This window comes from Mucilaginibacter flavus, assembly GCF_030409315.1.
Lineage (GTDB): Bacteria > Bacteroidota > Bacteroidia > Sphingobacteriales > Sphingobacteriaceae > Mucilaginibacter > Mucilaginibacter flavus.
Genome location: NZ_JAUFPS010000014.1, coordinates 1 through 57,671, shown reverse-complemented (window position 1 = coordinate 57,671; position 57,671 = coordinate 1). Strand labels below are relative to the sequence as shown.

Below are 57,671 nucleotides of genomic sequence, written 5' to 3'. Positions count from 1 at the left end.
AATCAAGATAAGCAATACCATGCCGATGAACCGCATGGTGGCGATATAGCTAAAAAGCACGAGAAAGAGGAGCAGCCGGTGCATTCGGCAGACAAGAGCCTCACCTGAACTGCGAAGCACTCACGAACACCTTTAAAATACAATAGTGAGTAATCCTCTCCAAAGGAGAGGACTTTGAATTGCGCGGTGCTACCTATCAGACATTTTATCTATATCGCTGTTTTACAGTATAATATATTGAAAATCAAGAACCCTCTCCTTTGGAGAGGGCAGGGTGAGGCTTTACCTCGCTATCCCCGCCGAGTTAAACTGCAAATCGTACAGTTTGCGGTAATGCCCGTTCTCTATTTTGAGCAGTTCCTGGTGGGTGCCCATTTCCATGATTTCGCCATGATCGAGTACGATGATACGATCTGCATTTTGAATAGTGGACAGGCGATGGGCTATCACGATAGCTGTACGACCTTGCATCAGCTTATTGATGGCGTTCTGGATCAGGATTTCTGTTTCTGTATCAACCGATGAGGTTGCTTCATCCAAAACCAAAATTGCCGGATTATAAACCAAGGCCCGGATAAAGGAGATCAATTGCGCCTGCCCTGCCGATAGGGTCGATCCCCTTTCCATTACATTGTAATCGTAGCCACCGGGAAGGCGTTCAATAAACTCGTGCGCGCCCACATCTTTAGCGGCGGCAATAATCTGCTCGCGGGTAATCAGTTCATTATTGAGACTAATGTTGTTGGCAATGGTATCAGTAAACAAAAACACATCCTGTATTACGGTAGCAATTTGCGACCGCAAAAATTCAACTTCGTATTCCCGGATATCATGACCATCAACCTTGGCGCTGCCCTGTCCTATTTCATAAAAGCGGTTGAGGATATTGATGGTTGATGATTTGCCTGCACCTGTAGCGCCTACCAAGGCCAGGGTTTCGCCGGGTTTTACATGGAAGCTGATATCTTTAAGCACCCAATTGTCGTCGTTATAAGCAAACCAAACTTTATCAAATTGAATTTCGCCCTGCAGTCTGCCGGTTTTACGGGTTCCGGTATTGGCAGCTACTTCATCGGTGTCCAGTACTTTAAAAATCCTGTCGGCACCAACCATACCCATTTGCAGGGTGTTGAATTTATCGGCCAGTTGACGAATGGGGCGGAACAGCATGTTTAGCAATACAATAAAACTGGTTATTAAACCCGGCGTAATCCCTTTACCCGAGGCTGTTAAAGCCATTTGCTGACTATCGGATAACATTCGCTTACAACCATACCAAACCAGCAGACCCATGCAAATGGCAAACAAAATCTCCACAACCGGGAAAAATATAGAGTAATACCAGTTAGAGCGAATATTGGCATCCCGGTATTTTAGGTTAACGGCTTTAAACTTGCGCATCTCCTGATCTTCCCGCGCAAAAAGCTGGATAACGCTGATCCCCGAAATATGCTCGGCCAAAAAAGTATTCAATTGCGCTACCTGTGTACGCACTTCCTGGAACGATGATTTGATAGCCTCCTTAAAAACATAAGTAGATGCAAACAGGAAAGGCATTGGTATAAGGGTGATGAGCGCCAGTTTCCAGTCCTTAAACAACATTAAGCCAACCACAGCTACCACCAGTAGCATATCGCCCATAATGGAGATCAGGCCTTCAGAAAAAATATCGGCAATGGTTTCCAGGTCGGAGACCGTGCGGGTAATGAGCATACCGATAGGTGTACGATCAAAATATTTTAAACGTAAGCTGGTGATATGATTAAAAATATCAATCCTCAAATCGCGGATCACGGATTGCCCCAATGAGTTGGTTAAATAGGTTTGATAATACTGGGCAATAGTTTGAATAAACAACTGAGCAACCATCAGCCCAACCATAAATACCAGGCCGTCATAATTATCGTTCAGAATATCGACGTCTAATGTATGCTGAATTAAGATGGGTTGCAGTAAGGCGCTGCCCGCCAAAAAAACAGTCAGAAAACCGGCTATTACAAAAGTAGTGTTGTAGGGTTTTACATAATGCATCACCCGTTTTAACAATTTCCAATCAAGCGCTTTCCCGGTAACTTCTGCCATTTTTTAGTATCAAGTAGCTTTTAGTATCAAGTAGTAAGTATCAAGTATCAAGACTTTAGCTGCAAATATCGAATAAAAAACAGACCAATAGTGTTTAACAATTGCAATATGATTACGCGCTCCCCCGTAAAAAATCTTACTACTTGATACTTACTACTTACTACCGCTCAAATAAGGGTAGCTTATTTGAGTTAAATACAAACCGCAAGCCGGTACACTCATGCCGGCGTTTGAGCGGTTTTTGCTTTCTATGATATCTTTTACGGCTTCGGGTGGTATTTCTTTTTTGCCCACCATCATTAGCGTGCCAACAATGGCCCTTACCATGTTGCGCAAAAACCTATCGGCCGAAATATGGAAAACCATTCCTTGTTCTGTCAGCACCCACTCGGCCCTGCTTATTTTGCAATTATTGGTTTTTACCTGGGTGTTTGATTTACTAAAGCAGCTAAAATCAATATAATCCATCATCATAGCAGCCGCCTGGTTCATCAGCTCAATATCTGGCACGTCGCGCAACATCCAGGACCCTCCCTGTAAAAATGGGTCTTTATTAAAATGTACATGGTATTGATATGATCGTAGCGTGGCATCAAACCGGGCATGCGCATCGGCATGAACAGGAATCAAATTTTTTATGGCGATATCTGCCGGCAGGATAGAATTGAGGCCGCGGACTTTGTTTTTGAGTTGATGTTGTTGGTTCATAGTTAATAGTTCATGGTTCATGGCCGAAGCTGCCGATACCACATCCCTTTTCTTACTATGATCTATGAACAATGAACCATGAACTTCTTCCTTACCATGATCCGTGAACAATGAACCATGAACTTCTTCCTCCACATCAAAATGAGCAAAAAACTCTTTGGCGTGTACACCGGTATCTGTGCGGCCGCAACCGGTAGTTTCAATGGGCTGGCGAAAAATGGTAGCCAGCGCTTTATTCAATACCTCTTGTACACTTACTGCGTTTTGCTGTATTTGCCAGCCGTGATAGTTGGTACCATCATAAGCCAGTTCAATAAAATAGCGTTGTTTATTAGTCACAGGGCAAAGTTAATAATATGGCGGGGAATGGTAATCAAGCCAAAAAACTTAAAACTAAACATCAAAAGCTTTCAGCCTTTCGCTTTAAGCTTTCAGCTTAAAACATCTATATTTGTCATCATAATTTTAATACTATGCTACAAAGAATACAAAGCATTTACCTGTTGGTTGCCAGCCTGGCATTGTTTGCCCTTTACCTTTTTCCGCTTGCACACAATGTATACATAAATGATACCCCCGTAACTATTATGGTCACCGGCATTTTTCAGGATGTAAACGGCGTTCAAAAACATACCGATTCATTTACCGCCCTAACCGCTGTTACCGCAATAGTAGCCATCATCCCTTTGGTGATCATCTTTCTGTTTAAAAACCGCAAGCAACAAATAGCGCTTGTGTACAGCACAATATTGGTGCTTTTTGGCTACAGCTTTTGGATGGCCCAAACCGTAAAGAAAGCTGTTGGCGAAGGCGTGCAATTAGGCACAAAAACCATGGGCATTGGTCTTTTCTTAACTTCGATAAGCATCATTATGCTGCTGTTAGCTGTAAAAAGCATCAAGAACGATGATAAGCTGGTAAAATCGGCCGATAGGCTAAGGTAAGTACCGTATCAGCCTCATAATCGAAACCCACCGAAAAAACATTTTCAAAAAGCTGGAGGTAAAAAACATTACCCAGCTTATCGTTTTCGCCCTTAGTAATCAGATAGTACAGTAAAGTCCTCTGATAAATATGTAAAATGCCTTGCTAAAACATTACAATATCCATAATTAAGTTACTATTTTAAAGGCATTTAGCATTAAAATGAAAATAGTTGTGGAAAAGTAAAAATGAATACTTATCCTTATTGCTTTTGAAAAATATTAGCGCTATCTTTGCGCCCGATTTGGCGATGTTGCCAAATTCGTTATTTTAATTCATGAACCCATTTATTGAACTGGGAATCCGTCATGATATTGTTAATGCCATCTCTGAGTTAGGGTTTGAAAACCCAACGCCAATCCAGGAACAGTCAATTCCGGTATTGTTAACAGGCAGCAACGATTTTGTCGGATTAGCCCAAACCGGGACCGGTAAGACTGCTGCCTTTGGCCTACCATTATTAGAACTGTTGGATTTTGAAGAAAACCATCCACAGGCACTTGTTTTATGCCCAACACGTGAACTTTGTTTACAAATCACGAACGACATTAAAAATTACTCCAAAAAAATGCACAACGTTAACGTTGTTGCCGTTTATGGCGGAGCAAGCATTATGGATCAGCTACGCCAGATTAAACGTGGCGTACAGATCGTTGTGGCCACACCAGGCCGTATGCTTGATATCATTAACCGTAAGGCGATAGATTTTTCGAGGGTAAAATATGTAGTATTGGATGAAGCTGATGAAATGCTCAATATGGGCTTTCAGGAAGACATTGACAATATCTTATCTACCACGCCAGACGACAAAAAAACCTGGTTATTCTCGGCCACTATGCCTGCCGAAGTTAGGCGTATTGCCAAAAAGTACATGGATAATCCGTTTGAGCTTACCATGGGCGAAAAAAATACCGGCAATGCCAACATTGAGCACGAGTACTACATAGTACGTGCCCGAGATAAGTATGCCGCTTTTAAACGTATTGTTGATTTTAACCCTGATATTTTTGGTATTGTATTTTGCCGTACCAAAATTGAAACCCAGGATATTGCCGAGGCCCTGATTAAAGACGGTTACAATGCCGATTCTTTACACGGCGACCTTTCGCAACAACAACGCGATAAGGTAATGAAACGCTACCGCGAGCGTAGCCTGCAGCTGTTAATTGCTACAGACGTTGCCGCACGTGGTATTGATGTTAATGATGTTACACACGTAATTAACTACTCATTGCCAGATGAAGTTGAAAACTACACTCACCGTAGCGGTCGTACAGCCCGTGCAGGTAAAACAGGTGTATCAATTTCAATTGTTAACGCGAAGGAATTAGGTAAAATACGCCAGATTGAGCGTGTAATTGGTAAAAAATTCTCAAAAGCAGAGATCCCTACAGGTTTTGATGTTTGCGAGAAACAATTATTCTCTATTGTTCACAAAGTTCATAACGTAACTGTTAACGAAGAGCAAATTGAGCAGTACCTGCCACGCATCATTGAAGAGTTTAAAGATTTCACAAAAGAAGATTTCATTAAACGTTTTGCTTCAATTGAATTTAACCGTTTCCTAGACTACTACAAAAACGCTCCTGATTTAAATGCAGGCGTTGAAGAAGGTAGGTCAAGAGATCGTGATGACCGTGCCCCTCGTGGTGCGTCAAGCGGCCCATCAGCTTACACCCGTTTGTTTATCAACCTGGGTTCTGTAGATGAGTTTAACCGTGGCGATTTGTTAGGTTACATTTGCAACACATCAAAAATTAGCGGCCGTTCGGTTGGTAAAATAGATGTAAAAGGTGTTTACTCTTTCTTTGAAGTACCTAACGAGGACGTTGAGAAAGTAAATGCAGGTTTTGCAGGTGCCGAATACAAAGGCCGCCCTGTAAGGATAGAAGTATCTGGCGAAGGTACAAGCGACCGTCGTGAAAGTAGTGGTGGTTACCGCGGTGGCGACAGACGTGAAGGTGGTTATCGTGGTGGCGAGCGTCGTGAAGGCGGTGGTTACCGTGGTGGCGACAGGCGCGATGGCGGCAACAACCGTGGTGGCGAACGCCGTGAAGGTGGAGGCGGTGGCTTCCGCGACTTCTCTGGCAAGCCCCGCGAAGAACGCCCGGAACGCAGAAGAAGATACTAATTTAGTAGTAAGTATCAAGTAGTAAGACCGGAACTAAGCAACCGCAGCTATCTTGATACTTGATACTAACTACTTGATACTTAAAAAAGATAGTTTTCATGAGCTTCCCCTGGTAAGGAAGCATAGTTTTAGTTTAGTTTTGTTAACAAAGCCTTCAACTGCCGCCAGCAGTTATGAAGGCTTTTGTTTTTTGGGGAAGATTCCTTTAACCACCGTCATACGAGGTACGAAGCAATCTCTACACACGCAAATCAATTTTGAAGTTTCACTCTGTATAGTCCGGAGATTGCTTCGTACCTACCCATGACAAGTTGTAAAAAGTAAAGAGGGTTGTCAGTCTGAGCCTGTCGAAGACTCGCGCGCAGAGGCCTTCGCCCGCGTGCTTCGACAGGCTACCCATGACGTGTTCGTTTTAGCCGAATGCGAGTGGTTTGAACGCTGGCTACGACTCACCCCGGCAACGCTTCGCTAGCCGACCCTCTCTCCGGCTAAAGCCGCATAGAGGGTGAACCCCATTTTTTTGTTTTTTGCCCCTCTATGCGACGAAGTCGGAGAGAGGGGCAGACGGGCGTAGCCTCGTCGGGGTGAGTCGTTCCTTGGTTTGTTTACGTTATTTCCACTTTCAGAGTCCCCGGATTTTATAACTCAGCATGACCCTATTTTTTTTCTTTATATTGTCATTCCCACTTTCAAAGTCTCCGGATTTCACAACTCGCAATGACGATAGGTTTATTATTACCTCGCAAACTCCACCAAATCAGAATCCGGATAAAATAGCGTCAATTTATGATCGTCCAGGTTTTTGATCAGGAATTTGGTAAATGGCCTGCTCCCCTGGTACGATGTAAAAATGGTATCGTTCTTCACAAAATAATCCTCTGTAATCGGTTGCCCGTCATCGGTGGTAAAACCCTTATCGGTTATTTCCAATTTGGTTTCGCCATCTTTTGATTTCCACTTGCCAAGCAGCTTTTTATTTACCTGTCCGGTTTCGCCGCTGTTGCTGTTGCAAGCAAACGAAAACGCTAAAAGCGCACACACCGGGAAAACTAATAATAACCGATATTTTTTCATGATAGGCGTGTTTTATGCTCCGGCAATAAGATACGAAATTTTATTTACCCGGCTTATCCACCATTTGAGATTTTTTGATGTAAACGCGGTGGCCTTTTTTGTTAACGTAATAATATTTTGAATTTTTATCGATGTAAACATCGTGATTACCTGGCCCTACTTTTCCGCTATATTTTTTATCTACAATGGTCGACTCGCTGTTGGCTGCTATCTGCGATGTTTTATGTCCAACCTTTACAGCCGTAGTTTTAGTGGCGTGCCCAACCTTTTTAGCGGTTGCGCCTACCTTTTGACCAAAGGTAGTATCCTTGTGAGTTTGGGCAAATACAGGCGAAATAACAAATGATCCGGCAGCAAATAATGCTATTTTGAATAAATTTTTCATGGTAAATTGAGTTAATTTTATTTAACTAACTCAATTTTTCTGCCAAGTTCTTCATTTCAAGCACAGGAGAGCGTTTTTGATACAAAATAGCATAAACCGCATCGCAAATAGGCATATTTACCTTGTACTGTTTATTAACCTGCTGTAGGCAATTTACTGCATAATAGCCTTCGGCAACCATATTCATCTCTAACTGGGCCGATGTTACCGTGTACCCCTTGCCTATCATATTACCAAAAGTGCGGTTGCGGCTAAATTGCGAATAGGCGGTTACCAGCAAATCGCCCAGATAGGCCGATTCCTTGATATCCCTGTCAATAGGGTGCACCACATCAACAAAGCGCTCAATCTCCCGTATGGCGTTTGAAATAAGCACCGCCTGAAAATTATCGCCATAGCCAACACCGTGGCAAATGCCACCGGCAATAGCGTAAACATTTTTTAACACAGCGCCCCACTCGGTACCGTAAATATCATCAGATACATTGGTTTTAATATAGCGGGTATTGATAAGGCCCGCAAATTCGGCAGCAAGGGCGGCATCGCCAGATGCTATGGTGAGGTATGATAACTTCTCCAGCGCCACTTCTTCGGCATGGCAGGGCCCGCTAATCACTATGAAATCTTCAAAAGAGATTCCGTATTTGTGGTTTAAAAACTCCCCGATAATTAAATTCTCATCGGGTACGATACCTTTAATAGCCGAAACGATTTTTTTACCGGCAAGGTCGGCCGGTGTAATTCCGGTAAGTGCTTCTTTCAAAAAAGCGGCAGGTACATTCAGCAAAACAATATCAGCAACCTGTATCAGGTTCTTTAAATCGGTAGAAATATTTTCTTTAGGTAACTTTATCTCAACCGAACTTAAGTAATACGGGTTATGACTAAATTTATGAAGATGCTCTACGGCCTCTGCATTGCGCATCCACCAAAAAACTTCCTTTTCGGTAGTGTTATCAACCAGCATTTTAACATTGGCGGTAGCCCAGCTTCCGCCGCCTATAACGGCTATTTTCTTTTTATACATTAAACAAGTAAGCAAAAATGCCAGTTGTAAGTTTTAATTGACACAGCAAATTAATGAAATATTATCTTCTTGGACGAAGGATTATTGGACTTTATTGGAGCAAGGACTATTGGACAAAGGACAAAGGATTTTGAGATAAGAATTAAACGTTGAACTAAATTAGTTTCAGTTGGAGCAAGGACAAAAGGAGCAAGGATTTTTAGAAAATTAAAACGTTGAACTAAATTAAGTAAGTTTGTTTGTAACAACTCCCTCGCAACACTCCTCGGGAAGGAGGGCTTTAAAAGTCTTCCTTCCCGGGGGAGATTTAGAGGGGCTAATTATCTAAACCCATGAATCCATTAGCAAGGAAAAAATTCAACGCCGGCTTTACCGATGAAAAGTATGCTGAGTTTTTAGATAAGCTTAACCAGGGCCTGCATACTCCCGTACAATTCCGTGTTGCCGAAACCCCGGTTTTATTGACTGCCGATTTTAGGGACAAACTGATTGCTGCCGGTGAGGATATTATAACTACTATTTTACAGCCCGATTTTAAAGAATTAACCGAGCGTGCCATTCCCGATAAATGGCGGGTAGCCAATGAAAACGATCATCCTCATTTTATCGCGCTGGATTTTGGGGTTTGTAAAGATGATGCCGGTAATATTGTTCCCAAGCTAATAGAGTTACAGGGATTCCCTTCACTTTACGGTTTCCAGGTATTATTGGGCGATACTTACAAGGAAGTCTTTGATATTACCGATGACGAAACTATATTTTTTAGCGAATTAAATAAGGACGAATATCTTGCTCTGCTTAAAAAAACCATCGTTGGCAATTATAAGCACGAAGAAGTGGTATTGATGGATGTGAACGCGCCCCAACAAAAAACAGCTGTTGATTTTTACCTCACCCAAAAATACCTGGGTATACCCGTAATATCATTGAGCGATCTGATACAACGTGATACACGCCTATTTTATAAAACCGAAACCGGAGATGAGCAACAAATCCGCCGGATTTATAACCGCTTGATATTTGATGAGATAGATAATGATCCGGAGATTTTCGATAAAGTAGTTGATGTAAGGCAGGCTTTGAACGTAGAGTGGATAACGCACCCAAACTGGTTTTACCGCATTAGCAAGTTCACTATGCCGTTTTTAAAAGGCGACTATATACCAAAAACGCGTTTCCTGCACCAGGTTGAACTTATCCCAGCCGATTTGGAGAATTACGTACTAAAACCTTTGTTTTCCTTTGCCGGTCAGGGGGTTATTATTGATGTTACTTTAGATGATATCCGCAGCATTAAAGACCCTGAAAACTGGATTTTACAGGAAAAAGTAAATTATGAACCCGTAGTACAGGCGCCGGATGGCGGGGTGAAGGCCGAGATCCGGCTTTTATACTTATGGCCCAACGGCGATGATGCACCTACACTGGCCATAAACCTGGCGCGTTTAAGCAGGGGAAAAATGATTGGAGTACGTTATAATAAAGATTTTGACTGGGTTGGCGGAACAATTGCCTTTATGCCCTGTTAAACTTTATACTATTATACAGGTCTATACGTATATATTAAAAATTAGTATTTTTGTAGTATGAACATCCAGGTAATCCTTGTTATTTTACTATTTGCCGGTGCTATTTTTTACATCGGCAGAATGATGTATAAAAGCCTGACAGCCAAAAAAAGCTGTGGCGGCAACTGCAAATGCGGTGTTGATTTTTCGGGCATAGAGCCGGGTAAAACTCAAAAATAGGCCGTCAATAACCATTTATCAAACCCTTATTTGTTCTCAGTACTTTTAATACAAGTAATCTCACTTAATGTCTTCAAGCAAACAAGTTTTTCAGGCAGATACCCCCGGCAGATGGAATCGTTTCAAGTGGCTTAGCCGCCTTCTGTTAGCCTTTTTAATTATTGGTATCGTTGCGGTAATAGTAACTATTAAATCAACCTATTACCCGGATCTTCCGAGCCTTGATCCTGCACCTAAAAAGATGTCGAAAGAGGAACTTGAGCAAATTAAAAGATCAACCAAATACCGTTCCTTTAAAATACAAAAAGGCGAGCTTGAAAAAATGGAGCGCTCCAAACGTATCCACCAGCGCAAGCACCCCAACAATAAAGATCGTATAAACGCTGCTTTTTACCGCCCCTGGGAACCACAGGCTTACTATTCATTGCTTGATAACATGAACAAGCTGGATATGGTGGTAAGCGAAGGTTTTTCAATTTTGCCTAATGTTGATACCGTTATTACAAAAATTGATACAGGAATCATCAACCTTAATAAAAAGCTTAACAAGCCTATTATCCTTACCTTATCAAACTATGTGAACAAAAATAACCAGGCTGGTGGTTATGACTCAAAGGATATTGAACGTATTTTTAAAAACCCCAAGCTACGGACAGGCTTTATCAACAGTATTGTAAACGCGCTTCATAAATACAAATTTAAAGGCATCAACGTTGACCTGGACGAGATTAAAGACCGTAACAGCAAGCACTACATTGCCTTTCAAAACGAGTTATACGCTACCTTAAAGGCAAAAAACCTGCTGGTTACGCAAAACGTAGTACCCGAAGATGATACTTACGATATTACAAGGCTTCAGCATGTAAATGACTTTCTTTTCATTATGGCTATTGATGAGCATAGTGAAAACAGCAACGCCGGCGACCTATCAAATCAGCACTGGGTTGAGCAGATACTGGATGATGTATGCAGTAAAGTACCCAGCGAAAAAATCATTTTAACCTTTGCAGCAGGCGCTTATGACTGGCGCGAAAGCAGCTTAGGAAAATCTATAGGTTATCAGCAGGCCATCAGTACTGCCGAAGAAAACCAGAGCAAGATCATTTTTGATCCTATATCGGCCAACTCGCATTTTACTTATATGGATAAGGATAGCCTTGACCATACCATTTATTTTGCCGATGCCGCTACCAATTTTAACGTGATCCGCATGGCCGACGACTGGGCGACCGGCGGCGTGGCCCTTTGGCGTATGGGTACCGAAGACCCGAGGCTTTGGTCGTTTTTCCAGAAAAACCTGTCTATTGATTCCTTGCGTAAAACCGGGGTTGATCAAAAGCGATTAACCTCTGTAGGTTTAAACAGCCGTAAAAACGTTGAATATGATGGCGATGGTGAAGTACTTGACCTCATCACCACCCCGCAAACCGGCGAGATAGCTATCAGACTTGATACCAGCGATTTTACCATTAAGCAGCAGCAATACAAAAGGCTGCCTACCAAATACATGATCCGCAAGTATGGGTACAAGCCTAAAAAAGTAGTATTAACTTTTGATGACGGCCCCGATCCGGATTTTACCCCACGTATTTTAGATATCCTTCAGCGCGAAAAAGTTCCCGCAGCATTTTTCGTAGTAGGCTCCATGGCCGAGAAAAATATCCAGCTGTTAAGGCGAGAGTATGAAGATGGGTACGAGATAGGTAACCACACCTTCTTCCACCCCGATATTTCAACCATCAGTTTACAGCGCGTGGTATTGGAGTTAAATGCAACCCGTAAAATTATCGAATCGGTTACAGGGCGTAGTACCATATTATTCCGCCCGCCGTTTAATGCCGATGCCGAGCCCGAAACACTTGCCGAAGTTATACCTGTAGCGGAAAGCCGCAGGCAAAGCTATATCACCATTGGCGAATCTATCGACCCCTGGGATTGGCAGCCGGGCGTAACAGCCGATAGCATTGTAGCCCGCACCATTCGGCAGGCCAACAACGGCTCAATGATTTTATTGCATGATGCCGGCGGCGATACCCGCGAAGAAACTGTAAAAGCATTGCCGGCAATTATCCATTACTTTAAAACACACGGCTACCAGTTTACCACTATTGCCGATGTACTTGACAAAAGCAAGGACGACTTAATGCCGCCTGTAAAAAATGATACCGGCATTTTTGCGCCATTTTATGATATGGCTGTACAGGGCTATTATTATTTTAACTGGTTTTTGGTTTATGTGTTTTTATCGGCCATTTTCCTGGCTATTGGTCGTATTGTATTAATAGCGGTATTAGCAATAAGGCAAAACAGCGAAAACAAAAAAGCGGTTAAAGCCCGTGGCGAAATTAAATTACCACCCGTAAGTATCATCGTACCTGCTTACAACGAAGAGGTAAACGCAGTTGCAACCATACAAAGCCTGCTAAAAACCGATTACCCGGTATTTGAAATTATCTTTATTGATGATGGGTCAAAAGATAAAACATTTGAGGTAGTTACAGCGGCTTACCAGGATAACCCATTGGTAAAAATTCTAACCAAACCTAACGGTGGCAAAGCATCCGCACTTAACTTTGGTATTACCCATGCCACCAGCGATTTTGTGGTTTGTATTGATGCCGATACCCAGCTTAAAGACGACGCCATTTATCACCTCATGAGTTACTTTACCGATGAGGAAATTGGCGCGGTTGCGGGTACCGTAAAAGTAGGTAACGAAACCAATATCATCACCCGCTGGCAGTCGATAGAGTATATCACCGCCCAGAATATGGATCGCCGTGCTTTTGATTTAATCAACAGCATTACCGTGGTGCCTGGAGCAATTGGAGCTTTCCGTAAATCGGCTATTTTCCGCGCGGGTGGTTTCACTTATGACACCCTGGCCGAAGATTGCGATTTAACCATGCGTATCCTTAAACAAGGCTACGTGGTTAAAAACTGCGCCGAAGCTATAGCGTATACCGAAGCGCCCGAAACGGTTAACATGTTGCTTAAACAACGCTTCCGCTGGAGCTTTGGGGTTATTCAAAGCTTCTGGAAAAACAGGGACGCTTTATTCAACAAAAAATATAAATTCTTCGGAATAGTGGGGATGCCAAATATCCTCATCTTCCAGATTATATTACCGTTGTTTTCGCCCCTGGCAGATTTAATGATGATCTTCGCTCTGTTTGGCGAAAAGCCCGAAAAAATGCTGATCTATTACGTTGCCTTTGTAGTGGTTGATTTCATTGTAGGTATCATCGCCTTCCGCATGGAAAAAGAAGATTACAGGAAGCTTATCTACATTATACCGCAACGTTTTATGTGGAGACAGTTGATGTATTACGTATTGTTTAAATCGATGCGCAAAGCACTAAAAGGGGAATTAAGCGGCTGGGGTGTATTGAAGCGCACCGGTAATGTTAACGTGAAAACAGAGAAAGATAAAACAGGGGGTGGTAAAAAATCCTAAAGGCTAATATTGAAATTCTGAGAAGGGTGTTGTTGGGTAACCAGCAACACCCTTTTTGGTATATATCGTTTCTGAAAAGACACAATATTGCTGTCACCCGTTTTTTCGGTAAATCCCATTGTAATGCAACACCTCAACTTTTAACAACAAACCATCCTCAAAACCTGCAATTTGCCTTTTTGAAATTGCATATTTGCAGCGCCAACGGGTAACATATTGCTTACAAGATAGTCATAGGTAAAAAAATATATAAACAGATAATTTAAAATCAGCAAATTTGGATATTAAGATCAATCATCTGCACATCTGTAATCTGCATATTTGCACATCTAATTAATCATGACCTGGAAATTCTGGAAAAAAGATAATACTAAAGCGAAAAAGAAAAAAAGCGCCTCGCGCGAATGGTTTGATGCCATTGTTTTCGCTGTAATTGCCGCAACCCTTATCCGCACCCTGTTTATTGAAGCTTACGTGATTCCCAGCGGATCAATGGAAAGCTCGCTGCTTATAGGCGATTACCTTTTTGTAAGTAAGGTTAATTATGGTGCCCGTATGCCCATAACACCAATTGGAATTCCGTTTACAGCGCATACCATTCCGTTTACTGATGCCCAATCGTATTGGAGCGGTTTACAATTGCCTTATTATCGTTTGCCTGGCTTTAGCGATATTAAAAAAGGCGATATCGTAGTGTTTAATTTGCCCATGGAGGCCGATTCGCCGTACTACCGCCCGGTTGACAGACGCGAAAATATTATTAAACGCTGCCAGGGTACGCCTGGTGATACCTTAAGCCTGGCCAACGCACAGGTATATATTAACGGTAAGCCCGAGTTGGCCGCTATTCATGGCGAGATGACCTATATTGTAAAATCTGACGGAAGCCCGATCAATCCAGATGTGATCAACGAGCTGCACTTAACGGATATGGCACCTATAAACAATACCGATTTTTCGACCAATACTACTGTCGAGTCTGCCGCTAAATTAAGAACTTACTCAAACATTAAATCGGTAACACCAAACATCGCCATTAAAGGCTTGGTTGACGAGTTGAACCCGGTATATCCATTATCGCACCCCGATTATAAAATAGGCGCAATGCCAAGGTACGGTTGGAATATTGATAATTTTGGTCCGGTTATTATCCCTAAAAAGGGCTGGACAGTAAAGTTAGATAGCCTTACTTTCCCTATATATGGCAGGGCTATCGCGGTGTATGAGCACAATACTGTAAAAGTTAATGGTAAGGATATTTTTATAAACGGAAAAAAAGCCGATACTTACACCTTTAAGCTAAACTACTATTGGATGATGGGTGATAATCGTCATAACTCCACAGATTCGCGCTATTGGGGCTTTTTGCCCGAGGATCACGTAGTAGGCAAAGCCTTATTTACCTGGATGAGTATTGATAGTACGGCATCCTTTGCTAATAAGATAAGGTGGAGCAGGTTGTTCAGGGGGATTAAGTAATAAAATTTAAAAGAAAAATATAAGTGAACGTAGCAGGATTTTTAATTGGATTTATAGTACTCATCATTTTGCCGTATATAGGCTTGTGGAAATTATTTATAAAAGCCGACAGGCTTGGATGGGAAGCCCTGATCCCTTTTTACAATTTTGTGGTGATCCTTAAAATAACCGGCAGGCCATTGTGGTGGATTATCCTTTTTTTTATCCCCGGAATTAACTTTTTGGTTTTCATGGGCCTAATGGTTGATTTTGCAAAATCATACGGTAAGTTTACGTTTGGGCAGCATGTAGCTGCGGTGGTTCTTGAATTTATCGCATTTCCCAAATGGGGTTTCGATCCTAACACTAAATATTTAGGTCAATCGGCAAGTCCGGAGTTTAGGGAGAAATACAAAAAGACCTTAAAAAAATCAACCGGCCGCGAATGGGCCGATGCTATCATTTTCGCGGTGGTTGCTGCTACGTTGATCCGTACGCTGTTTATAGAAGCCTATGTAATTCCAAGTGCATCTATGGAAAGCTCGTTGCTTATCGGCGATTACCTTTTTGTAAGTAAAGTGAATTACGGTGCCCGTTTACCCATGACACCTGTTGCCTTCCCTTTTGCGCACCATACCATGCCTTTGATTAATACAAAAGCGTATTGGGATGGCATTGAATTACCGTATTACCGTTTACCGGGCCTAAGTGATATTAAAAAAGGTGACGTGGTAGTATTTAATTACCCTATGGATGCCGATTCGCCTTTGTACAGGCCGGTTGATAAACGCGAAAACTTTATTAAGCGCTGCCAGGGCACACCGGGTGATACCTTACGTATTATTAAAGCCCAGGTGTCTATCAATGGCGTACCATCAATAACGCCACCTAACGGTGAAATCACTTATCGGGTTAAATACGATGGTACACCTATTAACCCGGATATCATTAACGATTTGCACTTAGAAGATATCGCTTCAGATAAGACCAATGAATTTACCACCAACACCACGGTAGCATCGGCCAATAAATTGAAAGGGTTTTCAAATATTAAATCGGTTACACCGGAGTTAAACGCGCCGAGTGTGCCAGATCCTTCATACCCTATCAACCCAGTTAGGTATCCTAATTATAAAATTACTGCCCGGTTTCCTAATTACAACTGGAACCAGGATAACTACGGACCAATCGTTGTGCCTAAAAAAGGCATGACCGTTAAACTTAATAGCTTAAACTTTCCAATATACGGCCGCGCTATCGAGATTTACGAAGGCAATAAATTGCAGGTACAAGGGAAAGATATTTTGATTAACGGTGTAAAAACAAATCAATACACCTTTAAAATGAACTATTACTTTATGATGGGCGACAATCGCCACAATTCGGAAGATTCGCGCTTCTGGGGTTTTGTGCCCGAGGATCATATCGTAGGTAAAGCGTTATTCATTTGGATGAGTGTTGATGATAACGCGTCGTTCTTTAATAAAATAAGGTGGAGCAGGTTGTTCAATATTATCAGATAAACCGCTTTTCGATATAAATAAAAGGCCCGGCTATGGAGAGATAGGCGGGCCTTTTTATTTTATCCCTCCGTCATTGCGAGTTGTGAAATCCGGAGACTTTGAAAGTGGAAATGACAACATCAAAAAAAAAGAAAAAAATAGGGTCATGCTGAGCCTGTCGAAGCACGCGGGCAAAGGCCTCTGCGCGCGACCCTTCGACAGGCTCAGGGTGACAGGCCGCCTTACTTTAAAACATAACTTGTCATGGGTAGTGGAAAAATTCCGGCGGACTCTGAAAGTGAAATGACGTATCTTTGTGCTAAGCTGTACAGTGTGGCCGATCGTTTTATAGTGCTTATTGCCTGTAGGGTAGTATGGTTCCGAAGAATTGAGTCTGAAAGTATGGTACGATCCTGTTTACAGAGATTTGTCCGATGGGTAGCCTGTCATTTTTTTTAAACCTCTTCGGGTACAGCTTTATATAATCAAGGCATCACGCATTTGTACCGGGGTGCCCTAATCGATAATTATTACCGACGGATAGTTTTTTGGCTTTTTTTTAAAAGTTAAACTTTAGTTAACTGTCTTGAAATCATTTATTTACAATAAAATCAAGAGTAAAAACACTCAAAAAAGACGCTTTTACCCCTTTAATTACGTCATGGGTAGGTACGAAGCAACCCCCAAACGATACAGCACGAACTGTGCAAATTCGATTTGCCAGGGTAGAGATTTTTTAGTGCCTATCTATGATTTATTTTAAAACGCTGTCATCCTGAACGCAGTGAAGGATCTATTCTACGCCATTTCTATTCGCTCTGAAAGTTTGCGAATAGATGCTTCGTTCCTCAGCATGACAGGGTGGAGAGGGTAGTTCGTGACGGCATTTCCACTTTCAAAGTCTCCGGATTTTACAACTTACAATGACGGCGTTTTGATCACTTCTCTTTTAATTCTACCCCTCATCCAACTCCCTCAATAACGCCAGCCCTTCTTCCCATTCCCCTAAATTCGATTCTCCGTTAATATGCTCTGCATCGCCGATATTAACGAGTTTGCTGCCCCAGGCATTGGCAAATAGTTCGGCGCGTTGCGGACTAACGTAAAAATCGTTGGTACTCATTACCATTATAGTTTTGAAGGGTAGCTTGTTTAGCAACATGGGTGCAAAGCCGCTTGTTCCAGGCGGATAGCTTGGTGCTTCAGTATCGCTGGGAGCAACTAATAAGGCTGCTTTGATGGCTACACTATATTCATTCGCCCAATAGGCTATGGTAGAACAGGCCAGGCTATGGCCAACCAGGATTACATCGGCAGGGTTATGCGCTTCTAAATGGTTTTGCAGGGTGTTGATCCAATCGGCACAAACAGGTGTTTCCCAATCGGCCTGTTCAACACGGGCGAAGCCATAACGCTTTTCCCAAAGCGACTGCCAATGCGCCGGTCCGGAATTACCAAGGCCGGGTATGATTAATATTGTTGACTTAAACACGATTACTATGGATTTTATATGGTTTACAGAATGTACATTAAACAGATAAATCTCCCCCTTCAGGAGGCTGGGGGGCTTCTGCCGCTTTTTTAACTTCCAGGTTGCGCTGCGCCAACAGCTTACGCATGTAATTTTTCAAAAACAGGAAATTAGCCAAAATCCCTAAGAATCCCAAGGGAGCATCAAACATAAAAACATCTTTCATGAGAGTTTGGTTGCCGATGGCATAAAAATAATGCTCATGTCTGAAGGCTTTGAAGGCACCTTTAACCATTTCATCGGTGAAGTAATTGGGGTACTCCATTTCGGTAACCTTCGAGGTGAGCGTTTGCCAAACACCAAAGTGTTTAGCCCGCCACGTAACGCTTTCGCCCAACAGGATCAAGCCGCTAACGCGACCGCCTACCGCGGTTTCGCCGCTCTGTTGCATCGAATCTACGTGCATGTCAATACTCCTTGCCAGATCGAAGCATTTGGCTATTGGCGCGTTGATATGGGTGGCGAGTTCGATAATGGGCATTATGGATATCACCGATGAAGAATGATTTCACCGATTTGATTAAAGTAAGTCAATAAATCGGTGAAATCATAAAGAATCAGTTTAATCCTTCAATTAAAATTCGGCGTTCTTCGGGAACCTTGGGAAAGGGATCACATCACGGATGTTGCCCATGCCGGTAACAAACAGCACCAAACGCTCAAAGCCCAACCCAAAGCCGGCGTGGGTGCAAGAGCCAAAGCGGCGGGTATCCAGGTACCACCAAAGCTCATCTTTAGGGATGCCCATTTCGTCCATGCGTTTTTCCAAACGGTCTAAACGTTCTTCACGTTCAGATCCGCCTACAATTTCGCCAATGCCCGGGAACAGGATATCCATGGCCCTTACAGTTTCGCGGCCTTGCGCATCCGGCTCATTTTGGCGCATGTAAAAGGCTTTGATATCTTTAGGGTAATCGGTAAGGATCACCGGTTTTTTAAAGTGTTTCTCAACCAGGTAACGCTCGTGCTCGCTTTGCAAATCGGTACCCCAGCCTTCAACGGGGTAAACAAATTTTTTCTTCTTGTTCGGGGTCGATTCTTTTAAGATCTCGATAGCCTCGGTATAAGTTAAGCGCTCAAAATCGTTATCTAAACAAAACTGCAGTTTTTCTACCAGGCTCATGTCTGAGCGCTCGTTTTGTGGTTTTTGTTTTTCCTCTTCCTGTAGGCGTTGGGTTAAAAACTCAATATCCTCCGGGCATTTATCTAAGGCGTATTTGATCACATATTTCAGCATGTCCTCGGCAAGGTCCATGTTGTCGTTCAGGTCGTTAAAAGCAACTTCCGGCTCAATCATCCAAAACTCGGCAAGGTGACGGGTGGTGTTTGAGTTTTCGGCACGGAATGTTGGTCCGAAGGTATAAACATCACTCAAAGCCATAGCACCCAGTTCGCCTTCCAGCTGACCGGATACGGTTAGGTTGGTTGATTTACCAAAAAAGTCCTGTTTGTAATCAACTTCACCGGTATCGGTTTTAGGGATGTTGTCTAAATCAAAGTTGGTTACGTGGAAAGCTTCGCCGGCACCTTCAGCATCAGACGCGGTAATAACCGGCGTGTGCAGGTAAACAAAATCACGCTCCTGGAAAAACTGGTGCACCGCGTAAGCCAGGCTATTTCTTAAACGGAAAATAGACCCAAAAGTGCTGGTACGGAAACGCAGGTGGGCGTTTTCCCTCAAAAACTCCAGGCTATGTTTTTTTGGCTGGATAGGATACTTGTCGGGATCGCTATCACCAAGGATTTCAATGTCTGTAGCAACAACCTCAACTGTTTGACCCTTACCTAAAGAGGCAATCAATTTACCTTGCACACTAAGCGCCGCGCCAACAGTGATGCGTTTAAGCAAAGCAGGATCGGTGTTTTCAAAATCGACAACGATTTGGATGTTATTATTAGTTGAGCCATCATTCAAAGCAATAAAACGATTTGACCGGAAGGCGCGAACCCACCCTTTAACTGTTACATCAATATCCGTTTGCTGGCTTTGCAGCAATGCTTTGATCTTTGTGCGCTGACTCATAATGTGTAATTATGTATAAAAGTGTATAATTTTGAGCGGCAAAAATACGATTAATTCTGTAATAGCGCTTTGATTTGGCAGCTATTTGAGCCCCTTTTGATTAAGTTTGCAGCTCATTTAATTATAACGATGAACCCCAAACTAAGCCTGGTAATTGGCATTTTGTGTATTTCCTTTTCGCCAATATTTGTAAAACTTGCCGGGGTATCGCCCATAGGCTGCGCTTTTTACAGGGTGTTTTTCGCCTGGTTATTACTGGCCCCTTACTGCATTGCAAAACGGAAACTTAAGGTTGAAAGGAAGCAACTGCTTATTGCCGTTACCGCGGGTATCATCTTTGCATCTGATGTGGCAGTATGGAATCTCTCCTTATTAAAAATCAGCGCTACGGTATCAACCCTAATTGCCAACCTTGCACCGGTGTGGGTGGGGCTGTTTAGCTTTTTGCTGTTCAGGAAAAGCGGCGGGGTGTTGTTTTGGGTGGGTACCGCTGTAGCTATATTAGGCATGGTGGTGCTGGTGGGCTATCAGCATATATTGCACCTGGAATTAAATACCGGTATCCTTTTAGCCATGCTGGCCAGTTTGTTTTATGCCAGCTATATTATGGTAACCAAAAACATCATGGCGGGCATTGATGTATTTACCTTTATGTTTTATAGTATGCTGGGTTCAAGCGTTTTCCTGCTGATCGTAAACAGCTTTGTGGGTACAAGCATTATGCATTTTTCGGTACATGTATGGCTTTGCTTTTTGGGCATGGGCATTATCTGCCAGTTGATAGGGTGGCTAACTATCAATTATTCGCTTCGTTATCTGGAATCGACCAAAGTTGCCATTACTTTACTTAGCCAAACGGTTTTTGCCGCCATACTTGCTGCCATATTGTTAAACGAGAAATTAGAATTTAACGAAATTGTTGGCAGCGCTGTAGTGCTCGGCGGAATAGCCATTACATTTTTAAAGCCACGCAATCAACCAAATAAAATTGTATCTTAACGTTTGTTAAACATCGTTTAATGATTTGCCGTAAGTTTGCAGTCAACTCATGATTATAAAATCCACTATCGACCGTATTATGGAAGCCACCGACATTGTGGAGGTGATAGGGGAGTTTGTGCAGTTAAAAAAGCGTGGAGCCAACTATGTAGGTCTATCGCCATTCGCCAATGAGCGCACGCCATCGTTCACGGTATCGCCGGCAAAAGGCATCTTCAAAGATTTTTCGACAGGTAAAGGTGGATCGGCGGTTACATTTTTAATGGAGCTGGAAAAATTCAGCTACCCCGAGGCCCTTAAATGGCTGGCCAAAAAATACGGCATCGAGGTTGAGGAAACGGTAGAAGCACCCGAGAACCGGGAAGAAGAACTGCGCCGCGAGAGCCTGATGATTGTGACAGCCTATGCTGCCAAATTTTTCCACGAAAGTTTATTGGATACAGACGAAGGTAAAAGCATCGGCTTAAGCTATTTTAAGGAACGTGGTTTTAGCAACGATATCATTAAAAAGTTTGAGCTGGGTTACTCGCCCGATCAGTGGGAGGCTTTTACCAGTAGCGCCCTTAAACAAGGTTATAAAGAGCAATTTTTAACAGATAGCGGGCTATCCGTAAAGCGCGACAACGGCAACCTGTATGACCGTTACCGCGGCCGGGTGATGTTCCCCATTCATAATTTTACTGGTCGTATCATCGCGTTTGGTGGCCGTACGCTCAAAAAAGATAAGAACGTCCCTAAGTACGTAAACTCGCCCGAGAGCGAAATCTACCATAAATCGAATGTGCTTTACGGGCTTTATTTTGCCAAGAAAGCCATCAGGGATGAAGATAATTGCTACCTAGTTGAAGGTTACGCCGATGTGCTTTCGGTGGCGCAGGCCGGCATAGAAAACGTGGTGGCCTCATCGGGTACTTCGTTAACGGTTGAGCAGATTAAACTCATCAGCCGGTTCACCAAAAATATCACCATTTTATACGATGGCGACGCGGCCGGTATCAAAGCCTCCCTACGCGGACTGGATATGATTTTGGAGGAAGGACTTAACGTAAAAGTTGTCTCTTTCCCCGAAGGGCATGATCCCGACTCCTACGTACGCCTGGTAGGTACCGCCGCCTTCAAAAAACACATCGATGAAAATAAAAAGGACTTTATCCTTTTTAAAGCCAATACTCTTTTAAAAGATGTTGGTAATGATCCGATAAAAAAGGCCGGCATTATCCGCGAAATTGTAGAGAGTATTGCCAAAATCCCGGATTCGATCAAGGCGTCGGTTTTTATTAAAGAATGTAGTTACCTGTTGCAGATTGATGAGCGCGCTTTACTATCCGAACTCAACAAAATGCGCCAGGCTAAGGCCAAAAAGGATAGTCAGCAACAACAATCATCACAGTCGCGGTTTGCCGAGATGCCCGATGAACCCCACTTTTTTGACGAGCCGGTAATTATATCCGAACCTGTAAAAGAGGAAAGCTTCCAGGAAAAAGAGATCATTCGTTTGCTGTTGTTATACGGCAGCAGGATGATTGATTGGGATGGCATTGCCAATACCTATATCGGTCCGTTCATTATCGCCGAGTTAGGTGATGTTACCTTTGAGCACGCCGCCTGCAAAATGTTTGTTGAATTGTACCGGGCCGAGGTAGAGAACGGCGTACTGCCCGAGGATAGTCACTTTATTCACCACCGGGAAAAAAGCATTGTTGATATCACGGTAGATTTGCTCACTTCAAAATATACCCTGAGCGATAACTGGATGGATATGCATGGCATCCTTATTAATGATGAAACAGCCAATATGAAAGCGACCATACTTGGTGCTATTTTTCATCTTAAAAAACATAAGGTGGAAAAGATATTGGAAAACCTGCGATTGGAACTGAAAAATGCCGATAACCAGGCCGACCAGGAAATTTTGCTTGATAAGTACATGCGTATGAAAAAGGTTGAAAAAAGTATCTCCGACTTTTTGGGCTCGGTAATTATCAAATAATGGCCCAACACCTTGATCTTGGTCGCGCGGGCGAAGCTTTAGCTAAAACACATTTAGAAAGTTCCGGTTATAAAATACTGGACGAGAACTGGACCCACGGTAAGGCCGAGATAGATTTGATTGCCTATAAAGACCGGGTGATTATATTTACTGAAGTGAAAACCCGAACAGGCTCCGGCTTTGGCATGCCCGAAGATTTTGTAGATGCCCGCAAACAAAAATTGCTTGCAAACGCGGCGGATGAATATATTTACCTCATGAACCACCAGGGCGATGTACGGTTTGATATTATTGCCATTTTGTTTGATAAAGATAAAAACTACACACTAAACCATATAGAAGATGCGTTTTGGCCCACAGGAACTTAAACTAACAATGAATAATAAAATAAAGATATTTTTTGCAGCAGGCCTGGTACTTGCTCTTGGCTGTAACAGCTGTAAACAAAAAGCGACTACAAGCGCTGCCGACTATACCCTAAGCCCCGAAGCAGGCACCACTTATAAAGCCGGCGATGTGGTAAAAGTAAAAGTTAATTTACCCGCCGATGTCAAACCAGATTCGGTGGTGTACATGATTGAAACTAACCGCATCGGTTCGTCAAAAGATACTTCGGGTATCAGCTTAAAAACAGACACTGTACCGTTGGGCATTAAAATATTAATGGCCAAGGTTTATGAAGGTGGCAAGAGCCAGGACGTAACTACCAATATTTTGCTCCTTGCAGGTAAAGCGCCCGAACAATATACCTACAAAGTTGAAAAAACATTTCCGCATGATACCAGTGCCTATACCGAAGGCTTGCAATATATTGATGGCGTAATGTACGAAAGCACAGGCGACACGGGCCATTCAACCATTCGTAAAGTGGATTTACAAACGGGAAAAGTGTTGCAACAAACCAAATTGGGTGATCAATACTTTGGTGAAGGCTTATCCGTAATTGGCGATAAAGTAGTACAGATGACCTATCGCGAAAAGGTAGGTTTTGTGTATGATAAAGCAACTCTTAAACTTTTAAAAACTTTCCCCAATAACGTTGGTGTTGAAGGCTGGGGCATGTGCTTTGATGGTAAAAAACTTTACCTGGATGATAGCACCAATCGCATCTGGTTCCTGGATAAAGATACCTACCAGCAAACCGGCTACATTGATGTTTGCGATGATAAGAAACAAATAGACTCTATAAACGAGCTGGAATACATTGACGGCAAACTTTACGCCAACGTGTACCAGACAGATGATATCCTGGTGATCAACCCTAAAACCGGTGCCGTAGAGCAAAGGATAGATATGAAAAACCTATACCCAGAATCGGAAAGGCCGGCTGGTCGTGATTGGGGTAATAATGTACTAAATGGTATAGCCTATGATGCAGTCACCAAACGCATCTTTGTGGCAGGCAAAAAATGGCCTAAGATGTACCAGGTTACTTTTGTGAAGAAGTAGAGCCTATCCCCAACCCTCTTTAAAGCAGAGGGCTAAAAATGATTTTCAATAAGAAAAGCGATGAGGTTTACTCGTCGCTTTTTATTTAAGTCTCCTCCTTTGGTTAGGGATGGGTAATACATCTCATAATTGGGACGGAGGTAATGAATTTGATTAAGAATATACAAATCAAAATCATTGCCGTTGGCTTTAGCCAACGGACAACCAACAAGCAAATCTGGCTTTAGCCGCATTTAGAACTATGAAAAGTTAAACCGGTTATCCTTTTACAATTTGCCATCCATAGTTCGTCATAAATTCATTTACTTCCTCTTCAAATGATTTCTTCGAGTGGTGAATTTCCTGATTTTTAATGTAGGTTGATACTTTTTGTACCTGCGATTCGCTAACTGATACAGCGAAATAGTCATCCTGCCAGCTAAAAACATCGTCTATCAATTTATTTTTATTGATCCAAAAGGACGACTCACCTTTTATAAGCTGACTTACTTTCGAGATAGTTTGATCTTTCCCTAAAGAGACGAGGCAGTGTATGTGATCGGTATATCCGTTAATGGCTTGAAGGAAAATATCTTTTTCAGAACAGTTTTCGGCGATGTGCTTATAGATATTGTGTCTAAGTTCTTTCTTTAGCCATGGAGTTCGGTTCTTAGTAGAAAATACTAAATGAACCCAGATTTTTACAAATGACATATTTTATTGGGTGATAAATGGTTGAGTTTTGATTGTAAATTACTTATTTGGTCAATTTATTCCAAATCGATCTATCACAGTAACGTAGCATAAGTTGGGCTAAAGCCCATTTATGAGATGTAATTAATCCGTCCCATAAATCGGACGGCAATGAATTTTAGTAGGTGTAGACTTACGGTATAACCGTTCTTGTCTAAGTCAAGTCATTGAGGTGGAAGTGTTGAATGTGATATTCAAATTCATTGCCGTTGGTTTTAACCAACGGAACTAAGTAAGTCGCAGTTTCGGCTTTAGCCCAACCACTTTGAAAGTGAATGCTTATAAATACAAACGAGTCCGTTTTTATAAAACGGACTCGTTAATATGCTAATAAAAAAACTCCCCCTTCAGGGGGCCTCGGCTGCGTTCTTACCTCCAGGCCTTATACTGATTAATCAAACCATTGGTTGATGAGTCGTGGCTGCTGACCTCGGCGTCATCTTTCAATTCCGGAAGAATTTTGCCGGCCAATTGCTTGCCTAACTCAACACCCCATTGATCAAAGCTGTAAATGTTCCAGATAATGCCTTGTACAAATATTTTGTGCTCATACATGGCAATTAACGAACCCAGGCTGCGTGGTGTGATCTTTTTAAGCAGGAATGAGTTTGTAGGGCGGTTACCTTCAAATACCTTGAAAGGGGCAATCGCCTCAATTTCGGCATCGGTTTTACCGGCTGCTTTTAGTTCTTCAATAACAACCTCTTCGGTTTTGCCGTTCATCAAAGCTTCTGTTTGTGCAAAGAAGTTTGATAACAGCATGTTATGATGCTCGCCAAGCGGATTGTGTGATTGCGCCGGCGCTATAAAGTCGCAAGGGATCAATTTTGTTCCCTGGTGAATTAATTGGTAAAAAGCGTGCTGACCATTGGTGCCTGGCTCGCCCCAAATGATTGGGCCGGTTGAGTAATCCACATGTTTGCCATTACGGTCCACATGTTTACCGTTACTTTCCATGTCACCTTGCTGAAAGTAAGCAGCAAAGCGGTGCATGTATTGGTCGTAAGGTAAAATGGCGTTGGTTTCGGCTTCAAAAAAGTTGTTATACCAGATGCCTAAAAGTGCCAGGGTAACAGGGATATTTTGCTCAAATTCGGCAGTGCGGAAATGTTCGTCGGTTGCATGGGCGCCTTCTAACAGTTCAACAAAATTATCAAAGCCTATGCCTAGGGCAATAGATAAACCAATAGCGCTCCATAAAGAATACCTGCCGCCAACCCAATCCCAAAACTCAAACATGTTTTTGGTATCGATGCCAAATTTTTCAACGGCGGCAGCATTGGTTGAAAGGGCGGCGAAATGTTTGGCCACATCAGCTTCGGTAGCTCCGGCAGCTAAAAACCAATCGCGGGCGCTGTGGGCATTGCCCATAGTTTCCTGGGTGGTAAAAGTTTTTGAAGCGATAAGGAACAAAGTAGTTTCCGGATCAACCGCTTTTAACGTTTCGGCTATATGAGTACCATCCACATTACTAACAAAGTGGAGGTTTAAATGATTTTTATAGGCCTTAAGGGCTTCAGTCACCATCACCGGGCCAAGGTCAGAACCGCCGATGCCGATGTTAACCACATCGGTAATAGGTTTGCCTGTGTAGCCTTTCCAGGTGCCGGATATAATGGCTTCGCTAAAGTCCTTCATATGGTCAAGCACTTTGTTCACATCCGGCATTACATCTTTACCATCAACCAAAATAGGTTTGTTGCTGCGGTTACGCAAAGCGATGTGTAGTACTGGTCTGCCTTCGGTAACGTTGATCTTTTCGCCGGCAAACATGGCTTCTATTGCCTTGTTTACAGAACACTCTTTGGCCAATTGTATCAATAAAGCTATAGTCTCGTCGTCAATGCGGTTTTTGGAGTAATCCAGCAGGATTTCTTCAAACTGAATTGAGAATTTATTAAAGCGTTGATCATCAGCATCAAATAATTCCTTCAGGCTTTTTGATACGATATCAATGTAATGGTCGGCTAAGTATTTATAGCTCTGCGTGGTGGTGAAATCTGTATTTGGCAGCATAGTTGATGTGTTTTTAAGCAAAAGTAACAAGTTAATTGTTAGACTGATATTAAATATCAAACTAACTAATCTTAGTGTTACAATAACACGGCATGCATAGTGTTTATTTTACACTTTTAAATTACGATAATATTAAAATAATTTGACAAATGTTTTGATATTTCAAATGATTAATTAATATCTTTGTGTTATTGATAGTCAAACGAGTGATTTATCATGAATTTGTAAATTTTAATTTTAATTATTTACTACAATGTTTGGAAAACTGTTTTTGCTTGTAAAAAATAACGCCGGGACGGCAGTTATTAACAACCCACTTATTGCTGCAAAACACCATGAGGCAGTAATGATCGAAGCTTCAAGTTCTATCATCGAGGTTTTAAAAGGCCAGATGGAGAATGGCAAGTTGAAAGATTTGGTTAAGTATTTCAAATCGTCGGGTGTTTACAATCAATCATTAGTATCAAGCATGGTAAACAGGTTTGCCAACAGGCTTAACACATTTTATAATGTGGATGCCGCTGTAGCAATAGCAACGGCGAAATCGCTTATCCCGCAAGTAATGGCCGAATTGGTTAAAGCTTCAAAAAGCGAAGAGATCAAGGAATTTAAATTAGTTAATATGCTTACCAAGCTTAACGGCGACCGTGCAGATTTGAGTTTGCTTGTTGACCGCGCCATGGTTGCTTAATAGCATACGTTTAGCTTATAATGGGTCTGCAGATTGTTAAAACAATTTGCAGACCTTTTTTATTTATGCCGATAATACATTTACCTATATTTGCCACATGACTAAAGAACAAGTTCAGGATTTAAGGGACAGAGCAGCGTCCCTGAGGAGGCATCTTTGACATTGATAAGAAGCTCGAACTGCTAAAAGAAGAGCAGGAAATAACCATTGGTCCGCATTTTTGGGATCACCCTAAAGAAGCCGAAAAGGTACTGGCATCCATCAAAGTAAAAAAAGTATGGACAGATGAGTTTCAAAAACTGCTGGCCATTATTGATGATACCGGCGTGCTTTTTGAATTTTACCAGGCCGGCGATGCTACCGAGGCCGAAATGCAGGAGCAATATAACCTAACCATAAAGGCCGTAGAGGAGCTTGAATTTAAAAACATGCTCTCGGCCGAAGAAGATCAGTTTCACGCCGTACTGCAAATTACAGCAGGTGCCGGTGGCACCGAAAGTTGCGACTGGGCAGGTATGTTGATGCGTATGTACATTATGTGGGGCGAAAAAAACGGGTACAAAGTTACCGAACAAGATTACCAGCCCGGCGATGTGGCCGGTGTAAAAACCGTAACCTTACAATTGGAAGGCGATTTTGCCTACGGGTACTTAAAGGGCGAAAATGGTGTACACCGCCTGGTTCGCGTATCGCCGTTTGATGCCAATGCCAAACGCCATACCTCGTTCGCGTCGGTATATGTTTATCCTCTGGTTGATGATACCATCGAGATTGACATTAACCCTGCCGATATTGAGTTTGAAACCTTCCGCTCGGGCGGTGCAGGTGGCCAAAACGTAAACAAGGTAGAAACCGCGGTGCGCTTATACCACAAACCATCGGGCATTATTATCAAAAACCAGGAGTCGCGTTCGCAGTTGCAAAATAAGGATAACGCTATCCGTTTGCTGAAATCGCAATTGTATGAAATTGAGATGCGCAAACGCATGGAGATCACCAATACTATTGAAGGCAACAAAAAGAAAATAGAATGGGGATCACAGATCCGCAACTATGTACTGCACCCTTATAAGCTGGTTAAAGATCTTCGTACCGATCACGAAACATCAAACGCCGCAGCTGTACTTGATGGCGAGCTTAACGAATTTTTGAAGGCCTACCTGATGGAATTTGGCGGGCCGAAGAGTTAAAATTTTCATAGCTAAAATTATTACAAATGGTGTTATTGGGTTTTTGCCCGTAACACCATTTTTATTTAATGCGCGCATTAAACCCTTTTTGCAGATGCAAAACCATAACTGGCAGATTTTATTGATCAATCATCCTGCTAAAAAAGATTTTTGAACCATGTTTAATTTAAATAACAACAAAATGAAAAAAACAGCATGGGCAATATCAATAAATGTGGCATACTGGTTTCCGAAGCTATTGCAGGCCTATACCATTTTAAACTTAAATCCAGGTTATCTTCCCGGTAATTATTTGATGATACCTGTTTACTACGGTGTCGATATCGCTATTTTTTACCTGTTTTATTTTTTGTTTTTCCCGGTTTATTTGTCTAACCGCAAGGTTTTTCTTTTTGCTATTGGCGGCTTGTTGGTAACCTCCTTAACAACCGTTGCAGAATTTTTTTTCCTGCGGGCATTAACACCAGCGGTTTTCAATAATAACCAGCACCTGGGTTTGGTAATTGGCGATATATTTTTGAAGGTAGTTTATTCGGCCGTTGCAGCCTGTTTAATCCGTGGATTTATAAATTGGTACGCCGATATCAGGTATAAAAAAGATCTGGAGCGAAAGAACCTTGAAATAGAACTCGCTTTGCTAAAAGCGCAGATAAACCCGCACTTTTTATTTAATACGCTCAATAATATTGATGTATTGATTGAAAAAGACGCGCAACGGGCATCCATCTATCTAAAAAAGCTTTCTGACATTTTGAGGTTTACACTTTATGAAAGCCCATTGGCGCAAATTGAACTAAAGCAGGAAATAAACTATATAAAGCAATATATTGAGCTGCAAAAAATCCGCACTGCCAATCCCGATTTTGTAGAGCTTACGCTAAATGGCGATCCTGACAACCTAAAAATTGCTCCTATGCTTTTTATACCTTATATCGAAAACGCGTTTAAGCATTCTACCAATAAAAAAATAAGCAAAGCCATTGAAATTAGTATTGGTGTGTTGGGCAATACCGTTATTTTTACTTGTAGTAACGCGTATGACGAAGCAGGGGCGCTTAAGCAACAACATAGTGGTCTCGGGCTTGAATTGATAAGTAATCGCCTTAACCTGCTTTATAAAGATGCCTATGTGCTTGATATCAGCCAGGCCGACGGGCGTTTTACTGTAACATTAGCTATTAATCAGCATGGTAATTAATTGCATCATCATTGAAGACGAGCCCCTTGCTATGGAGCGTATAAGGGACTTCGTGCTTAAAGTTCCGTTTTTGAACTTACTGCAATGTTTTGATAATGGTGTAGAAGCCATAGCTTTCATGCAGGCTCAAAAAGTAGATCTTCTTTTTTTAGATATACAAATGGATGGCTTTACAGGCATACAGTTGTTGGAATGTTTGATAAAAAAGCCCGAAGTTATTATAACCACTGCCTTTGATCAATACGCGCTTCGCGGATTTGATTTAAATGTATGCGATTATCTTTTAAAGCCTTTTACTTTTGAACGGTTTATGCAAGGTGTAAACAAGGTTTATGATAAATTATTGGGTAGGGATGAAGATAAAACCTTCATTTTCATAAAAACAGAATACCGGCTTGAAAAAGTCAAGTTAGATAACCTCCTTTTTATTGAAGGTATGCGCGATTATCGCCGCCTTCATTTAAATGAAAAGAATATCATGACCCTGCAAACCTTTAGCGAACTTGAACGCGAATTACCTGCCAGGCAGTTTTGCCGGGTGCACAAATCATTTATTGTTGCCCTTGATAAAATTGAAAGCATTGAGCGCGACCGTATCCGTATTAATAATGAATTGATACCGGTTTCTGACACTTATAAAGAGAGTTTTTATAAGCAAATAAGGTAGCGTTTACAAAATGCCACCAAATTCTAAATCTCCAATACCAAATACTCAATCTGCATTGCTGAGCGCAGCGCGTAACTACATCTTTGTGATGTGATAATTAAATCATAAACTTAAACACACATCAATGAAAAAAAAGATTTTAGTATTGTTTACCAGCTTAATCATAGGCTTTGTCTTTTCGTTGCGCTCATTTGCACAAACAAAGCAGGACTTCTCCTTTGGCTATCATTTTACCTTCGAGTACCAAGGAAGTTATTATGGCGTGAAAGACACAAGTTTGGGCGATGTGAAAGCCTTTAAAATGATAAATAATAAACATCCCTTTTGGTTAGGAGTAAAACTTAATCATAGCTTGGTAGATTTTTTTTCATCAAGTGTAAAGTCAATTTCAAAGGCGTATCCAAGTTATATTATTTCAGATACTTCAACGGCTATTTTAATAGCATATGGAATTACAAAAGCCAATATTAGCGACTATCGCTACCATGTGGTTGAAAATGACAGTGTTGAGTTGGTTCCATGGTCCAAAATACCAGCGCTCGGTCAACAATATGGTGCCAAAGAAGCTTATGGATTTCTGGGTGAGTTTAAAGCTCCTGGTAAACAGCTATTGATAGAAGTGCTTAATATTCAAAATTATGATATACGGCAAGGTGTGTTGTTTGATTGGAAACCTAACTTTAAACCTTTGATAACCCGTATAGAAATCAATCGGCCAAAAGACTATTTTGACCTGGATAATGTAAAACTTAATCATGGATACGCTACCAGGTTTATTGAACATGCCGGAACGCCTGTAGATTTTAAGTTTCCTGCTGATAGTGTGGTGGGTATACGCTTATACTATAAACATCATGAAACTATACCTTATGTGGTGTATCTGGTTAAAAAAGGCGGTATAAAAAAAGATACTGTAAAAATGGGGTACTATAATCTTGAAAATTATTATGATATAGATGGCAATTTTTACAAACAGCCGGGTAAATATGAAATAATTACCCAGCGCGCCGGCGAACTTGGCTCGTGGCCCGAGGAGCAAATGTTGCGGATCCCTTTTGAAGTTTTACCACCACCTGTAACAGATAAAAAAGTATCCTTAAAACAAGCCTTACCTTACATCATAGCAACACTCACGGGTGTTGTTTTGCTGTTTGGGGGCTATTACAGGCGTAACCAGGTGAAATTAGTACGCGCCGCACAGGAAAAGCAAACTGTAGGCTTAAAATTGCAATCCATCAGGGCGCAGCTTAACCCGCATTTTATGTTTAACGCTTTAACATCTATCCAAAACCTGGTAAATAAAAATGATATAACGGGAGCTAATCATTACCTATCAAAATTTGCGGGCTTAACCCGGCAGGTGCTGGATACAGGTAACGACGAGCTATTAAGCTTGCAACAGGAGATTAATATTTTAGATGATTACCTTCAAATGGAACAGCTGCGTTTTGGTTTTAAATACCAGATAGACGTTGATCAAACAATAAATCAGGCCAATACAGAAATTCCGGCAATGCTGTTACAGCCCTTTGTAGAGAATGCTGTAAAGCATGGCGTGGCGATATTAAAAGATGCCGGAAAAATTGAGATCATGATAAACCGGAAAGATAAAGACCTTGTTTTCTGTATAAAAGATAATGGCAAATGGATTGATGCCGATGCCCGGGATAATACATCTGGTTATGGTTTAAAATTGAGCCAGGAACGTGCAGTTTTATTAAACCAGCTATATAAAGATCAGCCCGTACATTTAACCATTGATAAACAACCGGCCACTATGGTATGTATCCGTTTAACCAATTGGATTTAATTTTTTATGCTGATGATTAGAAGTGTTATTGTTGATGACGAGCCCAATAATATTGAAAACCTGCAACAGATCATTAGGGCTAATTGCCCCGATATAGTTGTTGAAGCAACAGCCTCAAACGCCGAAGAGGCTATTGCCGCCATAAAAACATACCGGCCCGACCTGGTGTTTCTTGATATTCAAATGCCCGGCCAATCGGGATTTGATGTGCTGAAAGCTTTTGACAGAATAGATTTCGAAGTAATATTTATTACCGCTTATGACAAGTATGGCATCCAGGGCATCAAGTTTTCGGCTTTAGATTATTTGCTAAAGCCAATAGATATTAAGGAGTTTAAGCTGGCCATTGAAAAGGCAAAGCAAAAGATAAGCAGCCGGAAACAAAATTTAAATATCGAAAACCTGCTGGCCTACATCAAAGCCGGGCAAAAGGAAATACCCAAAATAGCGTTGCCAACCCTTACCGAAATAATGTATGTAAAAGTTAGCGATGTGATCCGTTGCGAGGCCAGTAACAACTACACGCTTTTTTACCTGCAAAACAAAGAGCAGGTGCTGGTTTGTAAAACACTTAAAGACTTTGCAGATCTGTTAAAGTCTCACCAGTTTATCCGCACCCATCAATCGCACCTTGTTAACCAGGCTTTCGTAAAAAGCTATTTGAAGGAAGATGGTGGTACGCTGCTGCTTAATGATCAAACCAAAATACCTATATCGCGCCAAAACAGGGATATGGTAAAAGAAATGCTCAATAAAAGTTTATGATAAAAAAGCTATAATTGTGCATACCTAACAAATTATGAAAACCATTTTATCAGCCTTTATTTTGACTATTGCCACAACCATAGCCTACAGCCAGGAAAAGCCAATGCCTTTGTACCCTAAAGGGATACCAAATTCAAAGCCAACCCCGGCAACGTACGTTGAAAAAACAGATGCAAGCAACTGGATCACTGGCGTAAGTACGCCAACTCTTACAGCTTACCTGCCAGAAAAAGGGAAGGCTAACGGTACCGCTATTGTAGTTTGCCCTGGAGGTGGATACTCTGGCCTGGCAAATGCGCACGAGGGGATGGCTATATGCCAGGAGTTTAACAAAATTGGTATAACTGCGTTTTTGTTAAAGTATAGATTGCCAAGTGACGAAATTATGGTTGACAGATCTATCGGTCCGCTACAGGATGCACAGATGGCTATATTGACTGTACGCAAAAATGCTAAGGAATGGGGCGTTGATCCTGCTCGTATTGGCATCATCGGGTTTTCGGCCGGCGGGCATTTGGCATCTACCGAAGGTACCCACTTTGATAAACCTGTTATCGAAAATAAAGACAACATCAGCCTGAGACCCGATTTTATGATCCTGCTGTACCCGGTGATCAGCTTCGGTGATCAGGCACACGTAGGCTCGCGCGAAAACCTGATTGGTAAAACCCCGTCGGCAGCGCAAGTAGAATTATATTCAAACGAAAAACAAGTTAACGCTAATACGCCGCCAACTCTTTTGGTACATGCCGAAGACGATACCGTGGTACCTGTACAAAACAGCCTGTTGTTTTATGATGCCCTGCTCAAAAATAAAGTAAAAGCCGAAATGCACCTGTTTCAGGAAGGTGGCCATGGATTTGGCTTAAACAATTCAAAAAACAAAAGCAAATGGTTTGATTGGGCTGCCAGTTGGCTGGATGAGAACGGGTTTTTGAAGGGGAAGTAAAATAGTTACGGGTACTTGTCTCTCCATTCGTGTTATGCTGGGTTTAAAAGTAAAAGGGCTCTGAAAGTGGGAAATGACAAACCGGCGAAAGACTTACGAAGTTTTTAAAACTTTGTAAGTCTGGTATCTGCAACATGCTATGCCTATTACTTGTTTCCGGGTAATGTGCAAGGTATATACTTCATCTGAAGTACTTATCCAGTGGAGATCCCGAAGAAAGTTAGGGGTCACTAATCTTAAAAGTTACACTTACTCCAATATCCTCAGCAATTCATTCAACTCTCCAACCTTTTCTGCCGAGCCTAAGTTTTCATAGGCGCTGATGAGGTTGCGGATTACGCGTTTAATGATATCGGTATTGGAGCAGGGTTCGTAAAACTGTTTATCGAATTTAAGATTAAGCTGCTTCAAAAAGTTATCTACATCGCGGCGGCCAAACATGAGGCCCCTGTTAAAGGCGTTAATGTAAAAAAGTATGCCGCCTTCAAAATCATTTTGCTGGCTCTCGTCAACATAAGCTAATATGAAATGTTGCGGCAGGTTTACACCATATACGGGGATGTCCAGCTTTTGGGCTATGATAGAGTAGATGATGGCCAGCGAAATCTGGTTGCCTTTTTTAGTTTCCAGCACCTGGCTCAAAAAGCTGTTCTGCGGATCGAGGTGGTTTGAGGTATTCCCCCTGAAACCGTAGATATGATAAAATACATGATTAATCTCTTTAATCTGTTCCTTGGGGCTACCCTGGTTCATCATCTGAATCCAGATATCCCGCTTAATGGCCTCAATCTGGTTAATCACCTTTTGCTCGTCAAGATCGGGGTATTGGTAACGGTTAATAATGAGGATACCCTGCAGCAGATCAAACGACCCGCTTTGTGCCCACAATTTCAAATCTTCTTTTAAGCTACCAAATTGAATTTCGTGTACCAGGTTGGCAATGCGTTCCTGTTGCACGGCATCAAAGGCTTGTTCAAAAGCATTTTCAAGATAAGTAATCACCTCTATGCCATAGCTCAGCAGTTTTTCATGAACGTGTTCATAGATGCCGGCGTCGGGATCATCAAGCAAGCGGATCAAAGAGTTTACTTCTGTTGGATTTATCATACGCTGTATGCTAAAATACTAAACTTTTTTATTTTTGTGGCGATGGCAAGTTTCACATTTGTGCAAGATTATTTGCGCCACCGCCTTACAGCCAATAACCGCCACGGGATTCACTCTCCGTTTGTTTACCACCTCATTGATACGGTAATTTACGATTATCAGCCCCGCCAAACGTACCAGGAGATAGCCATCGATATTAAAAACCAGAACGGAATTACTGAAAAAAGATTACCCCTTAAAGTATTAAAACTCATTTACAGGTTAACAAAGCATTTTAATCCGGCTGCCGTTGTTGAGGTCGGAGAGGGGGGGAGTACATCACTTTACCTGCAAAAGGCGGTACCGGGCGCTAAAATTATCGCGGTTAATGAGGCTGAGTTAAAGGGAGTATTGGATAGCCTTACAGATTTGATCGTTTTCAATAAGTATGTTTTAACAATGGAGGCTTTTGAACAGCTACTTCCAACAGTGCACCCGGATACTGTAGTGATATTTACAGGCGTTCATACCAATGCTACTACCAAACAAATCTGGAATCAGGTTAAAACGCATCCGCGGGTTACGCTCACTATCGATCTGTTTTGGATAAGCCTGGTATTCTTTAAATCGGGCAGGGCCCAGCAGGAGCATTTTAAGATAAAATATTAAAAGCCTTTTAACTCAGAATATGTTGGGTAGTTTCAAAATGCTAAAACGATTGCCCCAAAGCAAGATAAAACCCGCTTTGCCGGCTCTCTCCCGGATTTTTTTGACCAATGCCATAATCGGCACGCACACTTAACCCTTTTTCAATATCGAAGAAGTAACGCACACCGCCGCCATAATTGGGTTTTAATTCGGCCCAGCTAAAGCTTTTGTTAAATACCTCGCCGGTACCCACAAAGCCAACAAGGCCCCACCTTGGGCTTAAGCGATAACGTAATTCGGTTTGGCCTGCCAGCATATTCCTGTCGCGGTAGCGGCCATTATAGTAACCGCGCATCATTTCATCATTACCTAAAGCCGGCAACAAATAAAATGGCGATTTACTGCCCGTAAGGCTTTGCTCCTGTATATCAATGCCGAAAACAAATTTTTTGCCCAGCGCAAAAAACTGTGAATACTCTGCATTTAAAAATCCCCCGCTGTAGTCTGTTTTTCCGTACCCTCTTATCACTTCAAAGGAACTGGTGATAATGATACCCTTAGTTGTATAGGTATTATTATTGCGGGTATCAAGTGTTACGCTGGGGCCTGCGTAAATATTGCTACCCCCGCCATGGTTTTCAACCCTTTTGTCAGTATAAAAAATGGTTTTGTAAGATGTTTGTGGTATGTGAAACCTTTGTGCCCCGGCTACAAAGCCAACATAGAGCTCGTCAGTCAGCTTTTTCTCTGCACCCAGGTTAAACTTTAGTCGTTGCTGATCAATTTGGGTAACATCGGCGCTTCGGGTATCATTGCCAATGCCATAAAAGCTAAAGGGAAAATCATAGTAACTAATACCAGCCGTAAAGTGGTAGCTGTTACGGGGAGTCCAGTAGTTGGTGTTGATGCTAAACTTGCTTTGTCCCTTTGTGGTAACCGTGGCATAACCAAATATGCTTGATACACGGGTATCACTTTTAACAGAATCGGTATAAAAGGAGTATAAACCCGCGCCGCCCAGTTCCAAACCAGTTTCGGGAGCCGAGCTTATTGCAGGTAAAATAACAAAGCTGCTTTTTTTGGTGCTATCGGCCTTATTAAAAAACATTTTGCGGATAAACTTGGGCAGTACATGCGTTTGCGCGTAGCTGGCTTGCAGGCAAAAAGCGAATAAGAACGTGGTTACAAATATCTTCATAAGACAAATAGGGCGCTAATATACCCTCATTTTTACTTCGGTATGTACGTAGTTTGAATGTATTTTGAATTTAAAAATCATAATTAAGTAAAATGCCTACTTTTGTGCCTGAATTTTATTGATACACTATGAGCATCACAAGAGGACCTATTTCGCAGTTTATTGAAAAAAACTACCTGCATTTTAACTCAGCGGCATTGATGGATGCTGCCAAAGGGTATGAAACCCACCTTGACGAAGGCGGTAAAATGATGGTTACCCTGGCCGGAGCTATGAGCACCGCCGAGTTGGGTATTTCGCTGGCCGAGATGATCCGCCAGGATAAAATAGCTATAATTTCATGCACAGGTGCAAACCTTGAAGAGGATATCATGAACCTGGTAGCGCACTCGCACTACAAAAGGGTGCCTAATTACCGCGACTTAAGTCCGCAGGAAGAGTGGGATTTGTTAGAGAACCACTACAACCGTGTTACCGATACCTGCATCCCCGAGGAAGAAGCTTTCCGCAGGTTACAAAAACACATCCATAAAATATGGAAAGACGCTGATAATGCCGGCGAACGTTATTTTCCGCACGAATACATGTACAAAATATTGCTAAGCGGCGAATTGGAGCAATATTATGAGATAGATCCTAAAAACTCATGGATGCTGGCTGCCGCCGAAAAGAATTTACCTATTGTGGTACCAGGATGGGAAGATTCAACCATGGGTAACATTTTTGCATCGTACATTATCAAAGGTGAGTTAAAAGCTTCAACCATGAAAAGCGGTATCGAATACATGGCCTGGCTTGCAGATTGGTATACCAAAAACTCATCGGGCAAGGGCATTGGCTTTTTCCAGATAGGTGGTGGTATTGCCGGCGACTTCCCGATATGCGTTGTGCCAATGCTATACCAGGATATGGAAATGCATGATGTACCTTTCTGGAGCTACTTCTGCCAGATATCGGATTCAACCACATCTTACGGTTCATATTCGGGCGCGGTACCAAATGAGAAGATTACCTGGGGCAAGCTGGATATCCATACGCCTAAGTTTATAGTAGAGAGTGATGCAACTATTGTTGCACCATTAATATTTGCCTGGATTTTAAAACAATAGGGAAATTTTATAATCGCTCAAAATGATTAAACCATTTTAAATTTTGATAAATGATATAAATATGCCGCTGGCGTGTTTAAAAGGCGTTTTTCAATTTATTTAGAACGATTATAAATTATAGGTTACTGTCATTTATGTGTCAGCGATAGTGTAATAAATTTTACTTTTGTGGCTGTAAAATACAGATGCAGCACACATCTTTACAGCGGAATAAAACATTAATACAAAAATTATTTAGCATAAATACACTTTATGAGAAGTTTCTCATTGATTTTTAAACAATTCTCAAGGTCGGTTCTGCTGATTGTTGGGTTTGCTTTTTGGGGTTTTTCTGCTGTTTACGCGCAAACAGACGCGGCAAAGGGCGAGGCCATTTTCAAATCCAAATGTACAGCCTGTCATAAAATCGACCAGGTTTTAACCGGTCCGGCGCTTGGTCCACAACTTACCGAAGAAACAGATGATAAATACCTTATCAAATGGATTCAGAACAACCAGGCCCTTATAGCTGCTAAAAATCCTAAAGCGCTTGCCATTTTCAACAAGTTTGAGCAAAAAGGCATGACCACCTTTACGGATCTTTCTGATGCGGATGTAGGTAACGTAATCACTTACATTCGAGCTGATTGGAAACAAATTCAGGACGATAAAGCAAAAGGTCCTGTTGGCGGTACTACTGTAGCTGAAGACAAAGGCCCAAGTGAACTTGCTGTTGCAGGGTTAATTGGTGTTGTTATTTTAGCGTTCATTATCATCCTTGTTTTAAACAAGGCTACAGGTTCTTTAGAGAAAATTTTAGCTAACAACAAGGATATTGTAATTGTTGAAGAAGAGCAGGTTGTTACTGTTGATAAGAAAGCCGAACTGCTTAAAAAGATCCTTAAAAATAAAAAACTGGTATTCTTTATACTGGTATGCGGTACCATAGCGATGGGCAGCTGGGGTTGGGTTACTTTGTGGAATACCAACGTACACACAGGCTATCAGCCGGTACAGCCTATCAAATACTCGCATGAGTTACACGCAGGCACCATGAAAATTGATTGCCAGTACTGTCACTCTGGTGCATACAAATCAAAAAACGCGTCTATCCCTTCATTAAACGTGTGTATGAACTGCCACAAGGTTGTTAAAACTGAGTCGCCGGAGATTCATAAAATTTATGACGCTTTGGGTTACGATCCAAAAACTCAGAAATACGATAGCACTGCTGCTAAACCTATTCAATGGGTTAGGGTACACAACCTGCCAGACTTGGCTTACTTTAACCACTCACAGCACGTTAAAGTTGCCGGTATCAAATGCCAGGCTTGTCACGGTCCAATCCAAACCATGAAAGAGGTGTACCAATACTCACCGCTTACCATGAAATGGTGTATTCAGTGCCACAAACGTACTGAGGTTAACGGCAAAGGCAACGCTTATTATGATAGCATACTTGCTGCTCACGATAAGATCAAGAAAGGCGAGAAAGTTACTGCCGCTGTTTTAGGTGGTATCGAGTGCGGCAAATGCCACTATTAATCAATAAGAATTTAGCATTACAGTTTATATAGCTTAAATGGACAGCAATAAAAAATACTGGAAAGGTTTAGAAGAACTAAACAACACACCAGAATTTGTTGAGAAAAATAAAAACGAATTTGCAGAGCCAATTCCTATCGAGGATTTGCTAAGCGGATCAGGCTTATCGGCTAAAACCCCACGTCGCGACTTTTTAAAAGCGCTTGGCTTTGGTGTTGGCGCTGTTACACTGGCTGCTTGTCAAAAAGTGCCTGTACATAAATCAATTCCTTACCTTATAAAACCAGAAGAGGTTACACCTGGTGTAGCTAACTACTATTCTTCAACTTACGAAGGTCAGGCTATATTGGTTAAAACCCGTGAAGGTCGCCCTATTAAAGTAGAAGGTAACCCTAATGACTTTTTCACTAAAGGTGGTTTAAGCGCGCAAGGCCAGGCTTCAGTTTTAGATTTATACGATGCAAACCGCACACAAGATCCTAAAATTGACGGTGGCGACGCGGCATGGCCAGAAGTTGACGCCTTTGTTTTACGCGAGCTTGCGGCAGTTGCGGCCTCTGGTAAAGCTATTCGTATTGTAACTTCAACAGTTAACAGCCCGTCTACCTTAGCTGTTATTGCGGAGTTTACTGCAAAATACCCAACTACAAAATACATCAATTACGACGCGGTATCTTATACAGGTATCATCCAGGCTAATCAAAACAGCTTTGGTAAAGCCGTATTGCCACACTACAACTTTGATAAAGCCGATGTAATTGTAAGCTTCGGGGCCGATTTCCTGGGAACCTGGATTTCTCCTGAAGAATTTACCCGTCAGTACGTATCAAACCGTAACAGCAAATCGCTTGAAAGCAAAAAAATGTCCCGCCATATTCAGTTTGAAGCTGGCATGAGCATTACCGGTACCAATGCAGATAACCGTTACCCGGTAAAACCATCTGAAGAAGGTATCGCTTTATTAAGCTTATACAATGCTATTGCTGGTACAAGCCTTGCTGGTTCAAAAAAAGTATCAAACAAAGCTGTTGATAACGCAATCACCCTTGCCGCTACAGAGTTAAAAGCTGCTAAAGGCAAAGCATTGGTAGTTGCAGGTTCAAATGATGTTGCTACACAAACTTTGGTAAACGCTATCAACTCATTATTGGGTAGCTATGGTAACACCATCGATCTGGATAATCCATCAAAACAATACGCCGGTAACGATCAGGACTTTGCTGCATTTGTTAGCGAATTAGCTAAAGGCACAGTTGGCGCGGTATTATTCCTGAACGCTAACCCTGCTTACGATTACTTTAAAGCAAAAGAATTTGCAGACGCACTTAAAAAAGTACGTTTAAAAATATCATTCTCAGATCATGCTGATGAAACGTCATTACTATCAAACGTAGTAGCGCCAAATCATCATTATTTAGAGTCATGGGGCGATAGTAATGCTGTAGAAGGTTATTATACCGTTGTACAGCCAACCATTAACCCGGTTTATAACACCCGTCAGGCCGAGCATAGTTTATTAATCTGGGCAGAAAGCGCTACCAAAGATTATTACACTTTTGTACGCAATACCTGGAATACCAGTTTATTGCCAAAAGGTGGTTTATCTGGTCAAAAAGGTTGGGAAGAAGTATTGCAAAAAGGTTTTGTTAAAGTTGCTCCCGCGGCAGCCGGCAGCTATACCTTTAGCCATGACTTAAACGCCGTGGCGCAAACTATCCTTGATCATGGTAACAGCCTTGTATCTGGTGATAACTTTGAATTACAGGTTTACCAATCTGTAGGTATGGGCGATGGTAAACGTGCCAACAACCCATGGTTACAGGAAATGCCAGATCCGGTATCAAAAGTTACCTGGGATAACTATGCGGCTATGTCAATCGCCGACATCAAAAAACTGAAATACGAAGAAGGTGACGTTATTAAAATAGAAGCTAACGGTTACACTGTTGAGCTGCCTGTGTTAGCACAGCCAGGCCAGGCACAGGGTACTATTTCTATCGCTGTTGGTTATGGCCGCACAAGCGCTGGTTTAGTAGGTAACAATGTTGGTAAAAACGCCTTCCCTTTCTATAGCTACCGTAACGGAACTTTACAAACAACTGCTTCAATCAGCAAGTTTGGTAAAACCGGTATGATATCTACCCTTGCCCAAACGCAAACTCACCACTCATACGAGGGCAGAAGCGTTATCCGCGAGGCTTCATTTACCGAATACAAAAAGAACCCTGCAGCTGGTAGCGGTAAAGAGGGCGAACACAAAGATTATAATAAAGAAAGCCTTTGGGACGATCATGACCGCCCGGTTTATGATTGGGTTATGGCTATCGACCTTAACGCTTGTACTGGTTGCGGTGCCTGTATAGTAGCTTGTAGCGCCGAAAATAACATTCCGGTTGTAGGTAAAGACGAGGTTAAACGCCGTCGTGAAATGCATTGGATTCGTATCGACCGTTATTACAGCTATAATGATCACGGTAACAGCGAAGAAGCGGTAACCAAAGAAGACGCGATTGCCAAATTAGATAACTTTGATAATGTATCGGTTGTTCACCAGCCAATGCTTTGCCAGCACTGTGACCACGCTCCTTGCGAAACAGTTTGCCCGGTATTGGCTACTGTACACTCATCAGAAGGCTTAAACCAAATGGCGTACAACCGTTGTGTAGGTACTCGTTATTGTGCAAACAACTGTCCATATAAAGTACGCCGCTTTAACTGGTTTAACTATTGGAACGATTCACGTTTTGATAACTACCTGAATAACGAACACACTCAATTGGTATTAAATCCGGATGTTACTACACGTTTCCGTGGTGTAATGGAGAAATGTTCAATGTGCGTTCAACGTATTCAGGCTGGTAAACTACAGGCAAAAATTGAAAAACGTCCGCTTAAGGATGGTGAAGTAAAAATGGCTTGTCAGCAAACATGTTCAGCTAACGCTATCGTTTTCGGTAACAAAAACGATCCTAACTCCGAAGTTTCAAAAGCATTGGCAAGTGAAAGAACTTATTACGTGCTTGAAGAACTAAACGTACAACCAGGTATTGGTTACCAGGTTAAGGTTAGAAATTTGTCAGAAACTGAGGCCTAAAATTTTTGTATACAGATATTAAAATATATGTCATCTCATAGTGAATCAATAATAAGGGAACCGTTAATTACGGGTAAAAACATCACCTATAATCAAATTACGGAGGATGTATTACGCCCTGTAGAAAATATGCCGGGTAAAGCCTGGTGGATCGGTTTTACCGCAGCTTCTATAGGAGCAATGCTTTGGGTGGTAGCTATAAGCTATACATTCTGGTTTGGATTAGGAGAGTGGGGATTAAACAAAACAGTAGGATGGGCCTGGGATATTACCGGTTTCGTATGGTGGGTAGGTATTGGCCACGCCGGTACGCTTATCTCGGCGGTTTTATTGTTGTTCCGTCAAAACTGGCGTAACTCCATCAACCGCTCGGCCGAAGCGATGACCATCTTCGCGGTAATTTGCGCGGCAACGTATATCGCCGCTCACATGGGGCGCCCGTGGATGGCGGCCTTCTGTTTACCATTGCCTAACCAATACGGTTCGCTTTGGGTAAACTGGAACTCACCACTTATCTGGGACGTATTCGCGATCTCAACTTATTTCTCGGTTTCATTGGTATTTTGGTACACCGGTTTATTGCCGGATATCGCCACCATCCGTGACCGTGCCACCGGCTTACGCCGCCGTATTTATTCGGTGATGTCTTTCGGATGGACAGGATCTGTAAAAACATGGCAGCGTTTTGAAACCGTGTCATTGATTTTAGCAGGTATTTCAACGCCACTGGTACTTTCGGTACACACCATTGTATCAATGGACTTTGCAACATCGCTTGAGCCGGGATGGCACACTACCATCTTCCCTCCATACTTCGTTGCTGGTGCTATCTTCTCTGGTTTTGCCATGGTGCAAACACTGTTGCTGGTAACACGTAAAGTATTGGGTTTAGAAAACTATATCACCATGTTCCACATTGAATCTATGAACAAGATCATCTTGGTTACCGGTTCAATTGTAGGTGTGGCGTATATCACCGAGTTCTTTATCGCTTACTACTCTGGTGGCGAATATGAGCAATACACATTCTTAAATAGGTTTACCGGTCCGTACTGGTGGGCAGGTTGTATGATGTATGGCTGTAACGTATTAATGACGCAAATGATGTGGTCTAAAAAAGTACGTACAAACATCGCTATCTCATGGGTATTATCTATTATAGTAAACATCGGTATGTGGTTTGAGCGTTTTGTGATCATCGTAGTATCATTACACCGCGATTACATCCCATCAAGCTGGGCCATGTTTTATCCAACATGGGTAGATGTTAGCGTATTCATCGGCTCAATTGGTATATTCTTTACCATGTTCCTGTTGTTCCTTAGGGTATTACCGGCAGTGGCTATGGCCGAGGTGAAACTGATCCTGAAATCATCGAGTGAGCAGGCTAAAAAGAAACTGATTGACGAAGGGCACTTAGATCCGGCACAAGTAGAATTCTACAAAAAATCATTGATCAAGTTTGATAGTGTTGAACAATCTGATTACGAAAAAGTATAATTAACAAATGAGCAGCACCAAATATATATTAGGCGTTTTTGATGATCCCGATGATCTTATGCACGGGATTGATAAGCTACAAGCAAAGAGCGTATCTATTTACGACGTTTACTCGCCTTGCCCTATTCACGGCATCGATGCTAAATTAGGCATCAAAGATTCACGCCTTGGTTATGCAGCCTTCATGTTTGGCTGTTTAGGCGGATCGATTATGTTTTCGATGGTTTATTACATGCTTACGCATGATTGGCCTATAAACATCGGCGGTAAAAACTATTTCCCTATCCCTAACTTTGTACCGGTTACTTTTGAGTGGACCGTGTTATGGACAGCTTTTGGTATGACATTTACCTTCTTTTTTGCTACGCACCTTTTCCCTGGTCGTACGCCAAGGGTAATGGACTTGCGTGCCACCGATGATAAGTTTGTACTTGCTATTGATGCCCGCGTTAACGGTGCACATGATGATATCACCAATTTGTTAAAAGAAGCAGGAGCTGTTGAAGTGAAGCATAACGAAAGAAAATATGTTAGCTATGAATAAATTTAGAATATTAGGTACAATAGTTATCGCTATCGCTGCTTCGATTGCTGTAACATCGTGCAAGGATAAAAGAAGCACGGGTTGGGAATATGCTCCTAACATGTACGAGCATACTGCATATGATCCTGATCAAAAGAACCCTAACTTTAAAGATGGTAAAACTGCGCAGGTACCACCGGCCGGAACTATCCCTGTAGGTTTCACCAAGTTTGACTATCCTAACACCAAGGATGGTTATGAGCTGGCAAGTGTGGAGGTTAAAATCGTACTGGCACAAACCCAGGCAAACTATAAAGACGGAAAAATTTTGTTTGAGCATTTTTGCTCTCCTTGCCATGGCCTTAAAGGCTTAGGCGATGGTGAAGTAGTAAAACATGGTTTTCCGCCGCCGCCGTCATATTCAACTGGTCAGTCATCACGTGGTGGTGCCATGAAAGATTTAACAGACGGTAAAATTTATCATACAATTACTTACGGCGTAAATGCCATGGGCTCATATGCTTCACAGCTTAACCCCGAAGAACGTTGGAAAGTAATCATGTATGTTCACCATTTACAAACTTTATAAGATTAGACTGAATGAGCACTCATAATAGTTTTGACGAACACTTTGAATTTACCGGCAAGGCAAAAACTTACAGCCTGGTTGGTATTGCAATAGGTATTATTACCATACTTGCTGGTTTCGTAACCAATCATAGTTTGCAAACATTTGCCAACTTATTGTTAATGGGTTACTATTTTACCTGTGTTTGTATGGCGGGTATATTTTTCTGTGCCCTTCAATACGTTTCACAGGCAGGTTGGTCGGCATCATTGCTACGCGTTCCGCAGGCTTTCGGAAAAATTTTGCCATTGGCAGCTGTAATATTACTCGTAATAGTTATTGCGGGTTTGTCTTTAACTCACCCACAAGATATTGAAGGAAAAACTGTAGTTGCTCCTTACCTATACAAATTATGGGCTGTTAAAGGTGTTACTATAAAAGGTAACGAAAACTACAATGCGGTTATTGCTGGTAAAGCAGGTTATTTAAATAAAGGATTCTTTTTAGCCCGCATAGTTGGTTTCTTAGGCGCTTATTCAATTTTTGGATGGTTGCTTAACAAATATTCACAAAGCGAGGATGAATTGGGCGGTGTATTCTATTACAGCAAAAGCTTCACCATTTCGGCCGCGTTTTTAGTGATCTTCGGTTTCACTACCCCATTGTTCGCTTTTGATATCATCATGTCGTTAGAGGCACACTGGTTTTCAACCATGTTTGGTTGGTATAACTTTGCTGCGATGTGGGTAAGTACCTTATCTATTATTACACTTACCGTTATTTGGTTAAGGAGCCAGGGTTATATGCAATGGATCACTCAAAATCACTTACATAGCCTTGGTCAGTTAATGTTTGGTTTCTCTATTTTCTGGACCTACACCTGGTTTGCGCAGTTCCTGTTGGTTTATTATGCTAACATTCCGGAAGAGGCAGTTTACTTCCTGAGAAGATGGGAGCCGCAATTTAAGCCATGGTTCTGGTTAAATATCGTGATCAACTTTTTATCGCCGCTTTTGATTATCATGGCACGCGATTCAAAACGTAATACCAAAGTATTAGCGTGGACCTGCGGTCTTTTGATCATCGGTCACTGGCTTGATTATTTTGTGATGATTATGCCTGGAACAGTAGGCCCTCAGGCGGAGTGGTGGCAAGAGATTGGTCCTCTTGAAATTGGTATCTTCCTTGGTTTTGCAGGTTTATTTGTATTTACTACAATGACAGCGCTAAGCACCTTCAAATCAACGATACCTAAAAAACATCCATTCCTGGAGGAGAGCTTACATCATCAGATATAATAATTGTTATTTTTGCATCAAATACAGAATACCAAACAAACATTAAAATGGCATTCAAAAAATTAATAAATTCTAAATTCATACTATCGTTTTTCGCTGCGTTTATGCTACTTGGCACAAACCTGTTGATGGCGCAAACTGCGGCTACAGCTGCCGGCACCGGCGACGAAGCTCCACAGGTTGATTGGACTGGCGTAGCGTATTACGTGCTGATATTTTTCCTGATATGCCTTGGTGTTGCTGTAATAGGTAAAATTTTAAAGATCTATGATCTTAGCTTAAAAATTCAAGGTAAAAAAGGCCTTAAATGGAACAACGTAATGGGTACCATTTGCCTTGTGTTCCTTATAGCAGGTTTATATGGTGCTTACTGGTCGTTTACGGTTCAGGGCAGCATGACTTTGCCAGAGGCTGCTTCTATCCATGGTGTAAAAGTTGATGAAATGTTTACTGTAACTACAGTATTAACGATGTTTGTTTTCTTTGTAACCCAGATATTACTGTTTACCTTCCTGTTCAAATACCGTCACTCTGATAAACGCCGCGCGCATTTCTTGCCGCATGATAATACCATTGAAAAAGTTTGGACTATTGTACCTGCTGTTGTATTAACTATACTGGTTGTATTTGGTTTCTTTACCTGGCAGTCAATTATGGATACGCACCAGGTAAAAGGCGATATTAACATTGATATCACCGGCCACCAGTTTGCATGGGAATTACGTTACCCGGGTAAAGACGGTAAATTAGGTCCTAAGAGCTTTAAATTGGTTACAGGCAGCAATAAATTAGGTGTTGACTTTAAAAAGAAAAGCAGCTTTGATGACCTTTCTGCCGATACCATGTACCTGCCGGTTAATAAACCTGTAAGGTTAAACATAGAAGCACAGGATGTAATCCATAGTGTTTACATGCCACATTTCAGGGTACAGCTTAACGCGGTACCAGGATTACCTACCGTGTTTAGATTTACCCCAACCATTACAACCGCTAAAATGCGGACCGACTTAAACGACCCTACATTTGAGTACTTAGTGTACTGTAACAAAATATGCGGTGGCGGTCACTATAACATGCAAAAAATTGTACGTGTAGTTTCTGAAGCCGAATACCAGACATGGTTATCACACCAAAAACCTTACTTAAGCGATGCTTTAAAGAAGGAGTTGCATTTCGCTGATGCGGAATCGCCAAAAACAGTGTCTCAAAATAGGTTAGCGTTAAATAATTAATATAAGATAAAGAGCGATATGTCAACATTAGCAGTTCACGACCACGGAGTAGCACATCACGACGAGCACGGTCACGAACATCATAAAGAAACTTTCGTGTCTAAATACATATTTAGCATGGATCATAAAATGATCGCCAAGCAATTCCTGATCACAGGTATTACTATGGCGGTTATCGCAATGATATTATCAATACTTTTCAGGATTCAGTTAGCTTATCCTGATAAGACATTTCCGTTATTGACTACTTTATTAGGTCACTTTGCACCTAACGGCCGTATCAGTACTGAATTTTACCTTTCATTGGTTACCATTCACGGTACCATCATGGTATTCTTTGTATTAACAGCCGGCTTGAGCGGTACTTTTGCCAACTTATTAATTCCATTGCAGGTAGGTGCGCGTGATATGGCTTCGCCATTCATGAACATGCTATCGTACTGGTTTTTCTTTTTAGCCAGTGTGGTGATGTTGTCATCATTCTTTGTTCAAAAAGGCCCTGCAAGTGGTGGTTGGACAATTTACCCGCCACTATCTGCATTGCCGAAAGCTATGCCAGGTTCTGGTGAAGGTATGACCCTTTGGTTAATCAGTATGGTGCTTTTTGTTGCATCATCATTAATGGGTGGTATCAACTACGTAAGTACCATATTAAACATGCGTACAAAAGGTATGGACCTTTGGAAAATGCCTTTAACTATATGGGCTTTATTCCTTACCGCTATATTAGGTATCCTTGCATTCCCTGTATTAGTAGCAGGTGTTGTATTGCTGATATTTGACCGTAGCTTTGGTACCAGCTTCTATTTATCTGACATTGTATTGAACGGTGTAGCTCAGCCTTATGAAGGTGGTAGCCCAATCCTGTTCCAGCACTTATTCTGGTTCTTAGGTCACCCCGAAGTATATATCGTAATTATGCCTGCGATGGGTATCTCATCAGAGGTTATGTCGGTAAACTCACGTAAACCAATCTTTGGTTACCACGCAATGGTTTACTCATTAATCGGTATCACCGTGTTATCATTCATCGTATGGGGTCACCACATGTTTGTAACCGGTATGAATCCGTTTCTGGGTGGTGTGTTCATGATCACTACGTTGATCATCGCGGTACCATCGGCGGTAAAAACATTTAACTGGCTGGCTACGTTGTGGCGCGGTAACATCAGGTTTACACCTGCCATGTTGTTCGCTATCGGCATGGTGTCATTCTTTATCTCTGGTGGTTTAACAGGTATCTTCCTGGGTAACGCCGCTTTGGATATCAACCTGCACGATACTTATTTCGTTGTTGCCCACTTCCACTTAGTAATGGGTTCGGCAGCTATATTTGGTATGCTTGCCGGTGTTTACCACTGGTTCCCTAAAATGTTCTGTAAAATGATGGACGAGAAGTTAGGTTATCTGCACTTCTGGTTAACATTCATTGGTGCTTACCTGGTATTCTTCCCGATGCACTTTATGGGCTTAGATGGTGTGCCACGTAGGTACTACGCGTTTACCGAGTTTGCTTCGATGCAAAAATGGTTAACCATTAACACCTTTATTACCTGGGCCGCTATCATGGCCGCTTTAGCACAGGTTGCTTTCTTGTACAACTTCATTACTTCAATATTTGCAGGTAAAAAGGCTACACAAAATCCATGGGAGTCAAATACCCTGGAGTGGACTACCCCTGTAGAGCATATTCACGGTAACTGGCCGGGCGAAATCCCTACAGTATACCGCTGGCCATATGATTACAGTAAGCCTGGTGCCGAAGAGGATTTTATCCCGCAAACGGTTCCTTACTCTCAAACCATGAGCTCGAATTTACCTCATGACTTTGAAGATAATCCAGCTGGTTTAGAAGCGCTGACTAAATATAACAGCACGCTGAAAGCCGAAGAAAAAGTAAAATAATTTGAGAATTTGATAATTTGAGAATTTGAAAATGCCAATTTTCAAATTCTCAAATTGCAAAACGCGCATAGCCGCATTTGAAAATTTGGTTGTTTGAAATGCTAATCTTCAAATTATAAACTGGTTGATGTTGCATTAATAAAGTTGAAAGTTTGGTCATTTGAAATGCTAATCTTCAAATCATCAAATTTTCAAATTTTCAAATTAATAAATGATCACAGCCGCATCTAATAAACGTTTCCAGAACATAGGCCTCATAACAATAGTTTGTCTTTTTGTTTTGATACTTGCGGGTGGTGTTGTGCGTAGTTCCGGCTCCGGAATGGGCTGCCCTGATTGGCCAAAATGCTTTGGTCGCTATATTCCACCAACCAACAGTTCTGAATTACCTAAGGATTACAAGCAAACATACGTTGAAAAGCGCTTAGCTAAAAACCAACGTTTTGCAAAAACACTTGATCTTTTTGGTTACAGTGATCTTGCAAAACGCATCCGCGAAGACAGATCAATCCTTATCCCCGAAGAATTTAACGCAGGTAAAACCTGGACAGAATATGTTAACCGTTTAATCGGCATGATCTCCGGTATCTTCCTGTTGTTAACGGCCGTTTATTCATTCGGTTATTGGAACACGGATAAAAAGATCACCTTATTAAGCGTTTTTAACCTGATACTGGTAGGTTTCCAGGGCTGGTTAGGTTCTATAGTGGTATCCACCAATTTAGTGGCCTGGATAGTTACTGTACACATGTTGCTGGCCTTGGCAATTTTGGCCATCTGTATTTATACCTACCACCTGGCGCGGGTTTATGGCAATAGTAAATTGAATACCAATCCGGCAATTTATATTATAACCATTATAGCGTTAGTGTTAAGCATTGTGCAAATTACTTTTGGCACCGAAGTACGTGAAAAGATTGATGCAGTAGCAACACATTTTCAGGGAGGCTATCGCGATAACTGGATTAAAAGCGCAGGGCAGGTTTTTACCAATCACCGCGATTTGGCAACATTGGTTTTTGTTATCAACGTGGTTTTATACGCGTTGATCCGCAAGCGCTTTAACAGGCATTCCATCCACCAGCAGTTAATGAGTTTTAACTTTTTAATGATCATGCTGCAAATGGTTACAGGGATCTTATTATCATATTGGGCATTGCCGCCGGTAGCGCAGGCAGCTCATATTTTATTGGCAAGTTTAATATTTGGGGCGCAGTTTTATTTGCTGTTGAATTTACATCAATCAGTTAATGTTAGGGGGATAAGCAAATGAAGTGGAGCGATTACTCCAAACTGATAAAAATGAGGCTAACCTTTTTGGTTACGTTTTCTGCTTCGATATCATTTTTGATTGGCAGCAGGGCAAACGGCCATATTGATTGGCTTAACTGGGTAAAGCTGATAGTAGGCGGCTTTTTGGTAACATCGGCTGCCAATGGTTTTAACGAAATCATTGAAAAAGATCTGGATAAGCTGATGAAGCGTACCATGGATCGCCCTTTGCCATCGGGCAAAATGACCAACGGACAAGCTCTGGTTTTAAGCCTGGGTATGGGTATGGCTGGCACTTACTTGTTAGGAAGCCTTAACCTGCTTACCGGATTGTTATCGGTATTTTCGATATTATTATATGCCTTTGCTTATACGCCGCTTAAACGTAAATCGCCTATAGCGGTATTTGTAGGCGCTATACCAGGTGCATTGCCACCGCTTATTGGCTACGTAGCCGCGCATGGTAAAATAGATACTATCGCCCTTATTTTGTTCGGCATTCAGTTTGTTTGGCAATTCCCGCATTTTTGGGCTATTGCCTGGGTATTGGATGATGACTATAAGCTGGCTGGTTTCAGGTTACTGCCAACAGGTAACCGCGATTTAGGAAGCGCGGTAATTGCCTTTATATTTACATTGATATTGTTACCAGTAAGTTTATTGCCAACTATTTACAACTTTGGCGGTTACTATGTAGGGGCGGTATCATTGGCTTGCAGTACAGTGTTTTTATACCAGGCTTACGGCCTGTTACGCACGCAGCAAATAGAGGCGGCCCGCAAACTAATGTTTGGCTCGTTTATGTATTTGCCGGTAGTGCAGTTAATGTTTTTGTTTGATTTTATAGGAAAGTGAAAATGATGGCTTCTATTCAGAAAAATAACGAAAAGCTTGATCTGGCACCCAAAAAGTTCAACATGTGGATTTTCATATTCACATCGTCGATGTTTTTTGCGGCTTTAACCAGTGGTTTTATCGTTTATAGCGGAGGCAAGGGTCACGGCTTAAACGTGATTATGCCCAGCGCTTTTATGTACAGCACCGCTGTGATCATACTAAGCAGTGGTACTTTGTATCTGGCACAAAAAGCAGCAAAAAACCTGCAGTTTGGCGTACAGCAATTGTATTTGTGGTTAACCTTTGCTCTTGGGGCGGCCTTTTTTGCTATCCAGGTGTATGGATGGTACGTGTTAACCTACAAAATGAACGTATATTTAACCGATCCGAATGCTTCGCGTTCGTTCGTTTATATATTTACCGGCATGCACTTGATTCACATCATTGCAGGCTTATTACTAATATTGAATACTTTAATAGGATCGTACAGGAATATCCCACAGGTTCGCAACATCTTTAAAATGGAATTGACTTCTATTTTTTGGCATTTTGTCGGAATTATATGGATTTATCTGTATGTTTTTTTACTTTTGAACCAAAATTAACACACCATTATTTAAGTACAAATGAGTACAGCAGCAGTATCACAAATTGATGAAGTAAAAACAACTCCGTGGTCTGGAGGGAGATCTCCCTTCAATGTTGAGTACGGAAAAATTATGATGTGGTTTTTTCTCCTTTCGGATGCATTTACCTTTTCGTCATTATTGATCTCTTACGGAGCGTTACGCTTCAGCGCAGCGGTATGGCCGGCTGCGGATAAAGTTTTCCAATCGGTACCTTTTCTTAAAGAGAGCGGTGCTCCGTTGGTATTCGTAGGTATCATGACGTTCATCCTGATCTTAAGCTCAGTTACGATGGTAATGGCGGTTGAAGCCGGTCACCGTAACGCTAAAAAGGAAGTGTTTTGGTGGATGGTGGCGACCATAGTAGGTGGTTTTATGTTTCTGGGATGTCAGGCTTTAGAATGGAGTCACTTACATCATGAAGGTTTTTGGTGGGGTAGTACTCCAGGAAAAGATGAATTGAAACTCTTATTTAATGGAGGTACAGAAGCTGTTCAACATTTAACAGCCCAGGAGTTTGCTAACTTATTCTTTACCATTACCGGTTTTCACGGTTTCCACGTATTTACAGGGGTTATCATCAATATTATCATTACCGTTAACGTATTAAAAGGTACTTACGAAAACCGTGGTAGCTATTTAATGGTTGAAAAGGTTGGTTTATACTGGCACTTTGTAGACCTTGTTTGGGTATTTGTATTTACTTTCTTTTACTTAGTTTAAAAATATTATTTATATGTCAGCAGAATCACACGAAATTCACCACGATGGTGAACATGAAGGAATGACCAAAAAGAAAATTTGGCAAATAGCTCTTGTGTTATCAATTATCACGGCAATTGAATTTATTATTGCGTTGTTAATTGTACCTGGGCACCCAGATTATCTTAGATATGCTAATCCAGCCTATATATTTTTAACCCTGTTAAAGGCGTTTTTCATTGTAGCTTACTTTATGCACTTAAAGTTTGAGAAAATGGGCTTGGTCCTATCTATCATAGTGCCTATTTTATTCATTGTAGGTTTAATCCTGGTACTCACTAACGAAAGCCACCACTGGATTGACCTGAGGAGATAATGAAGGCCGCCATCTGGAAAAAAATTACAGTCCTGGTGCTCATATTAGCAGTACCAGGATTTTTGTATTATTTACTAACCGCTAAAGGCAAAAACAGGTATAAACCGTTGGCTTTTTACGGTCCTAAAGTGGTTGCAAAAACAAGTCACCGCTTTCATGGTAAGGATATCCCTGATACCATTTACTATAAAGTACCTGCCTTTAAATTAACAGATCAGGATGGCAAGCCATTCAGTGATGAGAATCTTAAAGGGAAAATTTTTGTAGCCAGCTTTTTTTATACCCATTGCCCAACAGTTTGCAACACTATCAACAATAATTTAAATTACCTGGTAGGTACTTACTGGAAAAACAAGATGGTATATTTTACCAGTATTACCGTTGACCCCGACAGGGATACCCCGGGTGTGCTAAAACCCTACCTGGAAAGTTTTAAGCCCGATTCAAAGCGTTGGTTCTTTTTAACAGGGGATACTACATCTATTTATGGACTGGCCCGTAAGGGTTTTCTGGTAGACGCATTACAGGCCGGTAAAGACGATTTTATTTACAGCGATAAGCTGATCCTCATTGATCAGGATAAACACATCAGGGGCTATTACTCTGGCGCCAATACAACAGATGTAAACCGCCTTAACGACGAGATTAAAGTGTTAATAGCCGAGGAGCTACGTAAAGTAGATAAGGCTTTATATTAAACATCATGACCGATAAATTTATATTTCGCTTTGTTGCCGCGGTTACCGTATTTGTAATTACCGTTGTTGTGGTATTAAACCGGCATCTTATTCCCGGTCCGGAAGTGGCACCTGCCTTTACACCGTATTTGCCGATGCTTAACGCGGTGCTTAACGGTACTTGTACCATACTTTTGCTTACATCATTATACTACATTAAACAGGGTAACATCGCGGTTCACAAAAGACTTAATATTATTACCTTTTGCCTGTCGTCAACCTTCCTGGTATCCTATATTTTGTTCCATTACCTGATGCGCCATGATACCCTTTACGGTGATGCTAATTTTGACGGCGTATTATCGCCGGATGAACGGGCTGCCGCAGGTGGAATGCGTACCCTGTACCTTTCTATTTTGGTACCCCACATTATTTTGGCTGCGGGGGTATTACCATTGATATTGTTAAGCTTTTACCGTGGCCTGCAAATGCAGGTTGCCAAACACCGCAAACTGGTGCGGTGGACTTTCCCTATCTGGTTGTTTGTAACCGTTACGGGAGTTATAGTATACCTGATGATTAAGCCATACTATAACTTTTAGGCTGTAGCCGTAAAATTTGGTGTACCGTACTAATTTATTATTGTTTAAATTTGCCCCATGAAACAGATCGTAAAAAATGTTCTTTTCGTAATGGCCTTCGGTCTGCTGATGTTGGCTAAACAACCTGCAAATGCTCAATGTGCGCAATGTGCTGCCACTGTTGAAACTAATACGGCCGAGGGGGGTAAAAAAGCCCAGGGCCTTAATAAAGGTATCCTGTTTTTATTGGGTGCGCCATATTTGATGGTTGGCGCTGGAGGATATGTATGGTACAAAAATTATCGACGTAAAAATGTTAATCTTAACATGCGCGAGGAGAAATTGAACCTTAACTAAAACAACCCTTTAGATACACGCCATGCCCGAAACCCCCAAAGCATGGGCTATGCTCCACTGTAAATGTCCCCGTTGCCGGCGTGGCAACATGTTTCAGGGTGGTGCTTACAGTTTCTCCAATAAAATACATTTACACTGCCCGCATTGCAAGCTATACTTTGAGATTGAGCCGGGATACTTTTACGCGGCCATGTACGTGAGTTACGCGCTCAACGTTGGCGAAGCAATGGGCCTGGCCTGGTTAACTTATTTAACCACACACAATTCCGATTCGCCATGGTTGTATCTTAGCGTGATCATATTGGGTTGTTTTGTACTGGCTCCCATAAATTTCAGATATTCGCGGGTGTTGCTGTTGTATTGGCTGTCACCCAAAATACACTACCAGGCATATTTAGATACCGATGATTTACCAGGAAAGTCTTGATTTTTTAAAAGATCTGGCCGAAAATAATAACCGCGAATGGTTTTTAGCCAACCGCGAACGTTACGACGCTGCCAAAGATAATGTAGTTGACTTTACTGCTCAGCTACTTGCAAAACTGCAAAAAATAGATCCGGCTATAGACGAAAACATAGATGCCAAAAAACGGGTAATGCGTATTTATCGCGATATCCGTTTCAGCAAAAATAAAACGCCGTATAAAAATAATTTTGGCGTAAGCATCCCTTCCTTAGGATCGAAACCGGGAACGGTGGAGTTTTACATGCAGATTCAGCCCGGCAATTCATTTATAGGAGGTGGCTATTGGATGCCCGAGGCTCCTAACCTGAAAACCATCCGCCAGGAAATTGATTACAATGCTGCCGAGCTTAAGCAGATTATTGACGATGAGGATTTTGTAAAGCTTTTTGGCGATTTCAGGAAACAGGAGCAACTAAAATCTGTACCGAGAGAATATAGCGCCGACAATGAAAATATCGACCTGCTGAAGCTAAAAAGCTTTGTAGGGTGGCGTAAAATCAGCGATAACGAGATTACCGGCAGTAATGCTGTTCAATTGGTGGCTGATGCTTGTAGCAAAATATATCCACTTAATGTATTTTTGAAAAATGCTTTGGCATAATACTTAATCCCGATGAAAACTAAATACCTTTTATTAGCCCTTACTATTTGCATAGCCATTAGTTCATGTAAAATCTTATCGACAAAAGAATACCGCTCGCTTGTTGCCCAGCGCGATTCATTAAGCACCCGTACGCAAAACCTGGAAAGCCAGTTGGCACAACTTCAAAACGATACCATGCGCCTACACAAACAAATTAATGATTTGCGCAACAACAACCTGGCGCTTAACAATAACCTTGACGCAACATCAACCAAAGCCAATCAGCTATCTTCTGATTTGCAGAAACTATCTGCCGATTTACAGAAACGGGAAGCCCGGCTAAAAGAGGTGGAAGACATCCTGAAAAAACGCGACGAAGCCACCAACGCGCTTAAAAATAAGCTACAGCAGGCCTTGCTTGGTTTCCAGAACAGTGGTCTGTCTGTAGATATCCGCAACGGAAAAGTATATGTATCGCTCACTGATAAACTATTATTCCCTTCTGGCAGTATCATTATTGATGATAAGGGTAAACAAGCCCTTAAACAATTAGCGGCGGTGTTGAACAAAGAACCGGATATTAACATGGCGGTTGAAGGCCATACCGACGACAAAAAGGTTAAAAACCTTGGCCAGATTAAAGATAACTGGGACCTGAGCGTATTACGCGCCACATCCGTAACCCGCTATTTAACCGAAGTTGAAATGGTTGATCCGCACAGACTAACAGCAACCGGTAAGGGCGAGTTTCAGCCAATAGACGCCACAGATAGCGATGAAGCCCGCACCAGGAACCGGAGGATTGAAATTGTACTTACTCCAAAACTTGACGAGTTGTACAACCTCATCACCAAATAAAGAAAAGAGGCTGTATCATAAAACAAATGGTACAGTCTTTTTTTATAATCTGCTAATCGAAGATTAGACAATTTAATGAATTGAG

At 41.8% G+C, this 57,671-nt stretch carries 54 protein-coding genes (1 of these 54 running past the window's edge); 41 read left to right on the top strand and 13 right to left on the bottom strand.

Annotated elements, in window-relative coordinates:
* A protein-coding gene (locus QWZ17_RS04820) for a hypothetical protein (protein WP_290303849.1) crosses the window boundary here: on the top strand, window positions 1-108 show its 3' portion. The gene continues 93 nt to the left of window position 1, outside the view; only the last 108 of its 201 coding nucleotides appear in the window; the start codon falls outside the window, past its left edge; it ends in the stop codon at window positions 106-108.
* Between the two features lie 174 nt (window positions 109-282).
* Here the strand turns inward: QWZ17_RS04820 and QWZ17_RS04815 are convergent, their stop codons facing one another.
* Entirely contained in the window at window positions 283-2,082 is a 1,800-nt protein-coding gene (locus QWZ17_RS04815) for an ABC transporter ATP-binding protein (protein ID WP_290303848.1), read from the bottom strand.
* Between the two features lie 153 nt (window positions 2,083-2,235).
* On the bottom strand, window positions 2,236-3,129 hold the full coding sequence (truA, locus tag QWZ17_RS04810; RefSeq protein WP_290303847.1) for a tRNA pseudouridine(38-40) synthase TruA: 894 nt from the start codon (window positions 3,127-3,129) through the stop codon (window positions 2,236-2,238).
* Window positions 3,130-3,263: 134 nt separating this feature from the next.
* Between truA and QWZ17_RS04805 the strand changes: the two genes are divergently transcribed.
* The 3 genes from QWZ17_RS04805 to QWZ17_RS04800 all read left to right on the top strand — a co-directional run bounded on the left by QWZ17_RS04805 (window position 3,264) and on the right by QWZ17_RS04800 (window position 5,905).
* Window positions 3,264-3,734 (top strand): DUF4293 domain-containing protein, encoded by a 471-nt coding sequence (locus QWZ17_RS04805; protein WP_290303846.1) that lies wholly within the window; start codon window positions 3,264-3,266, stop codon window positions 3,732-3,734.
* A 7-nt stretch (window positions 3,735-3,741) separates the two neighbouring features.
* A complete protein-coding gene (locus QWZ17_RS29620; protein WP_353959471.1) occupies window positions 3,742-3,849 on the top strand; it encodes a LuxR C-terminal-related transcriptional regulator in 108 nt (35 codons plus the stop codon).
* A gap of 202 nt (window positions 3,850-4,051) precedes the next feature.
* Complete coding sequence (locus QWZ17_RS04800) at window positions 4,052-5,905, top strand: DEAD/DEAH box helicase (protein WP_290303844.1); 1,854 nt, start codon at window positions 4,052-4,054, stop codon at window positions 5,903-5,905.
* Between the two features lie 735 nt (window positions 5,906-6,640).
* Here QWZ17_RS04800 and QWZ17_RS04795 read toward each other — a convergent pair.
* From QWZ17_RS04795 to QWZ17_RS04785, 3 genes are read right to left on the bottom strand one after another with little or no spacing between them, the layout of a single operon-like run.
* Entirely contained in the window at window positions 6,641-6,979 is a 339-nt protein-coding gene (locus tag QWZ17_RS04795; protein WP_290303842.1) for a hypothetical protein, read from the bottom strand.
* A 40-nt stretch (window positions 6,980-7,019) separates the two neighbouring features.
* Window positions 7,020-7,364 carry a hypothetical protein gene (locus QWZ17_RS04790; RefSeq protein WP_290303841.1) on the bottom strand — a complete coding sequence of 115 codons (345 nt, stop codon included), beginning with the start codon at window positions 7,362-7,364 and terminating at the stop codon, window positions 7,020-7,022.
* A 25-nt stretch (window positions 7,365-7,389) separates the two neighbouring features.
* Entirely contained in the window at window positions 7,390-8,391 is a 1,002-nt protein-coding gene (locus QWZ17_RS04785; protein WP_290303840.1) for an NAD(P)H-dependent glycerol-3-phosphate dehydrogenase, read from the bottom strand.
* 332 nt (window positions 8,392-8,723) lie between these two features.
* Between QWZ17_RS04785 and QWZ17_RS04780 the strand changes: the two genes are divergently transcribed.
* From QWZ17_RS04780 to lepB (QWZ17_RS04760), 5 genes are all read left to right on the top strand, one after another.
* Entirely contained in the window at window positions 8,724-9,920 is a 1,197-nt protein-coding gene (locus tag QWZ17_RS04780; protein ID WP_290303839.1) for a hypothetical protein, read from the top strand.
* Window positions 9,921-9,977: 57 nt separating this feature from the next.
* Window positions 9,978-10,139, top strand: coding sequence for a FeoB-associated Cys-rich membrane protein (locus QWZ17_RS04775; RefSeq protein ID WP_290303838.1), 162 nt, complete (start codon window positions 9,978-9,980; stop codon window positions 10,137-10,139).
* A gap of 67 nt (window positions 10,140-10,206) precedes the next feature.
* Entirely contained in the window at window positions 10,207-13,596 is a 3,390-nt protein-coding gene (locus QWZ17_RS04770; RefSeq protein WP_290303837.1) for a trifunctional glycoside hydrolase family 18/polysaccharide deacetylase/glycosyltransferase family 2 protein, read from the top strand.
* A 339-nt stretch (window positions 13,597-13,935) separates the two neighbouring features.
* Entirely contained in the window at window positions 13,936-15,075 is a 1,140-nt protein-coding gene (lepB, locus tag QWZ17_RS04765) for a signal peptidase I (RefSeq protein ID WP_290303836.1), read from the top strand.
* 23 nt (window positions 15,076-15,098) lie between these two features.
* Entirely contained in the window at window positions 15,099-16,577 is a 1,479-nt protein-coding gene (gene lepB / locus QWZ17_RS04760; RefSeq protein ID WP_290303835.1) for a signal peptidase I, read from the top strand.
* 934 nt (window positions 16,578-17,511) lie between these two features.
* On the opposite strand, the gene QWZ17_RS04755 is transcribed toward lepB (QWZ17_RS04760), so the two are convergent.
* From QWZ17_RS04755 to asnS, 3 genes are all read right to left on the bottom strand, one after another.
* Complete coding sequence (locus QWZ17_RS04755) at window positions 17,512-18,048, bottom strand: RBBP9/YdeN family alpha/beta hydrolase (RefSeq protein ID WP_290303834.1); 537 nt, start codon at window positions 18,046-18,048, stop codon at window positions 17,512-17,514.
* A gap of 37 nt (window positions 18,049-18,085) precedes the next feature.
* Entirely contained in the window at window positions 18,086-18,568 is a 483-nt protein-coding gene (locus QWZ17_RS04750; protein ID WP_290303832.1) for an SRPBCC family protein, read from the bottom strand.
* Window positions 18,569-18,661: 93 nt separating this feature from the next.
* Window positions 18,662-20,110 carry an asparagine--tRNA ligase gene (gene asnS, locus QWZ17_RS04745; protein ID WP_290303830.1) on the bottom strand — a complete coding sequence of 483 codons (1,449 nt, stop codon included), beginning with the start codon at window positions 20,108-20,110 and terminating at the stop codon, window positions 18,662-18,664.
* Window positions 20,111-20,239: 129 nt separating this feature from the next.
* Here asnS and QWZ17_RS04740 point away from each other — a divergent pair, with 129 nt between their 5' ends.
* Genes QWZ17_RS04740 through QWZ17_RS04725 form a run of 4 tightly spaced genes read left to right on the top strand, consistent with a single transcriptional unit; the run spans window position 20,240 to window position 24,548 of the window.
* On the top strand, window positions 20,240-21,109 hold the full coding sequence (locus QWZ17_RS04740) for a DMT family transporter (RefSeq protein WP_290303828.1): 870 nt from the start codon (window positions 20,240-20,242) through the stop codon (window positions 21,107-21,109).
* A 49-nt stretch (window positions 21,110-21,158) separates the two neighbouring features.
* Window positions 21,159-23,099 carry a DNA primase gene (dnaG, locus tag QWZ17_RS04735; protein ID WP_290303826.1) on the top strand — a complete coding sequence of 647 codons (1,941 nt, stop codon included), beginning with the start codon at window positions 21,159-21,161 and terminating at the stop codon, window positions 23,097-23,099.
* Window positions 23,099-23,467, top strand: coding sequence for a YraN family protein (locus QWZ17_RS04730; RefSeq protein WP_290303824.1), 369 nt, complete (start codon window positions 23,099-23,101; stop codon window positions 23,465-23,467). The genes dnaG and QWZ17_RS04730 overlap by 1 nt, the downstream gene beginning before the upstream one ends.
* A 7-nt stretch (window positions 23,468-23,474) precedes the next feature.
* The gene (locus tag QWZ17_RS04725) at window positions 23,475-24,548 is read left to right on the top strand and encodes a glutaminyl-peptide cyclotransferase (protein ID WP_290303822.1); all 1,074 of its coding nucleotides are present in this window, start codon (window positions 23,475-23,477) and stop codon (window positions 24,546-24,548) included.
* 32 nt (window positions 24,549-24,580) lie between these two features.
* Here the strand turns inward: QWZ17_RS04725 and QWZ17_RS04720 are convergent, their stop codons facing one another.
* From QWZ17_RS04720 to pgi, 3 genes are all read right to left on the bottom strand, one after another.
* Window positions 24,581-24,781 (bottom strand): hypothetical protein, encoded by a 201-nt coding sequence (locus tag QWZ17_RS04720; RefSeq protein ID WP_290303821.1) that lies wholly within the window; start codon window positions 24,779-24,781, stop codon window positions 24,581-24,583.
* Between the two features lie 25 nt (window positions 24,782-24,806).
* Window positions 24,807-25,241 carry an IS200/IS605 family transposase gene (gene tnpA, locus QWZ17_RS04715; RefSeq protein WP_290303819.1) on the bottom strand — a complete coding sequence of 145 codons (435 nt, stop codon included), beginning with the start codon at window positions 25,239-25,241 and terminating at the stop codon, window positions 24,807-24,809.
* Window positions 25,242-25,649: 408 nt separating this feature from the next.
* A complete protein-coding gene (gene pgi / locus QWZ17_RS04710; RefSeq protein WP_290303817.1) occupies window positions 25,650-27,296 on the bottom strand; it encodes a glucose-6-phosphate isomerase in 1,647 nt (548 codons plus the stop codon).
* A 253-nt stretch (window positions 27,297-27,549) separates the two neighbouring features.
* Between pgi and QWZ17_RS04705 the strand changes: the two genes are divergently transcribed.
* The 7 genes from QWZ17_RS04705 (at window position 27,550) to QWZ17_RS04675 (ending at window position 34,566) form a co-directional block, all read left to right on the top strand.
* Window positions 27,550-27,987, top strand: coding sequence for a hypothetical protein (locus QWZ17_RS04705; RefSeq protein ID WP_290303815.1), 438 nt, complete (start codon window positions 27,550-27,552; stop codon window positions 27,985-27,987).
* A gap of 97 nt (window positions 27,988-28,084) precedes the next feature.
* A protein-coding gene (gene prfB / locus QWZ17_RS04700; RefSeq protein WP_290303814.1) for a peptide chain release factor 2 occupies window positions 28,085-29,177 on the top strand; the annotation gives its coding sequence in 2 pieces (ribosomal slippage) (window positions 28,085-28,144 and window positions 28,146-29,177; 1,092 coding nt in all).
* 181 nt (window positions 29,178-29,358) lie between these two features.
* Window positions 29,359-30,375 (top strand): sensor histidine kinase, encoded by a 1,017-nt coding sequence (locus QWZ17_RS04695; protein ID WP_290303812.1) that lies wholly within the window; start codon window positions 29,359-29,361, stop codon window positions 30,373-30,375.
* Window positions 30,365-31,042: a LytR/AlgR family response regulator transcription factor gene (locus QWZ17_RS04690; RefSeq protein WP_290303810.1), complete on the top strand. Its 678-nt coding sequence runs from the start codon at window positions 30,365-30,367 to the stop codon at window positions 31,040-31,042. The genes QWZ17_RS04695 and QWZ17_RS04690 overlap by 11 nt, the downstream gene beginning before the upstream one ends.
* A 124-nt stretch (window positions 31,043-31,166) precedes the next feature.
* The gene (locus QWZ17_RS04685; protein ID WP_290303809.1) at window positions 31,167-32,852 is read left to right on the top strand and encodes a sensor histidine kinase; all 1,686 of its coding nucleotides are present in this window, start codon (window positions 31,167-31,169) and stop codon (window positions 32,850-32,852) included.
* A gap of 12 nt (window positions 32,853-32,864) precedes the next feature.
* Window positions 32,865-33,617 carry a LytR/AlgR family response regulator transcription factor gene (locus QWZ17_RS04680; protein ID WP_290303808.1) on the top strand — a complete coding sequence of 251 codons (753 nt, stop codon included), beginning with the start codon at window positions 32,865-32,867 and terminating at the stop codon, window positions 33,615-33,617.
* Between the two features lie 34 nt (window positions 33,618-33,651).
* Complete coding sequence (locus QWZ17_RS04675; RefSeq protein ID WP_290303806.1) at window positions 33,652-34,566, top strand: alpha/beta hydrolase; 915 nt, start codon at window positions 33,652-33,654, stop codon at window positions 34,564-34,566.
* 249 nt (window positions 34,567-34,815) lie between these two features.
* Here QWZ17_RS04675 and QWZ17_RS04670 read toward each other — a convergent pair whose 3' ends face one another.
* Window positions 34,816-35,673 (bottom strand): transglutaminase family protein, encoded by an 858-nt coding sequence (locus QWZ17_RS04670; RefSeq protein ID WP_290303804.1) that lies wholly within the window; start codon window positions 35,671-35,673, stop codon window positions 34,816-34,818.
* Between the two features lie 42 nt (window positions 35,674-35,715).
* Between QWZ17_RS04670 and QWZ17_RS04665 the strand changes: the two genes are divergently transcribed.
* On the top strand, window positions 35,716-36,321 hold the full coding sequence (locus QWZ17_RS04665; RefSeq protein ID WP_290303803.1) for a type 2 periplasmic-binding domain-containing protein: 606 nt from the start codon (window positions 35,716-35,718) through the stop codon (window positions 36,319-36,321).
* A 40-nt stretch (window positions 36,322-36,361) separates the two neighbouring features.
* Here QWZ17_RS04665 and QWZ17_RS04660 read toward each other — a convergent pair whose 3' ends face one another.
* A complete protein-coding gene (locus tag QWZ17_RS04660; RefSeq protein ID WP_290303801.1) occupies window positions 36,362-37,498 on the bottom strand; it encodes a BamA/TamA family outer membrane protein in 1,137 nt (378 codons plus the stop codon).
* Between the two features lie 128 nt (window positions 37,499-37,626).
* Between QWZ17_RS04660 and QWZ17_RS04655 the strand changes: the two genes are divergently transcribed.
* From QWZ17_RS04655 to QWZ17_RS04560, 20 genes are all read left to right on the top strand, one after another.
* Window positions 37,627-38,607, top strand: coding sequence for a deoxyhypusine synthase family protein (locus QWZ17_RS04655; RefSeq protein ID WP_290303800.1), 981 nt, complete (start codon window positions 37,627-37,629; stop codon window positions 38,605-38,607).
* Window positions 38,608-38,859: 252 nt separating this feature from the next.
* On the top strand, window positions 38,860-40,131 hold the full coding sequence (locus QWZ17_RS04650) for a c-type cytochrome (RefSeq protein ID WP_290303798.1): 1,272 nt from the start codon (window positions 38,860-38,862) through the stop codon (window positions 40,129-40,131).
* A 37-nt stretch (window positions 40,132-40,168) separates the two neighbouring features.
* Window positions 40,169-43,225, top strand: coding sequence for a TAT-variant-translocated molybdopterin oxidoreductase (locus tag QWZ17_RS04645; RefSeq protein ID WP_290303796.1), 3,057 nt, complete (start codon window positions 40,169-40,171; stop codon window positions 43,223-43,225).
* 27 nt (window positions 43,226-43,252) lie between these two features.
* A complete protein-coding gene (gene nrfD / locus QWZ17_RS04640) occupies window positions 43,253-44,725 on the top strand; it encodes an NrfD/PsrC family molybdoenzyme membrane anchor subunit (RefSeq protein WP_290303795.1) in 1,473 nt (490 codons plus the stop codon).
* 7 nt (window positions 44,726-44,732) lie between these two features.
* The gene (locus QWZ17_RS04635; RefSeq protein ID WP_290303794.1) at window positions 44,733-45,269 is read left to right on the top strand and encodes a DUF3341 domain-containing protein; all 537 of its coding nucleotides are present in this window, start codon (window positions 44,733-44,735) and stop codon (window positions 45,267-45,269) included.
* Window positions 45,253-45,837, top strand: coding sequence for a c-type cytochrome (locus tag QWZ17_RS04630; protein ID WP_290303793.1), 585 nt, complete (start codon window positions 45,253-45,255; stop codon window positions 45,835-45,837). Before QWZ17_RS04635 ends, QWZ17_RS04630 begins: the two co-directional genes overlap by 17 nt.
* Window positions 45,838-45,848: 11 nt before the next feature.
* Window positions 45,849-47,114, top strand: coding sequence for a quinol:cytochrome C oxidoreductase (locus QWZ17_RS04625; RefSeq protein WP_290303792.1), 1,266 nt, complete (start codon window positions 45,849-45,851; stop codon window positions 47,112-47,114).
* 47 nt (window positions 47,115-47,161) lie between these two features.
* Window positions 47,162-48,346: a cytochrome c oxidase subunit II gene (locus QWZ17_RS04620; protein WP_290303789.1), complete on the top strand. Its 1,185-nt coding sequence runs from the start codon at window positions 47,162-47,164 to the stop codon at window positions 48,344-48,346.
* Window positions 48,347-48,364: 18 nt separating this feature from the next.
* Window positions 48,365-50,251: a cytochrome c oxidase subunit I gene (locus tag QWZ17_RS04615; RefSeq protein ID WP_290303788.1), complete on the top strand. Its 1,887-nt coding sequence runs from the start codon at window positions 48,365-48,367 to the stop codon at window positions 50,249-50,251.
* Window positions 50,252-50,462: 211 nt separating this feature from the next.
* The gene (locus QWZ17_RS04610) at window positions 50,463-51,524 is read left to right on the top strand and encodes a COX15/CtaA family protein (protein ID WP_290303786.1); all 1,062 of its coding nucleotides are present in this window, start codon (window positions 50,463-50,465) and stop codon (window positions 51,522-51,524) included.
* A complete protein-coding gene (gene cyoE / locus QWZ17_RS04605) occupies window positions 51,521-52,378 on the top strand; it encodes a heme o synthase (RefSeq protein ID WP_290303785.1) in 858 nt (285 codons plus the stop codon). Before QWZ17_RS04610 ends, cyoE begins: the two co-directional genes overlap by 4 nt.
* Before the next feature lie 2 nt (window positions 52,379-52,380).
* The gene (locus QWZ17_RS04600) at window positions 52,381-52,965 is read left to right on the top strand and encodes a cytochrome c oxidase subunit 3 (protein WP_290303784.1); all 585 of its coding nucleotides are present in this window, start codon (window positions 52,381-52,383) and stop codon (window positions 52,963-52,965) included.
* Window positions 52,966-52,986: 21 nt separating this feature from the next.
* Window positions 52,987-53,709 carry a cytochrome c oxidase subunit 3 gene (locus QWZ17_RS04595; RefSeq protein WP_290303783.1) on the top strand — a complete coding sequence of 241 codons (723 nt, stop codon included), beginning with the start codon at window positions 52,987-52,989 and terminating at the stop codon, window positions 53,707-53,709.
* A gap of 13 nt (window positions 53,710-53,722) precedes the next feature.
* Entirely contained in the window at window positions 53,723-54,064 is a 342-nt protein-coding gene (locus QWZ17_RS04590) for a cytochrome C oxidase subunit IV family protein (protein ID WP_290303782.1), read from the top strand.
* Window positions 54,064-54,762, top strand: coding sequence for an SCO family protein (locus tag QWZ17_RS04585; RefSeq protein WP_290303781.1), 699 nt, complete (start codon window positions 54,064-54,066; stop codon window positions 54,760-54,762). Before QWZ17_RS04590 ends, QWZ17_RS04585 begins: the two co-directional genes overlap by 1 nt.
* Window positions 54,763-54,767: 5 nt before the next feature.
* Entirely contained in the window at window positions 54,768-55,343 is a 576-nt protein-coding gene (locus QWZ17_RS04580; protein ID WP_290303780.1) for a DUF420 domain-containing protein, read from the top strand.
* Between the two features lie 57 nt (window positions 55,344-55,400).
* Window positions 55,401-55,679: a hypothetical protein gene (locus QWZ17_RS04575; protein ID WP_290303779.1), complete on the top strand. Its 279-nt coding sequence runs from the start codon at window positions 55,401-55,403 to the stop codon at window positions 55,677-55,679.
* Window positions 55,680-55,701: 22 nt separating this feature from the next.
* The gene (locus QWZ17_RS04570; RefSeq protein ID WP_290303778.1) at window positions 55,702-56,106 is read left to right on the top strand and encodes a DUF983 domain-containing protein; all 405 of its coding nucleotides are present in this window, start codon (window positions 55,702-55,704) and stop codon (window positions 56,104-56,106) included.
* The gene (locus tag QWZ17_RS04565; protein WP_290303776.1) at window positions 56,084-56,746 is read left to right on the top strand and encodes a DUF2461 domain-containing protein; all 663 of its coding nucleotides are present in this window, start codon (window positions 56,084-56,086) and stop codon (window positions 56,744-56,746) included. The genes QWZ17_RS04570 and QWZ17_RS04565 overlap by 23 nt, the downstream gene beginning before the upstream one ends.
* Before the next feature lie 12 nt (window positions 56,747-56,758).
* The gene (locus tag QWZ17_RS04560) at window positions 56,759-57,586 is read left to right on the top strand and encodes an OmpA family protein (RefSeq protein ID WP_290303775.1); all 828 of its coding nucleotides are present in this window, start codon (window positions 56,759-56,761) and stop codon (window positions 57,584-57,586) included.
* Window positions 57,587-57,671 lie beyond the last annotated feature (85 nt).

Excerpts from the sequence above, each read along its gene's own strand:
- QWZ17_RS04565 (WP_290303776.1), top strand. The coding sequence starts at position 56,084 with ATGATTTACCAGGAAAGTCTTGATTTTTTAAAAGATCTGGCCGAAAAT.
- QWZ17_RS04620 (WP_290303789.1), top strand. The coding sequence starts at position 47,162 with ATGGCATTCAAAAAATTAATAAATTCTAAATTCATACTATCGTTTTTC.
- QWZ17_RS04660 (WP_290303801.1), bottom strand. The coding sequence starts at position 37,498 with ATGAAGATATTTGTAACCACGTTCTTATTCGCTTTTTGCCTGCAAGCC.
- QWZ17_RS04705 (WP_290303815.1), top strand. The coding sequence starts at position 27,550 with ATGTTTGGAAAACTGTTTTTGCTTGTAAAAAATAACGCCGGGACGGCA.
- QWZ17_RS04625 (WP_290303792.1), top strand. The coding sequence starts at position 45,849 with ATGAGCACTCATAATAGTTTTGACGAACACTTTGAATTTACCGGCAAG.
- QWZ17_RS04805 (WP_290303846.1), top strand. The coding sequence starts at position 3,264 with ATGCTACAAAGAATACAAAGCATTTACCTGTTGGTTGCCAGCCTGGCA.
- asnS (WP_290303830.1), bottom strand. The coding sequence starts at position 20,110 with ATGAGTCAGCGCACAAAGATCAAAGCATTGCTGCAAAGCCAGCAAACG.
- cyoE (WP_290303785.1), top strand. The coding sequence starts at position 51,521 with ATGAAGTGGAGCGATTACTCCAAACTGATAAAAATGAGGCTAACCTTT.
- QWZ17_RS04685 (WP_290303809.1), top strand. The coding sequence starts at position 31,167 with ATGAAAAAAAAGATTTTAGTATTGTTTACCAGCTTAATCATAGGCTTT.
- pgi (WP_290303817.1), bottom strand. The coding sequence starts at position 27,296 with ATGCTGCCAAATACAGATTTCACCACCACGCAGAGCTATAAATACTTA.
- QWZ17_RS04730 (WP_290303824.1), top strand. The coding sequence starts at position 23,099 with ATGGCCCAACACCTTGATCTTGGTCGCGCGGGCGAAGCTTTAGCTAAA.
- QWZ17_RS04630 (WP_290303793.1), top strand. The coding sequence starts at position 45,253 with ATGTTAGCTATGAATAAATTTAGAATATTAGGTACAATAGTTATCGCT.
- QWZ17_RS04780 (WP_290303839.1), top strand. The coding sequence starts at position 8,724 with ATGAATCCATTAGCAAGGAAAAAATTCAACGCCGGCTTTACCGATGAA.
- QWZ17_RS04575 (WP_290303779.1), top strand. The coding sequence starts at position 55,401 with ATGAAACAGATCGTAAAAAATGTTCTTTTCGTAATGGCCTTCGGTCTG.
- QWZ17_RS04560 (WP_290303775.1), top strand. The coding sequence starts at position 56,759 with ATGAAAACTAAATACCTTTTATTAGCCCTTACTATTTGCATAGCCATT.
- QWZ17_RS04770 (WP_290303837.1), top strand. The coding sequence starts at position 10,207 with ATGTCTTCAAGCAAACAAGTTTTTCAGGCAGATACCCCCGGCAGATGG.
- QWZ17_RS04815 (WP_290303848.1), bottom strand. The coding sequence starts at position 2,082 with ATGGCAGAAGTTACCGGGAAAGCGCTTGATTGGAAATTGTTAAAACGG.
- QWZ17_RS04690 (WP_290303810.1), top strand. The coding sequence starts at position 30,365 with ATGGTAATTAATTGCATCATCATTGAAGACGAGCCCCTTGCTATGGAG.
- dnaG (WP_290303826.1), top strand. The coding sequence starts at position 21,159 with ATGATTATAAAATCCACTATCGACCGTATTATGGAAGCCACCGACATT.
- QWZ17_RS04775 (WP_290303838.1), top strand. The coding sequence starts at position 9,978 with ATGAACATCCAGGTAATCCTTGTTATTTTACTATTTGCCGGTGCTATT.
- QWZ17_RS04795 (WP_290303842.1), bottom strand. The coding sequence starts at position 6,979 with ATGAAAAAATATCGGTTATTATTAGTTTTCCCGGTGTGTGCGCTTTTA.
- QWZ17_RS04720 (WP_290303821.1), bottom strand. The coding sequence starts at position 24,781 with ATGCGGCTAAAGCCAGATTTGCTTGTTGGTTGTCCGTTGGCTAAAGCC.
- QWZ17_RS04650 (WP_290303798.1), top strand. The coding sequence starts at position 38,860 with ATGAGAAGTTTCTCATTGATTTTTAAACAATTCTCAAGGTCGGTTCTG.
- QWZ17_RS04635 (WP_290303794.1), top strand. The coding sequence starts at position 44,733 with ATGAGCAGCACCAAATATATATTAGGCGTTTTTGATGATCCCGATGAT.
- tnpA (WP_290303819.1), bottom strand. The coding sequence starts at position 25,241 with ATGTCATTTGTAAAAATCTGGGTTCATTTAGTATTTTCTACTAAGAAC.
- QWZ17_RS04655 (WP_290303800.1), top strand. The coding sequence starts at position 37,627 with ATGAGCATCACAAGAGGACCTATTTCGCAGTTTATTGAAAAAAACTAC.
- QWZ17_RS04785 (WP_290303840.1), bottom strand. The coding sequence starts at position 8,391 with ATGTATAAAAAGAAAATAGCCGTTATAGGCGGCGGAAGCTGGGCTACC.
- QWZ17_RS04610 (WP_290303786.1), top strand. The coding sequence starts at position 50,463 with ATGATCACAGCCGCATCTAATAAACGTTTCCAGAACATAGGCCTCATA.
- QWZ17_RS04675 (WP_290303806.1), top strand. The coding sequence starts at position 33,652 with ATGAAAACCATTTTATCAGCCTTTATTTTGACTATTGCCACAACCATA.
- QWZ17_RS04740 (WP_290303828.1), top strand. The coding sequence starts at position 20,240 with ATGAACCCCAAACTAAGCCTGGTAATTGGCATTTTGTGTATTTCCTTT.
- QWZ17_RS04615 (WP_290303788.1), top strand. The coding sequence starts at position 48,365 with ATGTCAACATTAGCAGTTCACGACCACGGAGTAGCACATCACGACGAG.
- QWZ17_RS04585 (WP_290303781.1), top strand. The coding sequence starts at position 54,064 with ATGAAGGCCGCCATCTGGAAAAAAATTACAGTCCTGGTGCTCATATTA.
- QWZ17_RS04595 (WP_290303783.1), top strand. The coding sequence starts at position 52,987 with ATGAGTACAGCAGCAGTATCACAAATTGATGAAGTAAAAACAACTCCG.
- lepB (WP_290303836.1), top strand. The coding sequence starts at position 13,936 with ATGACCTGGAAATTCTGGAAAAAAGATAATACTAAAGCGAAAAAGAAA.
- QWZ17_RS04665 (WP_290303803.1), top strand. The coding sequence starts at position 35,716 with ATGGCAAGTTTCACATTTGTGCAAGATTATTTGCGCCACCGCCTTACA.
- QWZ17_RS04725 (WP_290303822.1), top strand. The coding sequence starts at position 23,475 with ATGAATAATAAAATAAAGATATTTTTTGCAGCAGGCCTGGTACTTGCT.
- QWZ17_RS04670 (WP_290303804.1), bottom strand. The coding sequence starts at position 35,673 with ATGATAAATCCAACAGAAGTAAACTCTTTGATCCGCTTGCTTGATGAT.
- QWZ17_RS04800 (WP_290303844.1), top strand. The coding sequence starts at position 4,052 with ATGAACCCATTTATTGAACTGGGAATCCGTCATGATATTGTTAATGCC.
- QWZ17_RS04600 (WP_290303784.1), top strand. The coding sequence starts at position 52,381 with ATGATGGCTTCTATTCAGAAAAATAACGAAAAGCTTGATCTGGCACCC.
- QWZ17_RS04790 (WP_290303841.1), bottom strand. The coding sequence starts at position 7,364 with ATGAAAAATTTATTCAAAATAGCATTATTTGCTGCCGGATCATTTGTT.
- QWZ17_RS04680 (WP_290303808.1), top strand. The coding sequence starts at position 32,865 with ATGATTAGAAGTGTTATTGTTGATGACGAGCCCAATAATATTGAAAAC.
- QWZ17_RS04590 (WP_290303782.1), top strand. The coding sequence starts at position 53,723 with ATGTCAGCAGAATCACACGAAATTCACCACGATGGTGAACATGAAGGA.
- QWZ17_RS04645 (WP_290303796.1), top strand. The coding sequence starts at position 40,169 with ATGGACAGCAATAAAAAATACTGGAAAGGTTTAGAAGAACTAAACAAC.
- QWZ17_RS04580 (WP_290303780.1), top strand. The coding sequence starts at position 54,768 with ATGACCGATAAATTTATATTTCGCTTTGTTGCCGCGGTTACCGTATTT.
- QWZ17_RS04570 (WP_290303778.1), top strand. The coding sequence starts at position 55,702 with ATGCCCGAAACCCCCAAAGCATGGGCTATGCTCCACTGTAAATGTCCC.
- QWZ17_RS04750 (WP_290303832.1), bottom strand. The coding sequence starts at position 18,568 with ATGCCCATTATCGAACTCGCCACCCATATCAACGCGCCAATAGCCAAA.
- QWZ17_RS04695 (WP_290303812.1), top strand. The coding sequence starts at position 29,359 with ATGAAAAAAACAGCATGGGCAATATCAATAAATGTGGCATACTGGTTT.
- nrfD (WP_290303795.1), top strand. The coding sequence starts at position 43,253 with ATGTCATCTCATAGTGAATCAATAATAAGGGAACCGTTAATTACGGGT.